Annotated in this window: 47 protein-coding genes, 9 tRNA genes and 1 riboswitch (1 of these 57 running past the window's edge); of the genes, 26 read left to right on the top strand and 30 right to left on the bottom strand. The window is 71.0% G+C overall.

Annotation, left to right across the window (positions count from 1 at the left end; genetic code table 11):
- Positions 1-461 precede the first annotated feature (461 nt).
- Positions 462-2,579: an asparagine synthase-related protein gene (locus tag ACZ7EG_RS10080; protein WP_471074972.1), complete on the bottom strand. Its 2,118-nt coding sequence runs from the start codon at positions 2,577-2,579 to the stop codon at positions 462-464.
- A 935-nt stretch (positions 2,580-3,514) separates the two neighbouring features.
- Between ACZ7EG_RS10080 and ACZ7EG_RS10085 the strand changes: the two genes are divergently transcribed.
- The 4 genes from ACZ7EG_RS10085 (at position 3,515) to ACZ7EG_RS10100 (ending at position 8,903) form a co-directional block, all read left to right on the top strand.
- Complete coding sequence (locus tag ACZ7EG_RS10085; RefSeq protein ID WP_351641439.1) at positions 3,515-4,939, top strand: MFS transporter; 1,425 nt, start codon at positions 3,515-3,517, stop codon at positions 4,937-4,939.
- A gap of 197 nt (positions 4,940-5,136) precedes the next feature.
- Positions 5,137-6,327: an L-2-hydroxyglutarate oxidase gene (gene lhgO, locus ACZ7EG_RS10090; protein WP_471077011.1), complete on the top strand. Its 1,191-nt coding sequence runs from the start codon at positions 5,137-5,139 to the stop codon at positions 6,325-6,327.
- A 307-nt stretch (positions 6,328-6,634) separates the two neighbouring features.
- Positions 6,635-7,498, top strand: a complete 864-nt coding sequence (gene trmB / locus ACZ7EG_RS10095) for a tRNA (guanosine(46)-N7)-methyltransferase TrmB (RefSeq protein ID WP_471074975.1) — start codon at positions 6,635-6,637, stop codon at positions 7,496-7,498.
- A gap of 58 nt (positions 7,499-7,556) precedes the next feature.
- Positions 7,557-8,903, top strand: coding sequence for a PrsW family intramembrane metalloprotease (locus tag ACZ7EG_RS10100; RefSeq protein ID WP_471074978.1), 1,347 nt, complete (start codon positions 7,557-7,559; stop codon positions 8,901-8,903).
- 98 nt (positions 8,904-9,001) lie between these two features.
- Here the strand turns inward: ACZ7EG_RS10100 and ACZ7EG_RS10105 are convergent, their stop codons facing one another.
- The 4 genes from ACZ7EG_RS10105 to ACZ7EG_RS10120 all read right to left on the bottom strand — a co-directional run bounded on the left by ACZ7EG_RS10105 (position 9,002) and on the right by ACZ7EG_RS10120 (position 12,868).
- Positions 9,002-9,946 (bottom strand): aldo/keto reductase, encoded by a 945-nt coding sequence (locus ACZ7EG_RS10105; protein ID WP_471074981.1) that lies wholly within the window; start codon positions 9,944-9,946, stop codon positions 9,002-9,004.
- Positions 9,947-10,106: 160 nt separating this feature from the next.
- Positions 10,107-11,141, bottom strand: coding sequence for a M23 family metallopeptidase (locus ACZ7EG_RS10110; protein WP_471074984.1), 1,035 nt, complete (start codon positions 11,139-11,141; stop codon positions 10,107-10,109).
- Positions 11,142-11,152: 11 nt separating this feature from the next.
- A riboswitch (cyclic di-AMP (ydaO/yuaA leader) is annotated at positions 11,153-11,309 on the bottom strand.
- Positions 11,310-11,598: 289 nt separating this feature from the next.
- Positions 11,599-11,672, bottom strand: a tRNA-Met gene (locus ACZ7EG_RS10115).
- Positions 11,673-11,737: 65 nt separating this feature from the next.
- On the bottom strand, positions 11,738-12,868 hold the full coding sequence (locus ACZ7EG_RS10120) for a dihydrofolate reductase family protein (RefSeq protein ID WP_471074987.1): 1,131 nt from the start codon (positions 12,866-12,868) through the stop codon (positions 11,738-11,740).
- A gap of 77 nt (positions 12,869-12,945) precedes the next feature.
- On the opposite strand from ACZ7EG_RS10120, the gene ACZ7EG_RS10125 reads away from it, so the two are divergent.
- The 3 genes from ACZ7EG_RS10125 to ACZ7EG_RS10135 all read left to right on the top strand — a co-directional run bounded on the left by ACZ7EG_RS10125 (position 12,946) and on the right by ACZ7EG_RS10135 (position 14,853).
- Positions 12,946-13,461: a MarR family winged helix-turn-helix transcriptional regulator gene (locus ACZ7EG_RS10125; protein WP_471074990.1), complete on the top strand. Its 516-nt coding sequence runs from the start codon at positions 12,946-12,948 to the stop codon at positions 13,459-13,461.
- A 132-nt stretch (positions 13,462-13,593) separates the two neighbouring features.
- Positions 13,594-14,235: a GTP cyclohydrolase II gene (locus tag ACZ7EG_RS10130; protein WP_471074993.1), complete on the top strand. Its 642-nt coding sequence runs from the start codon at positions 13,594-13,596 to the stop codon at positions 14,233-14,235.
- A gap of 117 nt (positions 14,236-14,352) precedes the next feature.
- Positions 14,353-14,853, top strand: coding sequence for a MarR family winged helix-turn-helix transcriptional regulator (locus tag ACZ7EG_RS10135; RefSeq protein WP_471074996.1), 501 nt, complete (start codon positions 14,353-14,355; stop codon positions 14,851-14,853).
- A gap of 247 nt (positions 14,854-15,100) precedes the next feature.
- Here the strand turns inward: ACZ7EG_RS10135 and ACZ7EG_RS10140 are convergent, their stop codons facing one another.
- The 5 genes from ACZ7EG_RS10140 to ACZ7EG_RS10160 form a co-directional block, all read right to left on the bottom strand.
- Positions 15,101-16,171, bottom strand: a complete 1,071-nt coding sequence (locus ACZ7EG_RS10140; protein WP_471074999.1) for a SpoIIE family protein phosphatase — start codon at positions 16,169-16,171, stop codon at positions 15,101-15,103.
- Complete coding sequence (locus ACZ7EG_RS10145) at positions 16,171-16,614, bottom strand: anti-sigma regulatory factor (protein WP_471077014.1); 444 nt, start codon at positions 16,612-16,614, stop codon at positions 16,171-16,173. The genes ACZ7EG_RS10140 and ACZ7EG_RS10145 overlap by 1 nt, the downstream gene beginning before the upstream one ends.
- The gene (locus ACZ7EG_RS10150) at positions 16,614-17,000 is read right to left on the bottom strand and encodes an STAS domain-containing protein (protein ID WP_471075002.1); all 387 of its coding nucleotides are present in this window, start codon (positions 16,998-17,000) and stop codon (positions 16,614-16,616) included. The genes ACZ7EG_RS10145 and ACZ7EG_RS10150 overlap by 1 nt, the downstream gene beginning before the upstream one ends.
- Positions 17,001-17,023: 23 nt before the next feature.
- Positions 17,024-17,935 (bottom strand): STAS domain-containing protein, encoded by a 912-nt coding sequence (locus ACZ7EG_RS10155; RefSeq protein WP_471075005.1) that lies wholly within the window; start codon positions 17,933-17,935, stop codon positions 17,024-17,026.
- A 145-nt stretch (positions 17,936-18,080) separates the two neighbouring features.
- On the bottom strand, positions 18,081-19,253 hold the full coding sequence (locus ACZ7EG_RS10160) for a PP2C family protein-serine/threonine phosphatase (RefSeq protein WP_471075008.1): 1,173 nt from the start codon (positions 19,251-19,253) through the stop codon (positions 18,081-18,083).
- A 194-nt stretch (positions 19,254-19,447) separates the two neighbouring features.
- Here ACZ7EG_RS10160 and ACZ7EG_RS10165 point away from each other — a divergent pair, with 194 nt between their 5' ends.
- Positions 19,448-19,942, top strand: coding sequence for a MarR family transcriptional regulator (locus tag ACZ7EG_RS10165; RefSeq protein WP_471075011.1), 495 nt, complete (start codon positions 19,448-19,450; stop codon positions 19,940-19,942).
- 343 nt (positions 19,943-20,285) lie between these two features.
- On the top strand, positions 20,286-21,134 hold the full coding sequence (locus ACZ7EG_RS10170; protein WP_471077017.1) for an RNA polymerase sigma factor SigF: 849 nt from the start codon (positions 20,286-20,288) through the stop codon (positions 21,132-21,134).
- Positions 21,135-21,193: 59 nt separating this feature from the next.
- Here ACZ7EG_RS10170 and ACZ7EG_RS10175 read toward each other — a convergent pair.
- The 4 genes from ACZ7EG_RS10175 to ACZ7EG_RS10190 form a co-directional block, all read right to left on the bottom strand.
- Positions 21,194-21,266: transfer RNA gene (locus ACZ7EG_RS10175), tRNA-Lys, on the bottom strand.
- Positions 21,267-21,484: 218 nt separating this feature from the next.
- Complete coding sequence (locus ACZ7EG_RS10180) at positions 21,485-23,584, bottom strand: DEAD/DEAH box helicase (RefSeq protein WP_471075014.1); 2,100 nt, start codon at positions 23,582-23,584, stop codon at positions 21,485-21,487.
- Positions 23,585-23,917: 333 nt separating this feature from the next.
- A complete protein-coding gene (locus ACZ7EG_RS10185) occupies positions 23,918-24,451 on the bottom strand; it encodes a hypothetical protein (RefSeq protein ID WP_471075017.1) in 534 nt (177 codons plus the stop codon).
- An 86-nt stretch (positions 24,452-24,537) separates the two neighbouring features.
- Positions 24,538-24,888, bottom strand: a complete 351-nt coding sequence (locus tag ACZ7EG_RS10190; RefSeq protein ID WP_471075020.1) for a metallopeptidase family protein — start codon at positions 24,886-24,888, stop codon at positions 24,538-24,540.
- Positions 24,889-24,971: 83 nt separating this feature from the next.
- Here ACZ7EG_RS10190 and ACZ7EG_RS10195 point away from each other — a divergent pair, with 83 nt between their 5' ends.
- The 4 genes from ACZ7EG_RS10195 (at position 24,972) to ACZ7EG_RS10210 (ending at position 26,907) form a co-directional block, all read left to right on the top strand.
- A complete protein-coding gene (locus ACZ7EG_RS10195; protein WP_471075023.1) occupies positions 24,972-26,546 on the top strand; it encodes a metallophosphoesterase family protein in 1,575 nt (524 codons plus the stop codon).
- Positions 26,547-26,626: 80 nt separating this feature from the next.
- Positions 26,627-26,699, top strand: a tRNA-Glu gene (locus ACZ7EG_RS10200).
- A gap of 35 nt (positions 26,700-26,734) precedes the next feature.
- Positions 26,735-26,809: transfer RNA gene (locus ACZ7EG_RS10205), tRNA-Asp, on the top strand.
- Positions 26,810-26,833: 24 nt separating this feature from the next.
- Positions 26,834-26,907, top strand: a tRNA-Phe gene (locus ACZ7EG_RS10210).
- A 235-nt stretch (positions 26,908-27,142) separates the two neighbouring features.
- On the opposite strand, the gene ACZ7EG_RS10215 is transcribed toward ACZ7EG_RS10210, so the two are convergent.
- The gene (locus tag ACZ7EG_RS10215; RefSeq protein ID WP_471075026.1) at positions 27,143-28,315 is read right to left on the bottom strand and encodes an RNA-guided endonuclease InsQ/TnpB family protein; all 1,173 of its coding nucleotides are present in this window, start codon (positions 28,313-28,315) and stop codon (positions 27,143-27,145) included.
- Positions 28,316-28,473: 158 nt separating this feature from the next.
- On the opposite strand from ACZ7EG_RS10215, the gene hrpA reads away from it, so the two are divergent.
- The 3 genes from hrpA to ACZ7EG_RS10230 all read left to right on the top strand — a co-directional run bounded on the left by hrpA (position 28,474) and on the right by ACZ7EG_RS10230 (position 33,223).
- A complete protein-coding gene (gene hrpA / locus ACZ7EG_RS10220) occupies positions 28,474-32,418 on the top strand; it encodes an ATP-dependent RNA helicase HrpA (RefSeq protein WP_471075029.1) in 3,945 nt (1,314 codons plus the stop codon).
- Positions 32,419-32,511: 93 nt separating this feature from the next.
- A tRNA-Asp gene (locus ACZ7EG_RS10225) sits at positions 32,512-32,586 on the top strand.
- A 463-nt stretch (positions 32,587-33,049) separates the two neighbouring features.
- Positions 33,050-33,223 (top strand): DUF6274 family protein, encoded by a 174-nt coding sequence (locus tag ACZ7EG_RS10230; RefSeq protein WP_471075032.1) that lies wholly within the window; start codon positions 33,050-33,052, stop codon positions 33,221-33,223.
- A gap of 461 nt (positions 33,224-33,684) precedes the next feature.
- Here the strand turns inward: ACZ7EG_RS10230 and bldC are convergent, their stop codons facing one another.
- Complete coding sequence (gene bldC, locus ACZ7EG_RS10235; protein ID WP_003949541.1) at positions 33,685-33,891, bottom strand: developmental transcriptional regulator BldC; 207 nt, start codon at positions 33,889-33,891, stop codon at positions 33,685-33,687.
- 599 nt (positions 33,892-34,490) lie between these two features.
- A complete protein-coding gene (locus ACZ7EG_RS10240; protein WP_471075035.1) occupies positions 34,491-35,336 on the bottom strand; it encodes a DUF8083 family protein in 846 nt (281 codons plus the stop codon).
- A 222-nt stretch (positions 35,337-35,558) separates the two neighbouring features.
- On the opposite strand from ACZ7EG_RS10240, the gene ACZ7EG_RS10245 reads away from it, so the two are divergent.
- Entirely contained in the window at positions 35,559-36,665 is a 1,107-nt protein-coding gene (locus ACZ7EG_RS10245) for a Leu/Phe/Val dehydrogenase (protein ID WP_471075038.1), read from the top strand.
- A 308-nt stretch (positions 36,666-36,973) separates the two neighbouring features.
- Positions 36,974-37,222 (top strand): DUF3073 domain-containing protein, encoded by a 249-nt coding sequence (locus tag ACZ7EG_RS10250; RefSeq protein WP_283974199.1) that lies wholly within the window; start codon positions 36,974-36,976, stop codon positions 37,220-37,222.
- 83 nt (positions 37,223-37,305) lie between these two features.
- On the opposite strand, the gene purM is transcribed toward ACZ7EG_RS10250, so the two are convergent.
- The 8 genes from purM to purS form a co-directional block, all read right to left on the bottom strand.
- Positions 37,306-38,373, bottom strand: a complete 1,068-nt coding sequence (gene purM, locus ACZ7EG_RS10255; protein ID WP_471075043.1) for a phosphoribosylformylglycinamidine cyclo-ligase — start codon at positions 38,371-38,373, stop codon at positions 37,306-37,308.
- A 44-nt stretch (positions 38,374-38,417) separates the two neighbouring features.
- On the bottom strand, positions 38,418-39,947 hold the full coding sequence (gene purF / locus ACZ7EG_RS10260) for an amidophosphoribosyltransferase (RefSeq protein WP_471075046.1): 1,530 nt from the start codon (positions 39,945-39,947) through the stop codon (positions 38,418-38,420).
- Positions 39,948-40,010: 63 nt separating this feature from the next.
- Positions 40,011-40,784, bottom strand: a complete 774-nt coding sequence (locus ACZ7EG_RS10265) for an META domain-containing protein (RefSeq protein ID WP_471075049.1) — start codon at positions 40,782-40,784, stop codon at positions 40,011-40,013.
- 37 nt (positions 40,785-40,821) lie between these two features.
- Positions 40,822-41,619, bottom strand: a complete 798-nt coding sequence (locus ACZ7EG_RS10270) for a maleylpyruvate isomerase family mycothiol-dependent enzyme (protein WP_471075052.1) — start codon at positions 41,617-41,619, stop codon at positions 40,822-40,824.
- Between the two features lie 80 nt (positions 41,620-41,699).
- Entirely contained in the window at positions 41,700-42,242 is a 543-nt protein-coding gene (locus ACZ7EG_RS10275; RefSeq protein WP_471075055.1) for an ArsR/SmtB family transcription factor, read from the bottom strand.
- 113 nt (positions 42,243-42,355) lie between these two features.
- A complete protein-coding gene (purL, locus tag ACZ7EG_RS10280) occupies positions 42,356-44,614 on the bottom strand; it encodes a phosphoribosylformylglycinamidine synthase subunit PurL (protein ID WP_471075058.1) in 2,259 nt (752 codons plus the stop codon).
- On the bottom strand, positions 44,611-45,291 hold the full coding sequence (purQ, locus tag ACZ7EG_RS10285; protein WP_471075061.1) for a phosphoribosylformylglycinamidine synthase subunit PurQ: 681 nt from the start codon (positions 45,289-45,291) through the stop codon (positions 44,611-44,613). The genes purL and purQ overlap by 4 nt, the downstream gene beginning before the upstream one ends.
- Positions 45,288-45,551, bottom strand: a complete 264-nt coding sequence (purS, locus tag ACZ7EG_RS10290) for a phosphoribosylformylglycinamidine synthase subunit PurS (protein WP_053669986.1) — start codon at positions 45,549-45,551, stop codon at positions 45,288-45,290. The genes purQ and purS overlap by 4 nt, the downstream gene beginning before the upstream one ends.
- Before the next feature lie 267 nt (positions 45,552-45,818).
- On the opposite strand from purS, the gene ACZ7EG_RS10295 reads away from it, so the two are divergent.
- The 8 genes from ACZ7EG_RS10295 to ACZ7EG_RS10330 all read left to right on the top strand — a co-directional run bounded on the left by ACZ7EG_RS10295 (position 45,819) and on the right by ACZ7EG_RS10330 (position 50,465).
- Positions 45,819-46,136: a histone-like nucleoid-structuring protein Lsr2 gene (locus ACZ7EG_RS10295; RefSeq protein WP_104779267.1), complete on the top strand. Its 318-nt coding sequence runs from the start codon at positions 45,819-45,821 to the stop codon at positions 46,134-46,136.
- A 134-nt stretch (positions 46,137-46,270) separates the two neighbouring features.
- Positions 46,271-46,342, top strand: a tRNA-Gly gene (locus ACZ7EG_RS10300).
- Between the two features lie 118 nt (positions 46,343-46,460).
- Positions 46,461-46,533 (top strand) — tRNA-Gly (locus ACZ7EG_RS10305).
- Positions 46,534-46,672: 139 nt separating this feature from the next.
- Positions 46,673-47,644, top strand: a complete 972-nt coding sequence (locus tag ACZ7EG_RS10310) for an ABC transporter ATP-binding protein (RefSeq protein ID WP_471075064.1) — start codon at positions 46,673-46,675, stop codon at positions 47,642-47,644.
- On the top strand, positions 47,641-48,444 hold the full coding sequence (locus tag ACZ7EG_RS10315; RefSeq protein ID WP_471075067.1) for an ABC transporter permease: 804 nt from the start codon (positions 47,641-47,643) through the stop codon (positions 48,442-48,444). Before ACZ7EG_RS10310 ends, ACZ7EG_RS10315 begins: the two co-directional genes overlap by 4 nt.
- 22 nt (positions 48,445-48,466) lie before the next feature.
- Positions 48,467-49,750, top strand: a complete 1,284-nt coding sequence (locus tag ACZ7EG_RS10320; RefSeq protein WP_471075070.1) for a sensor histidine kinase — start codon at positions 48,467-48,469, stop codon at positions 49,748-49,750.
- Positions 49,747-50,367: a response regulator gene (locus ACZ7EG_RS10325; protein WP_471075073.1), complete on the top strand. Its 621-nt coding sequence runs from the start codon at positions 49,747-49,749 to the stop codon at positions 50,365-50,367. The genes ACZ7EG_RS10320 and ACZ7EG_RS10325 overlap by 4 nt, the downstream gene beginning before the upstream one ends.
- Before the next feature lie 22 nt (positions 50,368-50,389).
- A tRNA-Gly gene (locus ACZ7EG_RS10330) sits at positions 50,390-50,465 on the top strand.
- An 82-nt stretch (positions 50,466-50,547) separates the two neighbouring features.
- Here ACZ7EG_RS10330 and ACZ7EG_RS10335 read toward each other — a convergent pair.
- The 5 genes from ACZ7EG_RS10335 to ACZ7EG_RS10355 all read right to left on the bottom strand — a co-directional run.
- A complete protein-coding gene (locus tag ACZ7EG_RS10335; RefSeq protein ID WP_471075076.1) occupies positions 50,548-51,447 on the bottom strand; it encodes a phosphoribosylaminoimidazolesuccinocarboxamide synthase in 900 nt (299 codons plus the stop codon).
- 69 nt (positions 51,448-51,516) lie between these two features.
- Positions 51,517-52,992, bottom strand: a complete 1,476-nt coding sequence (locus tag ACZ7EG_RS10340; protein ID WP_471075079.1) for a N,N-dimethylformamidase beta subunit family domain-containing protein — start codon at positions 52,990-52,992, stop codon at positions 51,517-51,519.
- Between the two features lie 286 nt (positions 52,993-53,278).
- Positions 53,279-55,210: a hypothetical protein gene (locus ACZ7EG_RS10345; RefSeq protein ID WP_471077021.1), complete on the bottom strand. Its 1,932-nt coding sequence runs from the start codon at positions 55,208-55,210 to the stop codon at positions 53,279-53,281.
- Positions 55,211-55,629: 419 nt separating this feature from the next.
- On the bottom strand, positions 55,630-56,880 hold the full coding sequence (gene purD, locus ACZ7EG_RS10350) for a phosphoribosylamine--glycine ligase (RefSeq protein ID WP_471075082.1): 1,251 nt from the start codon (positions 56,878-56,880) through the stop codon (positions 55,630-55,632).
- A 149-nt stretch (positions 56,881-57,029) separates the two neighbouring features.
- A protein-coding gene (locus ACZ7EG_RS10355; RefSeq protein WP_471075085.1) for a DNA polymerase III subunit gamma and tau crosses the window boundary here: on the bottom strand, positions 57,030-57,042 show its end. It continues 2,549 nt past the right edge of the window; 13 of the gene's 2,562 nt are visible here — the last part of the coding sequence; its start codon lies beyond the right edge, outside the window; its stop codon occupies positions 57,030-57,032.

A 57,042-nucleotide genomic window follows, 5' to 3' on the forward strand; every position in this document is an offset into this window, starting at 1 on the left:
GACCCGCAGCCCGACGGCACGGGGTGGACCCGCAGCCCGACGGCACGGGGTGGACCCGCAGCCCGACGGCACGGGGTGGACCCGCAGCCCGACGGCACGGGGTGGACCCGCAGCCCGACGGCGCGGGGTGCCTCCCCCAGGCTCTCGGCTTCGCTCGAGCAGGGGGAGCTCCACGCCCACCCGTGCCGCCCTCGACGGCACGACTGCCCGCAGCGGGGCGGCCGGCGCGGCCCACAAGCGCGCGGGACGGGCCCCCGAACGGTGCGCCTGCGGCACAAGCCACGCCGCACCACCACCCGCGTACGGCGACAAGGGGACGGGTCCGGGGGGCCGCCCGCAGCGGTCGGCGCGTCAGCGAACAGTCGATCGGCACGCAACCCCATCGCGCCGTTACGAGGACGGACGCCCCCGGCGCGGCCCCGACCCCCGCCCGGGGGCAGGTGCAGGCACCCGCACCGGCACTACACCCGCCGCCCCCCGCCGGCCCCCGCCCCCAACGCCCCCCGCTGCGGTGCGATCCCCGCCGGGACGGCCCGCTGCCGTGCCGGTGTGCCCGTCCAGCAGGTGCCGCGGCGGGCGAGGAGGCGGCGGAGCCAGAGTTCCAGGGAGACCAGTTCCGCGAGGCCGTCCAAGGGGAGGGGCTCGCCCGCCGCCGCGCCGCGCAGCGCCTTGCGGACCACGCGGGCCTCGACCAGGCCCGCCTCCGCCAGCAGCGGGGTGTCGAACAGGGCGACCAGGGAGTCCGCCGCCACGCGCAGCCCCGTGCGCTCCGCGGCGGCCGCCGTCGCCTGGGTCGGGGCGCCCCAGCCGGGCGGCAGTTCGCGGACCCCGGCCCCTTCCAGCACCGTACGGAGGATCGCCGCCCGCGCCCCCGGCCGCACCCGCAGCGCCTCGGGCAGGGCCCGGGCCGCGCGGACGACCTGGTTGTCGAGGAACGGCGCGTGCAGCCGCTGGAAGCGGACCTCCGCCGCCTGTTCCAGCACCCGCAGGTCCGCCGCATGCCGCCCCAGCGCCGCACGCGCCCGAAAGTCTCCTGGCCGCTGTCCCGGCCCGACCAGCTCCGACCGGTGGGTGGACGCCTGAAGACGAACCGATACTTCAGCGAGCGCCTCACCGGTCAGCCAGCGCGCCGCCGGCCCGGGTCTGCCCCAGGTCAGCGCGGCGAGCGACGCGTCCAGCGCACCGCCGGGCGCGTCGAGGCCGTCGTCGGAGCGGGGGTCGAGCAGGCGCTCGGCGAGGGCCTCGATCCCCGATCGGTACGGCATACGGGACAACCGCCGCGCCGCCGCGTACACGCGCGCGGGCACCAGCACCGACCCGTCGGCCTTGGCGAGGGCGGCGACGGGCCGTACGAGATGCCGACGCCGACGGTCCATCAGCAGGTCGGCGAGGCGGGCGGGATGTGCGTCCAGGACCTGGCGCGCACCGTAGCCCGTGAAGTGGTCCGCGCTGCCGGCCGCCAGCCGGGCCCGGTGGCGTGCCGCCGACACCAGGCACGGCCCGGGTTCGTCCGTCAGGGGCCCGTCCAGGTCGGCGTAGGGGAGGGTCTCCTCACCGCCCGCCACGACGACGTGGTGCAGCCGCGGGTTCGCGGCCAGCGCGCCCGCCCGCTCCAGTTCGGCCTCCCGGCCTCCGACCGCGAGGTCGTTGAACGTGACGGCCAGCAGCCGCTCCCCCGCACCCGTGCCGTGCCCCAGCACCGTGCCCGGCATCCCCGGCAGACCCGCGGCCAGCAGCGCCAGTGCCCCGGAGGCCGGCCCGCCGGACAGGTCCGCGCCGATTCCCGGCACCGGCATCCCGCGCGCGGCACGCCGCTCGGCGGGCCCCATGCCGGGCACGGGGCCGGGGTCGATGTCGGCGCCGGGGACGTGCCGCGGAGCCGACAGCCGCGTCCGCACCGCCTCCACGAGCGCGTCGCGCACCGCGTCGACCGCGCTGTCGGGATCGGCCGGGGGCGCCGCCACGGCCAGCGAGGCGACGGGCTCGTACCCGGCGATCTCGCGGGCCCCGGCGCGCAGGATGAGGGCGTGCCCGGGCGGAACGCGCTTCACGCCGTCGTACGGCGTGGAGTCGTGCAGCGCGGCCGGCACGTCAGGAGCCGCCAGCAGCGCGGCGAGATGCCCGAAGTCGAGGTTGGCCTCGATGAGGTCGGCCAGCGGCAGCGCGGCGGTCGCGTACGCCGTACCGCCGGCCCAGGGCGTGTGGAACACCGGCCGCGCGCCTGCCAGATCACCGCAGACGGTGATCCGCCTGCCGACCTGGACGATCGCGGTGTAGCTGCCCGGCCAGGCGGTCAGGTGCCGAAGTGCGCCGCCGCGCGCGGCGAACAGCGCGACGCGCAGCTGCTCGTCGGTGGCGCCGCAGATGCCGAGGACGGCGATCCTGGTCCGGTCGTCGGCCTTCACGACCCGCACCTCGTCAGGGCGCCAGTCGCCGACGGCCCACAGCGGATCGGGGTCACCCCACAGGAGTTGGGACCCCACCGGGTGCAGCGTCTCCCCCTCGGTGCCGGTGGCCCCCGCCGAACCGGCAGCGACGGCTCCCGCGGCGGTGCTGCTCCATCCCACCAACCACCGCATCGCCGCCTCCACAGGCTGTGGACAACCAGTGCACCGTACGAACCGGTTCACCATGCTGCCATGAAGGAAGCGTTCCAGAGGGTGCCGACGCCGCTTGCGCTCCGCCGAATGCGCCCCGGCGGAGCCACCCGCATGGTCACAAACGCCCCGAACAACCGCACGCCACAAGAAGATCCGGGCGGAAAGCCCGACGAACCGGCGGCCGCCCGGACGGAGAACGGGAGGAAAGACCGGACGGCGAGGAAGACGCACGAGACACCGGAGAGGGCGCCGGAAGCGGGCGCCGGAAAAAGGCGCCGGAAGCGGGCGCCGGAAGAAGAGCTGCCGGAAGAAGACGCACGAGACACCGGAAGCAGCGGAGCGAAACGAAGAAGCGGCGAAGAATCAAGGCACGCCAGCGACATGTCTGCAGTACTACTGCGACGCGAATGCGCCCCCGGAGCGCGCCCCATTCACGCCCGACGCGCCCTCAAGTGCCATGGTCGGAGCCCTGATAGCCCGCGACCGGCGGGGGCGCTTTTCGGCCAAATCGGTGTCCCGCGAGCAGCCTCGAACACTCTCCGTACAGGTGCGGCACCCTGTCACCCGGTCGCGCAGTCCGGGAGACGGAGCACGCCTCCCGGACCGTTCCGCCGCCCGCGGGGATGTAGGCGGCGGTGTCCCCCAGCCCACTGGATCCAGTACAGCGGGCCGACCCACGCAACGACCATGGAACCGCTCCCGCGATGGCCGGAGAAGAGCGCACAGGCAGGCGCACGGCCACACAGTGGGAGCACGTCGCAACAGCCCGTATCTGAACCGCACTTCAGTACGGACCACAATCCCGCCAACCGGAACAATGCCCCTTAACGCTTGGGATGCGGCGAACTACGCTGGGTTTACGAATGCCGCGTGGTTATGCCAGTGCGGCAGCCGTCTGTGTCGAGGGGTGGCTCATGTCCAGGGAGCAACGCGGGCCGAACGAAAAACTCGGCGCCGTTCTCGCCCTCGCGGGAATTTCCAACGCGGGTCTCGCGCGGCGCGTCAACGACCTCGGCGCCCAGCGCGGCCTGACGCTTCGCTACGACAAGACGTCGGTGGCGCGCTGGGTGTCGAAGGGCATGGTGCCGCAGGGTGCCGCCCCGCACCTCATCGCCGCCGCCATCGGCCAGAAACTCGGCCGCCCGGTGCCGCTGCACGAGATCGGCCTGGCGGACGCGGACCCCGCGCCCGAGGTCGGCCTCGCCTTCCCGCGGGACGTCGGACAGGCGGTGCGATCGGCGACCGACCTGTACCGCCTCGACCTCGCCGGCCGCCGGGCCGGCTCCGGCGGCATCTGGCAGTCGCTGGCGGGATCGTTCGCGGTGAGCGCATACGCAACGCCCGCCTCACGATGGCTGATAACCCCGGCCGACAGTTCGGTCGCGCGTGACGTGGGCCCCGGTGAGGGCTCCGGCGCACCGCTCAAAGTCGGCCACAGCGATGTGCAGAAGCTGCGGGAGGCCGCCGAGGACGCGCGGCGCTGGGACTCCAAGTACGGCGGCGGCGACTGGCGTTCGTCGATGGTCCCCGAGTGCTTAAGGGTGGAGGCGGCCCCTCTGCTGCTCGGCTCGTACTCCGACGAGGTCGGCCGGGCCCTGTTCGGCGCCTCCGCCGAACTCACCCGCCTGGCCGGCTGGATGGCCTTCGACACGGGCCAGCAGGAAGCGGCCCAGCGCTACTACATCCAGGCCCTGCGCCTGGCCCGGGCGGCGGCGGACGTCCCCCTCGGGGGCTATGTGCTGGCCACCATGTCCCTCCAGGCCACCTACCGCGGCTTCGGCGACGAGGGCGTGGACCTCGCCCAGGCCGCCCTGGAACGCAACCGCGGTCTGGCGACGGCCCGCACCATGAGTTTCTTCCGCCTCGTCGAGGCACGCGCGCACGCACGCGCGAACGACGCCCAGGCGGCCGGCGGCGCCCTGAAGGCGGCCGAGAGCTGGCTGGAGCGCGCCCGCCCCGGCGACAACGACCCGAGCTGGCTCGGCTTCTACTCCTACGACCGTTTCGCCGCCGACGCCGCCGAGTGCTACCGCGACCTCAAGGCGCCCCGCCAGGTCCGCCGCTTCACCGAGCAGGCCCTGTCGCAGCCCACGGAGGAGTTCGTCCGCTCGCACGGCCTGCGCCTGGTCGTCTCCGCGGTCGCCGAACTGGAGTCCGGGAACCTCGACGCGGCGTGCGAGCAGGGAGTACGGGCGGTGGAGGTCGCCGGGCGGATCTCCTCGGCCCGTACCACCGAGTACGTGAAGGACCTCCTGCACCGGCTGGAGCCGTACGGCGACGAACCGAGGGTGGTGGAGCTCCGTGAGCGTGCACGACCGCTGCTGATGGCCCCCGCCTGAGCGGATGCCGGGTTGCTGTGATCTTGTACCCGCAGGTCGGTCGTGGCTGATCGCGCAGTCTCCCCGCGCCCTTGGAAGGCGATGGCACTCCGGTGTTCCCGGCGTTTGAAGGCGATGGCACTCCGGTGTTCCCGGCGTTTGAAGGTGCTGTCAGTGGCGCAGTGCACTATCGGTAGCGGGAGGTGGTGCAGGTGCGGATGGCGTACGACTGCGACGTGCTGGTGATCGGCGGTGGCATCGTCGGTCTGTCGACGGCGTATGCGATCACTCGCGCCGCACCGGGCACACGTGTCACCGTCCTGGAGAAGGAGCCGGGCCCGGCCCGCCACCAGACCGGCCGCAACAGCGGCGTCATCCACAGCGGCATCTACTACCGCCCCGGTTCCCTCAAGGCCCGCTACGCGGTGCGGGGCGCGGCGGAGATGGTCAAGTTCTGCGCCGAGTACGGCATCCCGCACGCGGTCACCGGCAAGCTGATCGTCGCCACCGACCGCACGGAGCTGCCCCGCCTGCACGCGCTCGTGCAGCGCGGCCGGAACAACGGCATCCCGGTGCGGGAGCTGGGCGCGTCCCAGATCGAGGAGTACGAGCCCGAGGTGCGCGGGCTCGCCGCGATACACGTCGGCACGACCGGCATCTGCGACTTCGTCGCGGTCGCCCGCCAGCTGGCCCACGGCTCGGGCGCGGAGATCCGCTACGGCACCCGGGTCGTGCGCGTCGACCGGCGCCCCGAGCGGGGGGTCGCCGTGCTCACGGCCGCGGGGGACGTCGTACGCGGGCGGGTCCTGGTGAACTGCGCGGGGCTGCGGTGTGACGAGATCGCCCGGCTCACCGGGGACGACCCGGACGTCCGGATCGTGCCGTTCCGGGGCGAGTACTACGAGCTGGCCCGGCCCGAGCTGGTGCGCGGCCTGGTCTACCCCGTGCCCGACCCGGCGTTCCCCTTCCTCGGGGTGCATCTCACGCGGGGCATCGACGGGGGTGTCCATGTCGGGCCGAACGCGGTTCCGGCCCTGGCCCGCGAGGGATACGGATGGGGCACGGTGAGCCTGCGCGAGCTGGGCTCGACCCTGGCCTGGCCCGGCTCCTGGCAGATAGCCCGCCGGCACTGGCGGTACGGGGCGGGTGAGCTGCGGCGGTCCCTGTCCAAGAAGGCGTTCACCCAGGCGGTGGGCAGGCTGCTGCCCGGGGTGTCCGAGGACGACCTGGTCCCGACGGCCGCGGGCGTGCGCGCACAGGCGGTCCTCCGCGACGGAACCCTGGTCGACGACTTCCTGATCCGCGAGGGCCCTCGCACGGTGCACGTCCTGAACGCACCGTCCCCTGCAGCCACCGCGTCCTTGCCGATCGGCCGGGAGGTAGCCCGGAGGGCGTTGAGCGCACTGTGAGTCCTGCGGATGCGTGGCGATCTCGGTGAGGCCGGGTGGGTCCGCGGCCCGGCGGAGCGTGGCCCGCAGCCGCGCGAGAAGGGCCCCGAACGGCGCGCCCGCGGCACAAGCCACGACGCTGCCGCACCCGCGTACGGCGAGAAGGGGCCGTGCCGGGGGGTGTCCGCCCGCAGCGGTCGGCGCGTCGACGCCGGTCAGTCGGCAAGAAGGTCCGTCGCGCCGTTCCGGGGACGGACACCCCCCGCGCGGCCCCGGCCCACCACCCAGGGCCAGGCGAAGCCCCCGCAGCCGTAAAATCAGAGGCACTGTGTCTGACTCCGCGAACACCTCCGAAGACCCGAACCCGCACACGGACCCGCACACGGACCCGGACCCGCAGACCCCCGGCGTCTCCGTCCGCCGCACCCGGGCCAAGGGCGAGCCGCGCTTCCCCGACGGGCCGAAGGCCGACCCCGCCGGTTCGCACTTCGAGCGGCGGATCCGGAGTTTCCAGCCCCGGCGCAGCCGTGTCACCGCCGGTCAGGCGGACGCGCTGCAGCGCCTGTGGCCCAAGTGGGGCCTCGACATCGACGGCAGCCGGACCCTCGACCTGCCCGAGCTGTTCGGCAACGACAACCCCGTCGTCCTGGAGATCGGCTTCGGCATGGGCGAGGCCACCGCCCAGATGGCCGCCGCCGACCCCGCCACGAACATCCTCGCGGTCGACGTCCACACCCCCGGCCAGGGCAACCTGCTCAACCTCGCCGACCGCAACGGCCTGTCCAACATCCGCGTCGGCAACGGCGACGCGATCATCCTCCTGCGGGAGATGCTCGCCCCCGACTCCCTCGGCGGCCTCCGCGTCTACTTCCCCGACCCCTGGCCCAAGAAGCGGCACCACAAGCGCAGAATCATCCAGCCCGACTTCCTCACCCTGGCCGCCACCCGGCTCCGGCCCGGCGCGCTCGTCCACTGCGCCACCGACTGGGAGCCGTACGCCGAGCAGATGCTCGACGTCCTCACGGCACACCCCGACTTCGAGAACACACAGGCGGACGGCGGTTTCGCGCCGCGTCCCGACTTCCGTCCGCTGACCCGTTTCGAGGGCCAGGGACTGGACAAGGGACATGTCGTGAACGACCTCGTCTTCCGCCGCGTACAGCACGTGGACCAGCCCCCCGCCGGCGCCTGACCACCCTGGCACCTCTGCCGCCTGCGGACAGCGCCCATCCGTCGTTAGGGTCAATTCCGTGGCCACCAGCCCCCCGCATCCGTCGTACCCGAGCGGTCCCACCGACGGTGTCCCCTTCGCCGGCCCAGGCACGGCCGGCTCCTCGCGGCACGCCCACTGGTGGCACCGCGCCTGGGTGCGCTACGGCGCGCTGAGCACACTCCTCGCGATATCCGGCCTGGTCATCCTCGCCCTGGTCCGCGAGGAGACCGGCACGGAGGGGTTCCTGGTCGGGCTGGGGCTGGCCGTCCTGCCGGTGCCCCTGCTGATCGCCGCGTTCCGCTGGCTGGACCGGGTCGAACCGGGCCCCTGGCGGAACCTGGTGTTCTGCTTCGCCTGGGGCGCTTGCGCGGCGGCGCTGATAGCGATCGTCGCCAACAGCTTCGCGACGAGATGGATAGCGACGGCGACGGCGGACCCGTCCAGCGCCGACACCCTCGGCGCGACCGTGATAGCGCCGGTGGTCGAGGAGTCGGCCAAGGCGGCGGCCGTCCTCCTGGTCTTCCTCTTCCGGCGCCGCGACTTCACCGGCATCGTCGACGGAGTCGTCATAGCCGGTGTGACCGCCACCGGCTTCGCCTTCACGGAGAACATCCTCTACCTGGGCACCGCCTTCGGCACCGACCAGCTCACCGGCGGCACCGGCATCGCCTCCGTCACGGCGGCGACCTTCTTCGTGCGCATCATCATGTCGCCGTTCGCGCACCCGCTGTTCACGGTCCTCACCGGCATCGGCTTCGGCATCGCCGCGCTCTCGGCGGACCGCCGGCACCTGCGCCGCGTCGCCTTCCCGCTCGGCGGGCTACTGCTCGCGATGGGCATGCACGCCATGTGGAACGGCTCCTCGGCGTTCGGCGAGTACGGGTTCTTCGCCGTGTACGCGGCCTTCATGGTGCCGATCTTCGGGCTGCTGACGTGGCTGGTGATCTGGACGCGGCAGCGGGAACTGAAGACCGTACGGGCGGAGCTGCCCGCCTACGCCACGGCCGGCTGGCTGACCCCGGCCGAGCCGTACGCGCTCGGCTCGATGCGGGCCCGGCGGATCGCCCGCCAGTACGCCCGTCGCCACGCGGGCAGGGCGGCGGCCCGGGAGGTGGCCCGGTACGAGGCGTACGCGACGTCCCTGGCGTTCCTGCGGCACCGGGCCCGGCGGGGCAGCGCCCGGGCGGACTTCGCCGTACGGGAGCGGGAACTGCTCGGCGAACTGTGGCGGCGCCGGGGGGTGTCCCGCCCCGCGCTGGACCACGCGGCGCGGATCATCGCCCCACCGGTCCCGGTGGTGGCCCCGCCCTGGCCGGTCCACGGGGTGTACGGGTACGGCCATCAGCCGACGGCGTACCCCGCGTACAACCCGTACCGCACCTAGGCCCCACACCGGACCCCGGGTAAGCCCGCCCGCTCAGACCGACCCCCGTCGCCAGACACCGGCACCCTCAGACCGCCCCCCGCGAAGCCCGCCCCGCCTCAGGCCGAAGCCCGCGTCAGATGTTCCGTCTCGGCCTCCGAGAGGGTCAGCTCGCCGACGCCGACCAGTGCGGGCAGCTGCTCCACCGTCCGTGCGGAAGCGATCGGCGCCACGACGGTCGGCTGGGCGGCGAGCCAGGCGAGAGCCACCGTGGCCATGGGCACGTCGTGCGTCCCGGCGATCTCGTCGAGGGCGGCGAGCACCCGCTGGCCCCGCTCGGTCTCCAGGTGCGCGGCGGCACTGCCCGCCCGCGCGCTGTCGACCGTCGTGCCGGGCCGGTACTTGCCCGTGAGGAAGCCGGACGCGAGCGAGAAGTACGGCAAGGCGGCCAGGCCGGTCCGCTCGGCGAGATCCTGCAGCTCACCCTCGTAGGTGTCGCGGGAGACCAGGTTGTAGTGCGGCTGGAGGGCCACGTACCGGGCGAGCCCCTCACGCTCGGAGAACTCCAGGGACGCCCGCAGCCGCTCGGCGGAGATGTTGGAGGCGGCGATGTGCCGCACCTTCCCGGCCTTCACAAGACTGTCGAGCGCGCCGATGATCTCCTCGACGGGCACGTCGGGCTGGTCGAAGTGCGTGTAGTAGAGGTCGATGTAATCGGTGCCGAGGCGTTGCAGGGAGGCATCGGCGGCGGCCTTGACGGTGCCGGCGGACAGTCCGCGGAACTCGGGGTGCCGGCTGACCTTCGTGGCGACGACGACGTCCGCGCGGTTGCCGCGGGACTTCAGCCACTTGCCGAGCACCGTCTCGGACTCACCACCCTTGTTGCCCTCCACCCAGGCCGAGTAGGAGTCGGCGGTGTCGACGAAGTTGCCGCCGGCGGCGGTGTAGGCGTCGAGTACGGCGAACGACTGGTCCTCGTCGGCGGTCCAGCCGAAGACGTTGCCGCCGAGGGCGAGCGGGAAGACCTCGAGGTCGGAAGAGCCGAGCTTGCGCAGTGAAGTCATGCTGCACGTCAACCCCCCGAGGGGAACGCCTCATTCCGCGGCGTACGCAAAGGCCCTGTAAACACTCCCGCCCGGCGTGCGCCGCCGCACGCCACAACGTCCGGCAGCCCTGACGTCGGGGGGTCGTCAGGGCCGTCGGTGCTTCAACGGTACGTACCGCTTACGGGTTCAGTCCCTTGCCGCGCAGCCACGCCATCGGGTCGATGCCGCTCGCGGATCCGCCGGAGTGGACTTCGAGGTGCAGGTGCGCGCCGGTGACGTTGCCGGTGGCGCCCACGCGGCCGATCACGTCGCCGGTGCTGACCTTCTGGCCGACGCTGACGCCGATGGAGGACTGGTGCGCGTACCAGATCTCGGTGCCGTCATCGAGGGTGAGGACGGTCTTGTAGCCGTACGAGCCGTTCCAGCCCGCCTCGGTGATGGTGCCGCTGTGCACGGCCTTGATCGGCGTGCCCGTGGGGGCGGCGAAGTCCAGGCCCGTGTGGTAGCCGGAGGACCAGTAGGCGCCGGCCTGGCCGAAGCTGGAGGTGATGGTGTACGAGGAGGTCGGCAGCGTGAACTGCTTGGCCAGGGCGGCGAGACGCTCGGCCTCGGCCTTCTTCCTGGCCTCCTCCTCCGCCTTCCGCTTGGCCTCGGCGGCCTTGGCCTCGGCTTCCTTCTCCGCCTTGGCGACCGCTTCCGCGGCTGCCTTCTCGGCGGCGGCCGCGGCGTCCTGGGCGGCCTTGGTCTCGATCTGGTCCTGCTGGTGCTCGACCTGGGCCATGATCCGGGCGCGCAGCGCCTCGCCGGCGCCGGCTTCGGAGGTGCTCTCCTCGGTGGCCGCCGTGGCGGTGCCGAGGCTGCTGAGCGGGGTGGCGGAACCTTCGGGGGTGTCGTCGTCCGAGATGAGGGAACCCACCGAGGGCAGGTCCGGCACGGAGATGGACACCGGGGGCTTGCCGGTCTGGGCACTGGCCATGCCGCCGGCACCCACGGCGGCTATGACGCCGACGCCCAGGACGGTGGAGCTGCGGGCGAGGCCTCCGCCACGCTGCTTGGTGACGCGATGCCGGCCACGGACGGGACGGATGGACTCCTCGGTGGGGTTCCACTCCTGGAACGGGCCCTCGTCGGTGCGCTGACCGCCGTAGCCGAAGGTGTCGGTCTCGCGCTTCGGCGCGTACGGGGCCGTGGGGGCAGGCCGGTTGGACGCCACGTGGGCGTACTCCTTTCCTTCCTTCTCGCCTACCGGGTTAGCTGACGGGTTCGGAGCAGGAAGGTCTCCTACGCGCGTATACCCGCCGTGCTTCCACGGTGGTATCCGCCCGATTCACCCCAAGTGGTGGTTCCCCGGTTCCCTTTCAGGATTCGGCGCATGCGCACGGAGCCGCCTTCTGTGACGGCTGGGACGACCGCGCTGCGTTATCGAACGTTAATGGAGGCGCGAGGGGTATTCCAGCGATTCCACTTGATCATTAACCTTTTTCGCGCGGACTTTGCCGCCATGACCGGCTCAAATCGGGCGAGTTGACCGCTTCACAAGTGACCGACGAGTTTTGACGGTACGTCAGTTGTTATGCGGAACGGGGTGGTTCCCTCACCGACCGTAATGGCGTCACCGGGGAATGCACCAAGGGCCGGAATCCTTTTGGATTCCGGCCCTTGGCCTTCAGTAGCGGGGACAGGATTTGAACCTGCGACCTCTGGGTTATGAGCCCAGCGAGCTACCGAGCTGCTCCACCCCGCGTCGTTGTGACACCAGTGTACGCCATCCGCGGGACCACTCGCGCACACCCACTGATCGGGCCGCGCTCAGCCCGGCAGGTGACGGTTCGGGGCCTTGGCCCGCTCCTCGTGTTCCGGGAGGACGACGACCTCCACCCCCCGGGCCGCCAGGAGGCCGCTGCCGTCGGCGTCCTTCACGAAGGTGTCCGGCTCGCGCCAGGCCGTGACGACCCGTCGGACACCCGCGTCGAGGATCAGCCGGGCGCAGGGCGCGGGGCGGGAGGCGCGGCGAGCGCAGGGCTCCAGGCTGCTGTACACCGTCGCGCCGGGCAGGCGCGGGTCGGCCGGGTCGAGCTTCGCGAGGGCCGCCTCCTCGGCGTGCACCACCGGGTCGCCGCCCTCTCGGGAATGGCCACGGGCCAGTTCCGTACCGTCGGCGGCGACCACGACCGCGCCCACGCTGAACGCGGTGTCCGACGGCGGACAGCGCTCGGCCAGCTCACAGGCGCGGGCCAGCCAGTGATGGTCGGCGGCGGCGGGCAGGGAGCCGGCGCCCGGGGCGGTCGGTTCGTAGCGCATCAGGACGACGTCCTCGATCCGCCGCGACTCCAGCAGCCGGAGCCGGCCGCCCTGGTAGCCACCGGGGCCGAAGAGCCGGGGCGCCCGGGGGTCGCCCACGAAGAGCGGGGCGAGGACCAGCTGGAGTTCGTCGGCGAGGCCCTGGGTGAGGAGCTGGGTGTGGATCAGGCCCCCGCCCTCGACCATGAGCCGCCGTACGCCCCGGACGTCGTGCAGGTGCGTGAGCAGCCGCCGCCAGTCGAGGTCGGCGCCGAGCGGGACGACGTCGGTGGCGAGGCCGAGGGCACGGGCGCGTTCGGCACCCCGGTCGGTCGTGTAGAGAACCTTCTCGCCGCCGGTGTGCCAGAAGCGGGCGTCCGGATCGAGGTCGCCGGAACCGCTCACGGTGACCTTCAGGGGGTACTCCGGCTTCCCGGCGGCCCGGCGGGCGGCCCGGCGTTCGTCGGAGTTCACCAGGAGCCGCGGGTTGTCGGCGCGGACGGTGCCGGCGCCGATCAGGATCGCGTCGACGGAGGCCCGTACCTCGTCGACCCGGTCGAAGTCGGCCGGGCCGGACAGGAGCAGGCGGTCGGGTCCGGTGTCGTCCAGGTAGCCGTCGAGGGAGACGGCGGCGGACAGCAGGACGTACGGGTGAGGCATCGACGCTCCGCGGCTGGTCGGGACGGCGGGATTGGACAGGGCTTGGTTCAAGTTTGAAACAAACCTACACTGGCGGCATGACGACTCGCTGGCTCACCCCCGAGGAGCAGCGCGCCTGGCGCGCCTACGTGGCCGCCTCGCTGCTCCTGGAGGACGCGATCGACCGGCAGCTCCAGCAGGACGCCGGCATGCCGCACCTGTACTACTCCATCCTGTCCGTCCTGTCGGAGTCCCCGCAGCGGCGGCTGCGTATGACCGATCTCGCGGAGCGGCTGAAGATCACGCGCAGCCGCCTGACGTACGCGGTCACGCGGCTGGAGAAGGACGGCATGCTGCGGCGCGAGGCCTGCCGGTACGACAAGCGGGGCAGCGTCGCGGCGCTGACCGACGAGGGTTTCGCCGTGCTGGAGCGCGCGGCGCCCGGGCATGTCGCGACCGTGCGGAGCTCTCTGTTCGACCGTCTCAGCGAGGAACAGGTGGGTCAGCTGGAGGAGATCTCCGCGGCGATCGCGCAGGGGCTCGAGGAGGACCGGGCGCGGGCGGCGGCGGACGAGGTGCCGTGGCGGCGGAGGTCGTCGACGGCCTGTTCGTGACGCGCGCCACACAGACCCGGATTCTCATTGCTTCAAATTTAAAGCACGAATAGGGTTCCGATCGTGGATCTGCTTCAAATCTGAAGCAGTACGGCTGTGCAGCCGAACAGGAAACGGACCCGGAGGCCCCGCATGCCCGACACCCCCGCCGTCATCGCCACCCCGCGCTCCCGCGTCCGGGTCCCGCTGCGTTTCCACGACGGCTACGAGGCGGACGCCGAGCTCGTCACCTTCCACGGGCTGGCCGACGGCCAGGAGCACGTGGCCGTGATCCTCGGCGAGCCCGGCCCGGTCCCGCTGGTGCGCCTGCACTCCGAGTGCCTGACCGGGGACGTGTTCGGCTCCGCCCGCTGCGACTGCGGCCCGCAGCTGCGCGAGGCGGTCGAGAGCATCACCGAGCGCGGCGGGGCGCTGCTCTACCTGCGCCAGGAGGGCCGCGGCATCGGCCTCTACAACAAGCTCGACGCGTACGCCCTGCAGGACGAGGGGCTCGACACGTACGAGGCGAACACGGCGCTGGGACTGCCGGAGGACGCCCGCGACTACACCGCGGCGGCCCAGATGCTCCGGGCCCTGGGCATCGGCGAACTGGACCTGCTCTCCAACAACCCCGACAAGGCCGCCCAGTTGCGGTCCCTGGGCGTCGACGTCCGCGAGCGGATTCCCACGGGCGTCTTCACCACCGCCCACAACGTCCGCTACCTGCGCGCGAAGGTCCTCCAGACCCAGCACACGCTGCCGCTCGCCGCGCTGGCGGAGCTCAACGCCGGCTGAGCGGCCGCCGGTCCGGCCCGGCGCCGAACCGGGCTGCTTGCTCGTCGCTTCCTCGGGTACAGCCTTTTGCAAGAGGGTGACCTCATCAGCACTCGGAGCTTTTGGAAGTGACCGTTCGTGACCGATCTCGACGGCCCCGGCAACCACCGGGCGAAGGGACCGGGCGAGGGCCCGGAGGCCGTCGCAGCGCAGATCGCCGATGCCGTGGAGGGTCTGGCGGAGCTGTGGTCGATCGCCGCCCAGGAGGCGTCCCTGCGCCTGTCACCGCACCAGCTGCGGGCACTGCGCACCGTGCAGGCGACGCCCGGCCTGAACCTGACGGCCCTTGCGGACGGCCTGGCCATCGGCCTCCCCACGGCCAGCCGCCTCTGCGACCGCCTGGCGGCGGCGGGCCTCCTGGAACGGACCCCGCACCCCGACACCCGTCGTGAGGTGCAACTGTGGCTCACCTCACACGGGCGGCACGTCCTGTGCGATGTCGCCGACCGCCGCGCCCAGGCCCTGGCCACAGCGCTGGCGGCGATGGAACCGGCCGAACGGGCGGCGCTGAGCAGGGGGCTGCGAGGATTTCTGGCAGCCCGGGACTCGGTGGTACCGGGCGTCGACGGGACCGAGTGAGCGCCGGGAGACGTACGGGCGGCGACTTTCGACGGTCACCGGTGCGTTCGCAGGGCAACGCCACCGATCGCCGGCACGCCGCAACGCCGTCAGACCCCCGAACCACGACGACACACGCCGCGGCAGTCCGCCCGAACGCCCCCAGACACCCCAACCACGACAACACACACCACCGGCAAACCGCCTGAACGCCCCCAAACACCCCAACCACGGCAACACACACCGCCGGCAGTTCGCCCGAACGCCCTCAGGCCCCCGAACCATGGCGGCTCACGCCGCCGGCGGTGAGGACCGCCACGCAGGTGTCGTCCCGCGCCGGGCGGGCGGCGCTCCCCGCGTCCCGGAGCACCACCGCGGCAGCCACCGCCGGGTCGCAGCCGGGCAGTACGCCGTCGTCGGGCGGCGTCCAGCGGCTGGGCAGGCCGTCGCTGTGCAGCACCAGCAAACTGTCCGCGTGCCAGGGCATCCGCTGCACGGGCACGGACGCCGGCGCCTGCGCGCCCACGATGCCGGGGTGGGACAGCAGCGCCTTCCACGTGCCGTCGGTCCGCAGCCGGGCGCCGACGTTGCCGATCCCGGCCAAGCTCAACTGCGCTTGCCGCAGATCCAGTTGGGCCACGGCGACGGCCGCACCCCGAGTGGGGCGCAGGGCCCGGCCCAGACGCCGCAGGATCTCGTCGGGCGGCAGCTCCGCCAGGCCGCGCAGCTCCTTCACCGCCGCGGTGGAGGCCTCGGCGGCCTTCGCCCCGTGACCGAGCCCGTCGGCGAGCAGCAGGGTCAGACGGTCACCGGCGCGCACCCGGCCCCAGGCGTCCCCCGACTGCTCGGCCCGGCCCAGGGGGACGTTGACACCCCCGGCGCGCGGACCCGGCGGGGGCGGCCCCTGGTTGCGGACGGCCGGCTCGTGGCCGATCCGGGCCATCACGACGGTGCCCCGGCCCGGCGCGCTGTGCAGGTCGAAGTCATTCGCTATGCGCCGGCACGTCCCGAGCCCGGCTCCCAGCGAGGCGGCGACGGTCGTGGTGTAGCCGTCGCGCATCGCCGCCGCGACGTCCGGGATGCCGGGTCCGTGGTCGATCGAGACGAGCTGCACGGCCGCCCGGCGGTCGTCGTGCGCGGGCTCGACGATGTTGATCAGCACCCGTCCGCCCTCGGCGTGCCGCAGCAGGTTGGTCGCCAGCTCCGTCGCCACGAGCGCGGCGGTCGCGGTCCGGTTCGCGGGCAGGCCGGCGCAGGCACTGGCCTCCTCGGCCGCCACTCGCACGTCCCGCACCCGCGTCGAGTCGTCCTCCACCGGCACGTCCCAGACCCTGCTCATCACGGCACCGTCCGGGAGGGCGGCACGACGGTGGCCCAGGCGGTGACGGTGACGGTGGTCCCCTCACCGGGCCGGCTGTCCACCTCGAACTCCTGCACCAGCCGCTTGGCCCCGCTCAGGCCGAGCCCGAGCCCGCCACCGCTGGTGTAGCCGTCGGTCAGCGCCTGGTCCAGGTCGCGGATGCCGGGCCCGGTGTCGACGAAGGACAGCCGCAGCCCGTGCGACTGCCCCATGGTGAGCGGAGTGATCTGCACATGGCCGCCCCCGCCGTGGACGAGGGTGTTGCGGGCCAGTTCGCTCGCCGCCGTGACGAGCTTCGTCTGCTGCACGAGCCCGAAGCCGAGCTCGGCGGCGGCCTGCCGGACCTGCTGGCGAACCCACGCCAGATCGGCGTCCGAGCCGATCGGCAGGCTGGCCGGCCCGGCCTGGCGGGAAGCCTGCATCATGGACTCCCCTCGCCCCGGCGCGTGGTCACGCCGAGGAGCTCCATCGCGCGTTCGACGTCCAGGACCGTCCGCAGACCGGGCAGGGTGAGTCCCAGCTCGACCAGGGTGATGGCCACCGCAGGGCGCATCCCGGCCAGCACCGTACGGGCCGCCAGCAGCTTGGCTCCGGCGGCGATCTCGGCCAGGACCCGGCCCAGGAAGGAGTCGACGATCTCCACACCGGAGATGTCGATGACCACCCCGGTCACCCGGCTGTGCGAGATCCGGGCCGTGATGTCCTCCTGGAGCTGCTCGGCCATGCCGTCGTGCAACTCCCCCTGGAGCGTGACCAGCAGGACATCGCCCAGCTGGAGAACCGGCACGGTGAAGCCGTGTCCGCCCACGGGCCCGTGTCCCGCGAGCCCGGTCACCGCGTGCCCGCGTCCGCCGCCGCGCCGGCCGCCCTCAGCGGTGCGATCTCGACCCCCTGCTGACTGAGCGCGTAGGCGAGCGCGTCCGCCAGGCTGGAGCGGGTGAGCACCGTGCCGAGGTCGATGCCCAGGTGGACGATGGTCTGCGCGATCGCGGGCCGGATGCCGGAGACGATGCACTCGGCGCCCATCAGCCGCGCCGCCGCCACGGTCTTCATCAGGTGCTGGGCGACCAGCGAGTCGACCGTGGGCACGCCGGTGATGTCGAGGATGGCGTACCGGGCGCGCTCGGCGACGATCGCGTCCAGCAGGCTCTCCATGACGACCTGGCTGCGCGCACTGTCCAGGGTGCCGATCAGCGGTACGGCGACGGTGCTCTCCCACAGCTTGATCACCGGGGTGGCCACCTCGTGCAACTGCTCGCGCTGGCGGGCGATCAGCTCCTCGCCCGCGCTGACCGTCGTCTCCAGCACGACCAGACGCAACGTGCCCATGAGCACGGTCAGCGCCAGCACCGCCTCGTGTGCCTCGGGGGCGTCCGGCTCCGGGAACTCGGCGCGCAGCACCTCGGTCGCCGGCTCGCGCAGCGCGGCGACCTCGTTGGCGACCCCGTCCGGGTCGATGCCCGTACGGGCGCGGGACGCGGCCATCCGCCCCAGCTGGTCGCGCACGGACTCGAATCCGGACGCGCGGATGTCGTCCAGGCGCCCGGACGCCGCCACGGCCGCCAGCGCCGCGACCACGGCCCGGCCCGCCTCCACCGCCTCGTCCCGGGACACGGTGAAGACCGTGCGGAACAGCGCGGCGTCCGCCCAGCGTTGGGCGATCTGCTCCCGGCGCCGCTCCAGGAAGGCGCTCACCTGGTACGCGACCGGCTCCTGTTCCGCGTTCTCTTCCGACACCGACACTTGCATCGCTCCCTTGCACGGGCCGGACCGAGGTCGCGCGACGGCGCCTCAGCCGTTACTTGCCGTATGACAAACATTAGTGCCGACGTTCGGCACCACCAAACAACTGCCCACTACCGCCCCTGACCTGCGCTTGCCCCGTCCCCTACCGCCCACGCCAGTCCAGGCACACCACGAGGGCGTCGTCGTCCGCGGTGGACGCGCCGCGGTGACCCGTCAGTTCGCGCAGGATGGCCCGGGGCACCTCGGCGGCCGGCAGCAGCCGGGTCGACTGGATCGCCCGGGCCAGGGCGGCCTCCCCGTAGGTCTCGCCGCCCGGGGAGGCGACGTCGTAGACGCCGTCGCTGACGAAGACCAGCCGGTCGCCCGGCTCGACCCGGAACTCCTGGATCACGTAGTCGGTCTCCTCGAACATGCCGAGCGGCAGCTGGGCGTCGAAGGGCACCCGCTCCACCGCGCCCCGGCGCAGCCGCAGCATCTGCGGCGAGCCCGCGTCGACCGCCCGGACCCGCCCGGAGGCCAGGTCGAAGTCGAGCATGAGCACGGACAGGTAGCAGCGGCCCCGGTAATGGGCATACACCGCCTGGTCGGCCAGGGCCGCCTGGTCGTCGAGGGGCAGCCCGGCCCGGCGCGCGTTGCGCAGGGCGTTGATCGCCAGGTTCGTCAGCAGGGAGGCCTCTATGCCCTCGCCCATGCCGTTGGTGACATAGAGACTGAGCCGGTCGGCCGAGGCGGACCAGTCGAAGTTGTCGCCGAAGATCGCGTACGCCGGCTCCAGCTGTGCGCCCAGCTCGTACTCGGGGCGGGCGCAGGAGCGGCCCGGCAGCAGCTGCCACTGCATCTCGGCGGCCAGCGTGAGCCGGTCCCGGCGGCGCGCCTGGAGATACAGGTCGGTGTCCCGCTCGGCCACGACGATTTCGTGCCCGAGCACTTCGGCGATCTCGGCCAGCTCGCCCAGGCAGCGCTCGGCGTGCTCCGCGCCCGGCAGGGTCACGGTCAGCACCCCGAGGCGGTCGCCGCGCACGGTGACGGGCAGGTGCGCGCGTACGAAATCACCGGAAAGGGTCTCCACGTAGGGCTGCTGCGCACCGAAGGCCCGGCCCGCCGGGCTGTTGTGCACGGACACCGGCTGGAGGGTGTCCGGCAGCACGGACACCGGCTGAAGCACCGTCAGTCCGTAGTCGGCCAGGAAAAGCTCGACGGAGTCCGCCGCGTACTGATCGGTCAGTACACGACGGACCGCGTCCAGCAGTTGATGGGGCGCCGCCGTGCGCAGTGCGCGCTCGGCGGTCACGAATCTGCTCGTGATCGTGTTCACGGGGGTTTGTTCACCATCCTCGGTGGGACGCCGACGCGTCCTCGGAAATCGGTCCTTGTCCACGGGCCGGTGATGCGGGTCCCGGGCGGTTCACCTCACGCCCGATGCCGCGGCGGGCACCGTTCGTCCCGTGGGGCCGAAGCCGTCTGCCGCGGCGCTAGTACGCTGACGGCCATCCCGGTGCCTGCGAGAGTGTGACTGTGACTTCCCTCCGACCCCGCCCTGAGCCGACAGAGGTCGCCCGTGTGACCTCCACGGCCGCGGAGTTGCTCGAAGTCCTCTGGGGCCGAGCCTCGACCGCGCCGGCCTCCGCGTCCCAGCTGCGGGTGCTGCTCATCCTCGAACACCATGAGGGCATCAACCTGCGCACGCTCGCCGACTCCCTCGCCTCCACACCGCCCTCGACCAGCCGGCTGTGCGACCGGCTGCAGGCGGCCGGGTTCGTCGAGCGCGAGGTCAGTCCGGCCGACCGGCGCGAGGTCCGCCTGCACCTCAGCGGCCGGGGCCGCGCTTTCCTGGCCGACCTGCGGGTGCGCCGGGAGCAGGCGCTGCGCGCGGTGCTCGACCAGATGCCCGCGGCGAAGCGGGTCGCACTGCTGCAGGGGCTGGAGGCGTTCTGCGACGCGGCGGCGGCCCAGATACACGACGACTCCGAAGACTCCCGCTCGTCCGATACCCGGACTGCCTGAATAACGCGCCGTCGCACGGAGTCGTCCCTTCCGGTCTCTTCCCCGCGCACGTCCGGCATGCCTAGGCTGTTGCTCTCCACCTATAGTTGTCAAACGGCAACTGTCTGCTCTGCGAACCCCTCGGTCTTCTCTCGCGCACCCCACCGCCCACCCTCCCTGCCCGTACCGTCGCAGCACAGGTCCGGGTACCCCGCCACCGCCTCGACCTGCGCCGACTGTGGTCAACGTCTCGCCGGGGCATATGCGGGGCATGACCGCGGCGAGGGCGGGTAGCGGCGCTGGAGGTGGCCTGTCGGGGGATCGGAGCGGGCCGGACTGACAGGGAGGGCCCGTGACGGCGACCATGCGCATCGGCACGACGACGGATTCCGCCACCTACACCGGTGAGGAACTGCCGCAGATCGCCGAGCCCCAGAAGCTCGCCCCGCAGGACGCGCGCGAGCTGACCGGACAGTTCCTCGACCGGCTCGCCGTGCTCGAGGAAGGCACACCCGAACACCAGTACGCCCGCAACACGCTCATTGAGATGAACATGTCGCTGGTGCGCTTCGCGGCCCGCCGGTTCCGCTCCAGCGGCCAGTCGATGGAAGACGTCGTCCAGGTCGGCGTCATCGGTCTGATCAAGGCCATCGACCGCTTCGAAGTCTCCCGCGAGGTGCAGTTCACCAGCTTCGCGGTGCCCTACATCATCGGCGAGATCAAGCGGTTCTTCCGCGACACGTCCTGGGCCGTACACGTGCCGCGCCGCCTGCAGGAGGCCCGTACGGAACTCGCCAAGGCCACGGAGGAACTCGCCTCCCGCCTCGGCCGCGCCCCGAAGGTGGCCGAACTGGCCGCCCTGATGAACCTGTCGGAGGAGGAAGTCGTCGAGGCCCAGATCGCGGCCAACGGCTACCTGTCCTCCTCCCTCGACGCGACGGTCACCGGCGACCCGGACGAGAGCGAGACGAAGCTGTCGGAGTTCATCGGCGAGGAGGACCCGGCCCTCGAACTCGTCGAGGACTTCCACGCCCTGGCCCCCCTGGTCGCCGAACTCGACGACCGCCAGCGCCTCATCCTCCACCTGCGCTTCGTGGAGGAGCTGACCCAGGCGGAGATCGGCGCCCGGCTCGGCATCTCGCAGATGCACGTCTCCCGGCTGATCTCCCGCACGGTGGCACGGCTGCGGTCGGGGATGCTGACCACCGGCTGACCCACCCCCACAACGACAAGAGCCCCGGTCCGGATCATCTCCGGACCGGGGCTTCCTCGTAGGCCCTGTGGGACTCGAACCCACAACCAATGGATTAAAAGTCCACTGCTCTGCCAATTGAGCTAAGGGCCCAGGCGATGTTGCCCCCACGAGCATAGCCGGACGACGCCGAGTCTCCGATCGGGTATCCGGGTCCCGGCCGCGGCAAAGGGACGAACAGGGGCGATCAGGGCCGCGGAACGACCGGCTCGGGCGTGTCCACACGGCCCCCGGAAAGCCCCCGCCGGGGACGACGAAGCGCCGTGGCCCGCCCGTTGGGAGGGGGCCACGGCGCTCCTCATGCGCTGATGTCAGCCGTTGCGCTTCCAGCGCGGCTTGTCCTCGCGGCGCTGGAACGAGCTGCCACCGCGGTGGTCGTCACGGCGGCCGTAGGGGCGGTCGTGCCCGCCGGAGCGGAAGCCCGGACGGTCGTCACGGCGGTCCCGGTTGAAGGGACGGTCGCTGCCCCGGTGTCCACCGCGCTCGTCCCGGCGGAAGCCGCCACGGTCACGGTCGCGGCTGAACCCGCCACGGTCGTCACGACGCTCGAACGAACGGCCACCACGGTCACCACCGCGGTCACCACGGTCGTCCCGGCGGAAACCACCGCGCTCGCCCCGGTCACCACGGTCGGCCCGGTCGTCACGACGGAAACCACCGCGGTCACGGTCACGGTCGAAGGAACGGCCACCACGGTCGCGGTCACGGTCGCGGTTGAACCCGCCACGGTCGTCACGACGCTCGAACGAACGGCCACCACGGTCGTCACGACGCTCGAACGAACGACCGCCACGGTCGTCACGACGCTCGAACGAACGGCCACCCCGGTCACCACCGCGGTCACCACGGTCGTCCCGGCGGAAACCAGCGCGATCGTCACGCCGCTCCCGGCGCTCGTACGGAGCGGAGGACTCGGGACGCTCCTCGCGCTCCACGTCCTTCGCGGTCGGCTGCTCGGGCACCGACACCTCCACGGCGGCGGCCACGACCTCTCCGGCCTCCCCGGCCACCACCGCAGCGGGCTCCTCGCCACGCTCACGCGCGACCCGCGCCAGCAGCCGGTCGGACTCCTCGCGCAGCTCGTTCGCACGCCGCTGCGCCCGCTCCAGCTCCTTGGTGAGCTGGGCGACCTCACGCTCGGCCTGCTGCGCCGCGTTGCCCACGGACTCGGCCTGCACCTCGGTCATCGACCGGGCACCGGTGATCTCGGCGACCTCCGGGTCGAAGGCGCCGGCCCCCTGGATGATGTGGCGCGAGGCGTCGACGCCCGCGTCCTCCATCAGCCGGAAGATCTGACGCCGCTGGTGCGGCAGCGACAGGGACACGACCGTGCCGGAACGGCCCGCGCGAGCGGTACGGCCGGAGCGGTGCAGATAGTCCTTGTGGTCACCGGCCGGATCCACGTTCAGCACCAGGTCGATGCCGTCGACGTGGATACCGCGCGCGGCGACGTCGGTGGCGACGAGCACGTTGACGTACCCGTCCTTGAAGTCGGCCAGCGTCCGCGTCCGCGCGCCCTGGGTCATGCCACCGTGCAGCGCGTCGGCCTTCACGCCCGAGTCGCGCAGCTGCTCGGCGACACGGTCGGCGCCCAGCTGAGTGCGGACGAAGATGATCGTGCGGCCCTTGCGGGAAGCGATCGCGGCGGTGACCGGCGCCTTGTCCTTGGGCTTCACGATCAGGATGTGGTGCGACATGGTCGTCACGGCACCCTGAGCGGCGTCGACCTCGTGGCTGACCGGGTTGTTCAGGTACCGGTCGACCAGGGTCTTGATCTCGTTCTCCATGGTCGCGGAGAACAGCATCCGCTGACCGCCCGCGGGGATCTGGTCGAGCAGCTCGGTGACCTCGGGCATGAAGCCCAGGTCCGACATCTGGTCGGCCTCGTCGAGAACGGCGATCTGCACGTTCTCCAGCGAGCACGCACCGCGGTTGATGATGTCGCGCAGTCGGCCCGGAGTGGCGACCAGGACGTCGACGCCACGCTCCAGGGCGTAGATCTGGTTGCCCATCGACGTACCGCCGCAGACGACCTTCATCTTCAGGCCGAGGACGTCGCCGTAGGGCTGGAGCGCGTCGGCGACCTGCATGGCCAGCTCACGCGTCGGCGTCAGGATGACGGCACGGGGCTTGTGCTTCTCGGTACGGCCGCCCGCCAGCGTGGCCAGGGTCGGCAGACCGAAGGACAGGGTCTTGCCGGAGCCGGTGCGGCCACGGCCGAGGATGTCCTTGCCGACCAGGGCGTCCGGGATGGTCGCGGCCTGGATCGGGAAGGGGGTGGTCACACCGTTCTGCGCGAGCTTGCGCACGACGCCCTCGGGCAGACCGAGGTCCGCGAAGGTGACCTCAGGGGCGTCCTCGACGGCCTCGTTCTCGGGCACGACGACGTGATCAGTACTGGCAATGGACATGCGAATGCGAAACCTTCCGGAGTCTCAGTCGGCACGCGCCCGTCAACTCCGTGATTCGCGAATCGCAATACGACCGCCTCAATGCGGTCCACCACGGCAAGGGAGAGTACGCGCCACACGGCGCGCTCTGCAGTGGCGCCGGGCAAGATGGGATCAAACGATCTGCCACCATACGCACTCCGGGCCCCACAAGGCAAACCGGACTGTGCAGGAAGCAGCGGACCACTGCCCGAGGCCGGACAGCATCCAGATGTCTCCAACCACCCTCCAGCCGGGATTGTTCCCGCCCCAGAGGGAAAACTTCCCACCCCACCACCCACGCGCCCTCGCCCCCTACACCGGCCACCCCGCCTCCGGCGCCGGCTCCCGCTGCTCGAGCTGCGGCCCCGGCGGCTCATGCGCCGACGACGACGGCTCCGGCGTCGGCTCGGCGGACGCCGTCGGCTCCTGCGTCGTCGGCGTCGGCTCCGGTTCGACCGTCCGGGTGGGCGTCGGCGGCGCCGGCGGCTTCGGCGTCGGCCGAGCCGGCTTCCCCGGCCCGTCACCCCCCGGCCCGGGCGCGCTCACCTCAGCGCTCGGCGACACCTCGGGCGCAGCCGACCTCCCCTCGCCGCCACCCTTGCCCTTCTTGCCCTTCCTGCCCTTGCCACGCCCCCGCTCGCCGTCGGCCCCCACCGCACCCGGACCCGCGCCACCCCCCGACACCGCCGGACCGCCCTCGGGCTCCTCACCACCCCGCTGCCCGGCTGAGTGCGACGGCTTGACGCTCCCGCCCGCGTCGTCGTCACCGACACTCACGCAGCCGGCGGCAGCGGCAACCGCCACGACCGTGACGGCCAGTCGGACGGGTACGTACAAGGGGCGCACGGGCCACCTCCGGAGCGGGTGATGGAGTCAACACCTCCAACTCCCCCCGCCCACAAGAGGACACGCGCCCCGCATTCACAACCCGCTCAGCCATACCCCAGGGCGTGAAGACGCTCGTCGTCGATACCGAAGTGGTGCGCGATCTCGTGCACCACGGTGATCTCCGTCTCCGCGACCACGTCCTCCCGCGACTCACACATCCGCAACGTCGGATTCCGGTACACCGTGATCCGATCCGGCAGCACACCGGCGTACCACTCACCCCGGTCGGTCAGCGGCGTCCCCTCGTACAGCCCGAGCAGCTCGGGATCCTCCGCCGGCGGCTCGTCCTCGACGAACACCGCGACGTTGTCCATCAGTCGCGTCAACTCCGGCGGGATCCGGTCGAGCGCCTCGGCGACCAGCTCCTCGAACTCCTCGCGCGTCATCTCCAGCACAGGCCCATTGTCAGCCACGACCCCGCCCTACGAGAGCCTCCCGGCGCCGCATATCCGGCCGCGCACTTGGGCATACGGGACCAATGGCCCGCGTCCCCGCCGCAGTCCTGAGTGTCCTGAACCCCATCCGCAACATCCCGCACGCCCTCGCCCGCCGCTACCGCTCCCGCCAGGCCCCCACCACCACCGAACTCGTGACACAGCCGCACCCATGGACCCGCGCCGCGGGACTCGTGGCCGTCGTCCTCTGCGGCGCATGGCTGGGACTACTGGTCGTGGGCAACGTCCGGGTCCCGGTCGGCCCCATGGACACCACCATGACGCTGCGGCCGTCATTCACCGGCGGCACCAAGATCAACATCTCGCCCCTCGGCGCCCTGCAACTGGACAGCCACATCGCCCCCGTCCGCCTGGACGTCAACGTCGACCAGCTCGACCCCGACCGCTCCCAAGCCCTCGTCGACCGCCCCGAACGCCTCTCCGGCCTCCAGGACGAAGTCACCGCGGACGTCGGCCGCGGCACCCTCGACCTGGCCGTACGCTCCGGCGTCGCCGTCGTCGCCGGAGCCACCGCCCTCGGCCTCGCCGTCTACCGCCGACCCCGCCGCGCCCTCGCCGCCGGAGGCCTCGCCCTCACCCTCCTCGCCGCCTCGGGCGGCACGGCCTACGCCACCTGGCGCCCCGACTCCGTCCTGGAACCCAAGTTCTCCGGCCTGCTCACCTCAGCCCCCTCCCTGGTCGGCAACGCACGCAGCATCGTCACCGAATTCGACGTCTACCAGAAAGAATTGGCCCGCCTCGTCACCAACGTCACCAAGCTCTACGACGCCACCTCGACCCTGCCGGCCTACGCACCCGACCCCTCCACCATCCGGGTCCTGCACGTCTCCGACATCCACCTCAACCCGGCGAGCTGGAAGATCATCGCCTCACTCGTGGACCAGTACAAGGTCGACGTGATCGTCGACTCCGGCGACACGATGGACCACGGCACCGCCGCCGAGAACGGCTTCCTGGACCCCATCGAAGACCTCGGAGCCCCCTACGTCTGGGTCCGCGGCAACCACGACTCGATGATCACCCAGCGCTACATGCAGGACCTGAAGAACGTCCACGTCCTCGACGACGGCAAAGCACAGACGATCAAGGGCCTGCGCTTCGCCGGCATCGGCGACCCACAGTTCACCCCCGACCGCTCCCAGCAGACCGGCGCCCGGCAGTCCCAGGAACTGGCCGGCGCCCGCCTCGCCACGGCCCTGCGCGACCAGAGCACCGCCGGCACCCCGGTCGACGTCGCCATCGCCCACGAACCCTCCGCCGCCCGCGAGGTCGACGGCGAAGTCCCCCTGGTCCTGGCCGGCCACCTCCACCACGACGAGATGGAAATGCTGCCGTACGGCACCCGACTGCGCATCGAAGGCTCCACCGGCGGCAGCGGGCTGCGCGCCATCGAAGGCAAGCACCCCGACCCCATCGAGGCGTCGATCCTCTACTTCGACCGGGACACCCGCCATCTCCAGGCCTGGGACGAGATCGAACTGGGCGGCCTCGGCCTCACGACCGCTGAGGTCAGCCGCCACCTCCCGGAGGAGAACCAGCCCGGCGCGACACCCTCCCCCAGCACCCCCACGGGGGCCGCCCCGTCACCCTCCCCCTAAACCGTTTTGGCGATACCTCCCGCCATCCCATATGCTTCTCACGTCCCCGACGCGCTGAGAAGCGCCCAGGCGGGCCGATAGCCCTCATCGTCTAGCGGCCTAGGACGCCGCCCTTTCAAGGCGGTAGCACGGGTTCGAATCCCGTTGGGGGCACGCACCACCCTGTGCGACACTGTCGTACGAAGCTTGGTCCTGTGGAGCAGTTTGGAGTGCTCGCCACCCTGTCAAGGTGGAGGCCGCGGGTTCAAATCCCGTCAGGACCGCTGAGGTTTCACGTGAAACCTCGTGGCTGGGTAGCTCAGTTGGTACGAGCGTCCGCCTGAAAAGCGGAAGGTCGCCGGTTCGACCCCGGCCCCAGCCACAGCTAAGGCCCCGATCCCCGGATCGGGGCCTTGTTGTATGCCTTGTGGCTCACACCCGCAGTACGAGTGTCCGAGTCCACTACCAGGATTGAGACGGCGGCGTACGAGCGCTCGCGTCCGCTGCCAGGGATCAGAGACGGCGGCGTACGAGCGATCGCGTCCGCTACCGAGGAAGTACCCCCAGCTCGCAGCTCGCCCCGCCGATGGCTTCGGCGGAGGCGGCGCATCCAGCCCTTACGCGATCAGCGTGAGGGCAGGGACCTGTGACTCGGCCCCGCAGACCCAGGTCCACCAGCCGCGGGCGGCGATGACGTGGGACGCGTTCAGGTCCGCGTGCTCAACGAAGCCGCAGTTCCTGCATGAGAAGACGGCCTGTGTCGGCCGGTTCCTCTTGTCGATGTGGTGGCAGCGGGAGCACTCCCGGCTGGTGTGGGCCGGGTGGACGTGCACCACCGGTACTCCGGCCCTGCGCGCCTTGTATGCGATGAAGGCGCCGAGCTGTGCGAAGGCCCAGGAGTGGATCGTGACGCGTTGGGGCTTCTTCAGCCGTGCCCGCTCGCGGATGCCGCCCAGGTCTTCCAGGGCGATGCCGCGACCGGTGCGTTGGGCCTCCGTCACGATGTGTTTGCTGATCTTGTGGTTGATGTCGCGGGTGCGCCGGGCTTCCCTTCCGGTGCGGCGTTTGGCTCGCCGTTTGGCGGACCGGGTCTGCTTTCTTGCGAGGTTGTCTCGGTTGCGGCGGTCGTTCTGTCTGCTGCGGTTGAGGCGTCGGCCGCTGTGCCGGTGGCCGGTCGAGGTGGTGGCGATGTTGGTGATGCCGAGGTCGACGCCGATGAATCCCCGGGGGTCCGGGGTGGTGGGGCTTTCCGGGATGTCGACCGTGGCCAGGAGGTACCAGTGTCCGTTCTGGCTGGTCAGGTCGGACTCGCCCTGTCGGTGGCGGGCGAGGAGGAGGAGTTGTGTTTCCTCGCCGGTGAAGGCGAGGCGCTTCATGCGTCCGGCCACGGTCCAGATGGAGACGGTTCGTTGTTCCGTCTGCCAGGACAGCATGCGGTCGTCGTAGGGCTGGGCGCCTTGGGGTCGGAAGGCGATGGGTTTTTCGGTGGCTCTGCGGAAGCGTGGGGATCCGGGTTTGCCGAGGTTTCCGGCTTTGAGGTTGCCGGCGAGGGCGGTGTAGGCGTCGCTGGTCTTCTTGATGACGTGCTGGGCGGCTTGGGCGCCGAGGGACCAGCGGGTTTTGAGCTGGGTGTAGGTCAGGGCGCGTAGTTCGCGGTTGCGTTTGATTCCGGTGGTGAAGGCGGTGTGGGAGACGTGGTTGGCCGCCGCGTTGCAGGCGTGGAGGGTTGCCTGTAGTGCCGACGCCTGTTCGGGGGTCGGGAGGAGTTTGACGCGGATGACCAGCTTCACGTGCAGAAATCTAGGGCGGGGTCGGGGGTGTGGTCAGGCGGTCGATCTTCGACCACTCGATCGAATGACCGCTCGGACAATCGCTCGAAGATCGTCTGCGTGGGCTGGTCGAAATCCGTTCGCCTCCGTTTTGCAGGGGATGAGATCCTGGATCCCGTATGTCTACGCACCCTGCCCCCGCCCTCGGCGCCCTCGCCCCCCGCCTGACCGAGCTGTCCCTGCGCGATGCGCACCGGCTCGGGCGCAGGCTCGAAGGTGCGCGCAAGATCCGTAAGCCGGAGGCGCGGGCCGCTGTGCTCGCCGAGATCGAGGCGGAGGTCGGCAGGGCCGAGGAGCGGATGGCCGGTCGGCGTGCCCTCGTGCCCGAGGTCACGTACCCCGAGCAGCTGCCGGTCAGCCAGAAGAAGGACGCGATCGCCGAGGCCATTCGCGATCACCAGGTCGTGATCGTCGCCGGTGAGACCGGTTCGGGCAAGACGACGCAGATTCCCAAGATCTGTCTCGAGCTGGGACGCGGTGTGCGGGGCATGATCGGGCACACGCAGCCCCGCAGGATCGCGGCCCGGACGGTCGCCGAGCGGGTCGCCGAGGAGCTGGACACTCCGCTCGGCGGAGCGGTGGGCTGGAAGGTCCGTTTCACCGACCAGGTCGATCCGGACGCCACCTTCGTCAAGCTCATGACGGACGGCATCCTGCTGGCCGAGATCCAGACCGACCGTGAGCTGCGTGCCTACGACACGATCATCATCGACGAGGCGCACGAGCGGTCCCTCAACATCGACTTCCTGCTGGGCTATCTCGCCCAGCTGCTGCCGAAGCGCCCCGATCTCAAGGTCGTCATCACCTCGGCCACGATCGACCCCGAGCGCTTCTCGCGGCATTTCGGTGATGCCCCGATCATCGAGGTCAGCGGCCGTACGTATCCGGTGGAGGTCCGCTACAGGCCGCTGCTGGAGGAGGACGGCGACGACGCCGACCGTGATCAGATCACCGCGATCACCGATGCCGTGGAGGAGCTCCAGAGGGAGGGGAAGGGCGACATCCTGGTCTTCCTCTCCGGTGAGCGGGAGATCCGGGACACGGCCGACGCCCTCACCAAGAAGAACTACCGGTTCACGGAGATCCTGCCGTTGTACGCCCGGCTCTCCCATGCGGAGCAGCACCGCGTCTTCCAGCAGCACACCGGCCGCAGGATCGTTCTGGCCACGAATGTCGCCGAGACTTCGCTGACCGTTCCGGGCATCAAGTACGTGATCGACCCCGGCTTCGCGCGGATCTCGCGTTACAGCCATCGCACCAAGGTCCAGCGACTGCCCATCGAGCCGGTTTCGCAGGCGAGTGCCAACCAGCGCAAGGGGCGCTGTGGGCGTACGTCCGACGGTATCTGCATCCGGCTTTACAGCGAGGACGACTTCAACGCCCGGCCGGAGTTCACGGACGCGGAGATCCTGCGGACGAATCTCGCCTCCGTCATCCTGCAGATGACCGCGGCCGGCCTCGGGGACATCGAGAAGTTCCCCTTCATCGACCCGCCGGACCACCGCAACATCCGCGACGGTGTGCAGTTGCTCCAGGAGCTGAACGCCCTGGACCCGGTGCAGAAGGACCCGCGCAAGCGGCTCACGGAGACCGGCCGGAAACTGGCCCAGTTGCCCGTCGATCCCCGGTTGGCCCGGATGGTCCTGGAGGCGGACAGGAACGGCTGTGTGCGCGAGGTGATGGTGATAGCCGCCGCGCTGTCCATCCAGGATCCGCGTGAGCGTCCCGCCGACAAGCAGGCGCAGGCCGATCAGCAGCACGCTCGCTTCAAGGACGAGACCAGCGACTTCCTGGCCTATCTCAACCTCTGGCGCTATCTCCGCGAGCAGCAGAAGGAGCGCGGGTCGTCCTCCTTCCGCCGGATGTGCAAGCAGGAGTACCTCAACTTCCTTCGCATTCGCGAATGGCAGGACATCTACTCGCAGTTGCGCACGGTCGCGAAGCAGATGGGCATCCATCTCAACGAGGACGACGCCCCGGCCGACCGCATCCATCTCTCCCTGCTGGCCGGTCTTCTGTCGCACATCGGCATGAAGGACGTGAAGGAGGGCGCGAAGAACGAGTATCTGGGCGCCAGGAACGCCAAGTTCGCGGTCTTCCCCGGATCGGCCCTCTTCAAGAAGCCCCCGCGTTTCGTGATGTCCGCCGAGCTCGTCGAGACGTCCCGTCTCTGGGCGCGCGTCAATGCCAGGATCGAGCCCGAGTGGGTCGAGCCCCTCGCCGCGCACCTCGTCAAGCGCACCTACAGCGAGCCGCACTGGGAGAAGGACCAGGCCGCGGTGATGGCGTACGAGAAGGTCACGCTGTACGGCGTGCCGATCGTGGCGCAGCGGAAGGTCAACTACGGGCGGATCGACGCGGAGATCAGCCGTGAGCTGTTCATCCGGAACGCGCTGGTGGAGGGGGACTGGCGCACGCACCACAAGTTCTTCTCGGACAACCGCCGTCTCCTCACCGAGGTCGAGGAGCTGGAGCACCGGGCGCGGCGCCGCGACATCCTGGTCGACGACGAGACCCTGTTCGACTTCTACGACCGGCGGATCCCCGAACACGTCGTCTCGGGTGCCCACTTCGACTCGTGGTGGAAGCGCAAGCGGCACGAGCAGCCCGACTTCCTCGACTTCGAGCGCGAGATGCTCATCAACGAGAAGGCGGGCGAGGTCACCAAGGCCGACTACCCCGACTCGTGGCGCCAGGGCGATCTGAAGTTCCGGGTGTCGTACCAGTTCGAGCCGGGGGCGGACGCCGACGGTGTGACCGTGCACATCCCGCTCCAGGTCCTCAACCAGGTCACGGACGAGGGTTTCGACTGGCAGATCCCGGGGCTGCGCGAGGAGCTGGTGACGGAGCTGATCCGGTCCCTGCCCAAGCCGATCCGGCGGAACTACGTCCCGGCGCCGAACTTCGCGAAGGCGTTCCTGGACCGTGCCGTGCCCCTTCAGGAGCCTCTGACCACGACCATGACCCGTGAGCTTCGGCTCATGGTCGGTGTGCCGTTCGAGGCGGACGACTTCGATCTGTCCAGGGTCCCCGACCATCTGAAGATCACGTTCCGGATCGTTGACGAGCGGCGCCGCAAGCTGGCCGAGGACAAGGACCTGGAGGCGCTGAAGCTCAGGTTGCGCCCGAAGGCCCGCAAGGCCCTCTCCCAGGCGGCCGCGGCGACCGCGGAACGCTCGGGCGGTGAGTCCCTGGAGCGCTCGGGCCTGACCGACTGGACGATCGGCACGCTCACCCGTGTCTTCGAGACCCGCCGGGCCGGTCAGCCGGTGAAGGCGTATCCGGCGCTGGTGGACGACGGCGACACGGTCTCCGTGCGCCTGTTCGACACGGAGGCGGAGCAGGCGCAGGCCATGTGGAAGGGCACGCGCCGGCTGATCCTGCGCAACATCCCGGTGAACCCGGCGAAATTCGCGAGCGATCGCCTGACGAACGCGCAGAAGCTGGCGCTGTCCGCGAATCCGCACGGCTCGATCCAGGGCCTGTTCGACGACTGCGCGATGGCCGCCGCCGACAGGCTGATCGGGGACTTCGGCGGGCCGGCGTGGGACGAGGAGTCGTACCGGAAGCTGTACGACAAGGTGCGTGCCGAGATCGTCGACACGACCGTCCGTACGGTGGACCAGGTGCAGCAGGTCCTGGCGGCCTGGCAGGCCTGTGAGCGGCGCCTGAAGACCGTGCGCAGCCCGGCGCTGCTGGCGAACCTCCAGGACGTGCGGGGGCAGCTGGACGCCCTCGTGAGGCCGGGCTTCGTGACGGAGGCGGGGTTGCGGCGCATGCCGGACCTGATGCGTTATCTGGTGGCGGCCGACCGGCGACTGCAGCAGATGCCGACGAACGTCCAGCGGGACACCACGCGGATGCAGAAGGTCCACGAGATGCGGGACGAGTACGCCTGGCTGCTGGAGCAGCTGCCGCAGGGCCGGCCGGTCCCGTCGTCGGTTCTGGAGATCCGCTGGATGATCGAGGAGCTCCGGGTCAGCTATTTCGCCCACGCGCTGGGCACGGCGTACCCCGTCTCCGACAAGCGGATCGTGAAGGCGATCGACGCGGCGGCGCCGTAACGGGACCGCCACGCTGGGTGAGTTCGACCCGAGGCTCACCCTCCTGTACAGTCTCTTCTCGCAGCGCAACGCACGAATAGCGCCGCGAAACCTGGTCCTGTGGAGCAGTTTGGAGTGCTCGCCACCCTGTCAAGGTGGAGGCCGCGGGTTCAAATCCCGTCAGGACCGCAGTGGAGGAGCCCGGATCTTCGGATCCGGGCTCTTCGTCGTCCACGCACCACTCCAAGCAGACGCAGGCCGCGCCCGCGGCGCAGCCGCAATCAGACACAGCAAATCCCGTCAGGACCGCAGCGAAAGAGCCCCGACCTTCGGATCCGGGCTCTTCGTCGTCCACGCACCACTCCAAGCAGACGCAGGCCGCGCCCGCGGCGCAGCCGCAATCAGACACAGCAAATCCCGTCAGGACCGCAGCGAAAGAGCCCCGACCTTCGGATCCGGGCTCTTCGTGTTGCTCCCCGGCCCTCAGGGGCCGCTCTCCCTCGTGTCCCCGGCCTTCGGATCCTGGTCTCTTTCGTGCGCTCTGACCTTCACGGAGGCTTCCGGGCCTCCACACGCCGTCTTGACGCCCCCTCAATCCGTCGGTACCCCAGAGTCAGGGCCGTTCTCCGTACGGCCCCCGGGGAGGTGGCGTATGACGGCAGCGGCGAGGCACGAGACGCGGGCTCTGCTCCGCGCGCACCTGTCGGCCGCGTCGTCGTACCGGCACCTCACACGTCACTGCCCGATCTGCCACCGGCTGCTGCGGCTGGCGATGGAGTCCGCGCCGCGTACCGCCCGGGAGGACGGGAGCCCGGCGCCGGCTTGATCCACGAGCGGACCCAACACCCGTACACACGGGGGCTGCTGGAGAGGAAGGCTCCTCTACCGCACCCGGAGCGGAGCTAACAAGCCGCTTGGTATGTGACGGGTGTCACCGCATGAGTTTTGCAAAGTGGGTTACTTACGCCCCACCTACAAAGGGTCAATTTAATATGTGCAATTGCACCCTGTCGGGGGTGCCGCGTACAGAGGATCCGACACCCCTCCCCAGGCTCCTACAAGGCCGCTCACAGCCGGATCGGCAGACCCGTCGAGGGCGCACAAAAAAGATCGCGCTGGACCCGGCGGAGTCCAGCGCGATCGACGACGCACCCTGTTGCATGCCTGAGAAGCTCTGACTGGCGTGGGCGTGGGGCCTGTTGGGGCAGGACCCGCGTCGCTTGGAGCGGTGTTCCGGGCGCCGCGACCAGTGGGGGACCAGCCGGTTTTGCCCGGTTATTCAGTTGTTCAGGCCTCGCTGCGCTGCTGCGGGATACCCGCGAGCAGGGCGCGGACCTCGGCCTCGCGGTAGCGCCGATGCCCGCCGAGCGTGCGGATCGACGTGAGCTTGCCGGCCTTCGCCCACCGCGTGACCGTCTTCGGGTCCACACGGAACATGGTGGCGACCTCAGCCGGGGTCAGCAGCGGCTCGGCATCAGGGGTGCGAGCGGTCATGAGCGGCCTCCTCGGGAGAACCGAACCTTCTCGGTTCTTTCCTCTAAATTCTGCACCTTGACCCGCGTTGCCCGAAATGGCGGACGCGAGTCGAGTCGGTTATAGGACGAACGGCTTGTCCTCGGCACTACAACTACACCATCTGTCCAGCCGCGTCGGCCAAACCGATGGAATTGCCCCTCCAGGTGTTCATCAGCGACGGAAGCCGATGGACCATGCCATAGCGGACAGTCACACCGCTGTGACGATCAGTCACAGGGTGATCAGGAAGTCACCAGACCCCCCAAAGCGTGCAATGCTGAGATTCCGCCCATAGTGCAGCACCACGGGACGGAAGGAGCCCTCCCCGGACTCCTTGTCCTATTTTGGCATGAGGAGGGGCAAGGGACGCAAGAGCCTCGTACGTGTAGTCCGTCACGCTTGGCCTACTTGAGAGGTCTGCCCGGATCGGGTCCTACATCCCTTGTTGACGAAGCCTCAGGAGCAGCACGGCCCGCTTCAGGAACTCGGTGCGAGGACGAAACCCCAAATCGGGCGGTTCGTCAAACGTCAGTTCGTGACCGAATGCGAGCGGCGTGTACGGATATCAAGGTCAGGGGTCAGTTGGCCGACCGGAGATCCCGCACGGAACGCCAGCGCTCCACGAGCCGGGCGTACGCCGCCCCCGCGGCCTCCCCGTCGCCCCTGCGCAGGGCGGCGATGCCCTCGGCGACGTCCGCGGCCGAATGATCGTCCTCCAGCGTCCCCGCGGGCACCGCGTGCACCAGACCGCCGTAGTCCAGCTCCACGAGGGACCGCGGGTGGAACTCCTCGAGCCAGCGGCCGACGTCCATCAGGCCGTCGATCAGCGGCCCCTCGTCCATGGCCTCCTTCAGGGCGCGCAGGCCCCGGGCCACACGCCGGCGGGCCTGGACCATGGGCGTGCGGTAGCGCAGCACCGGCGGGCCGCCGGCCGAGGCACCGCTGTCGTACTCGCGCTCCTCGTCGGAGACCAGGACGAACCAGTTGATCGGCACCTGCCAGGTGGCCGTACGGATCCACGGCCGGGCGTCCGGGTTGATGGCCAGCCAGCGCTCGTAGTCCTGGGCCGCCTGGCGTCGCAGGACGGGGGGCAGGACCGCGTCCATCACCGGCGGGGGCAGCTCCTCGGCGAGCACGTCCAAGGCCAGCCAGCCGCGCAGCCGGGTGCGCCAGGGGCAGACGCAGACGACGCCGTCGACGTCGAGCACGAAGGCGTCCTCGCTCTCGTGCACCGGCACCGGGACCGGCGGGACCGGCGCCAAGTCGGCCAGGGCACGGCGGAGTTCGTCCTGGTACGTGGGACGGTCGGCACGGCGGGCGTAGCGGGCCCACTGGCTGCGCTCCGGCTCGGGGAAGGCGGCCAGCGGTTCGTACACGCGCAGGTAGGTCGCGTAGGGGACGATCACCGAGGTCACCTTGGGCACGCCTGCTCCCTCCCCCGCGCACCGCCGCGAAAACCTGCGGAACCCACTCACGATCGCGCGGGAAATCTATGCAAATCGTCGCACGGGTGTACTCCGGTCGGAGGTGATCCTGTGCTCTGTGCGGTCGGCGGGCCCGCCAGGCTCTAATCTCATGCCCAACAGTCCCCGCCACCCGCACGAGGGCTGGTCTCCACCCGCCGCACCTACTCAGGAGTCACCACAGTGACCGACGTAACCGGCGCACCTGCTGATGTACTGCACACTCTGTTCCACTCGGACCAGGGCGGACATGAGCAAGTCGTGCTCTGCCAGGACCGCGCGAGCGGCCTCAAGGCCGTCATCGCCCTCCACTCCACCGCGCTGGGCCCCGCGCTCGGCGGTACGCGCTTCTACCCGTACGCGAACGAGGCGGAGGCCGTCGCCGACGCGCTGAACCTCGCCCGCGGGATGTCGTACAAGAACGCCATGGCCGGTCTCGACCACGGCGGCGGCAAGGCCGTGATCATCGGCGACCCGGAGCAGATCAAGAGCGAGGAGCTGCTCCTCGCCTACGGCCGGTTCGTGGCCTCGCTCGGCGGCCGGTACGTCACCGCCTGCGACGTCGGTACGTACGTCGCGGACATGGACGTCGTGGCCCGCGAGTGCCGCTGGACGACCGGCCGCTCCCCCGAGAACGGCGGCGCCGGGGACTCCTCCGTCCTCACCGCCTACGGCGTCTACCAGGGCATGCGGGCCTCCGCACAGCACCTGTGGGGTGACCCCTCCCTGCGGGGCAAGCGGGTCGGCATCGCCGGCGTCGGCAAGGTCGGCCACCACCTGGTGGAGCACCTGCGGGCGGAGGGCGCGGAGGTCGTCATCACCGACGTGCGCGAGGACGCCGTGGGGCGGATCCTCGCGGCCCACCCGACGGGCGTGACGGCCGTCGCCGACACCGCCACGCTGATCCGCGCCGAGGGCCTCGACATCTACGCCCCGTGCGCGCTCGGCGGGGCCTTGAACGACGACACCGTGCCCGCGCTCACCGCCAAGGTGGTCTGCGGCGCGGCCAACAACCAGCTCGCCCACCCGGGCGTGGAGAAGGACCTCGCCGACCGGGGGATCCTCTACGCGCCGGACTACGTGGTCAACGCCGGCGGTGTCATCCAGGTCGCCGATGAGCTCCACGGCTTCGACTTCGACCGGTGCAAGGCCAAGGCGTCGAAGATCTTCGACACCACGCTGGCCATATTCGCACGTGCGAAGGAGGACGGCATTCCGCCGGCCGCGGCGGCCGACCGGATCGCCGAGCAGCGGATGCACGACGCGGCCCTGGCCCGCCGGGCGCGGTGATCCCGGGCTGATCCCGGGCGCCTCGCACGTTTGGCCGGTACCCGTCGGTGGGCAGTTAGAGAGAACTCTCACTTCTACCGGCGGGTCGACCGCCGATAAGTGGTTAAAATCGCGGTTGACCAGCGAGGACGGGGCGCCTCGAAGGTTCTGGGCGCGGGCACGTCATGCGGGCGACGTATCGTATGGGCGCGGGCTCAGGTACCGTGGAAGCCCTACGGACCGGTCTCTCCGCGGAGAGTCCGTGCCGGACCATGAACGCGTGTCAAGACTCTGGGGCCGTCGAGCCCCGTCGTTGAGGGGGTCGAGCCATGGGGCGCGGCCGGGCCAAGGCCAAGCAGACGAAGGTCGCCCGCCAGCTGAAGTACAACAGCGGTGGGACTGACCTCTCACGCCTGGCCGAGGAGCTGGGTGCATCGCCTTCGAATCCGCAGCCGCCTAACGGCGAGCCGTTCGAAGACGATGATCAGGACGACGACCTGTACGCACGGTACGCCGACCTCTACGAGGACGACGACGACGAGGACGGCCAGTCCTCGCAGCATCGTCGCGGCGCTTGACCCTGCACTAGTGCACCAACCCGGTCGGTGACTCCGGTCACCGACCGGGTTCTGTGCTGCCCGCAGGGCCAGGACCCCGTGTCTCAGCTCGCGTAGTCACCGATCAGGGCGGCACCAGTGGTGTGCTCGCCCCGGTCCGTGATCTCTCCGGCCACCCAGGCGTCCACGCCGCGGTCGGCGAGGGTCGCCAGGGCCACGTCCACGGACTCCTGCGGCACGATCGCGATCATGCCGACGCCCATGTTCAGGGTCTTCTCGAGCTCCAGGCGCTCGACGCTGCCCGTACGGCCGACCAGGTCGAAGATCGGGGCCGGGGCCCAGGTGGCGCGGTCGACGATGGCGTGCAGCTCGTCGGGGATGACCCGGGCGAGGTTGGCCGCGAGCCCGCCGCCGGTGATGTGGCTGAAAGCGTGCACCTCGGTGGTGCGCATCAGGGCCAGGCAGTCCAGCGAGTAGATCTTGGTGGGTTCCAGCAGCTCCTCGCCGAGGGTGCGGCCGAGCTCCTCGATGTGCGCGTCCAGCGCCAGGCCCGCCTGGTTCAGCAGGACGTGACGGACGAGGGAGTACCCGTTCGAGTGAAGCCCGGAGGACGCCATGGCGATCACCGCGTCACCCGTCCGGATGCGATCGGCGCCGAGCAGCCGGTCGGCCTCCACGACGCCCGTACCGGCGCCGGCGACGTCGAAGTCGTCCTCGCCCAGCAGGCCCGGGTGCTCGGCCGTCTCGCCGCCGACCAGGGCGCATCCGGCCAGTACACAGCCCTCGGCGATGCCCTTGACGATGGCGGCGACCCGCTCGGGGTGGACCTTGCCGACGCAGATGTAGTCGGTCATGAACAGCGGCTCGGCACCGCAGACCACGATGTCGTCCATGACCATGGCGACCAGGTCGTGACCGATGGAGTCGTAGACGCCCATCTGCCGGGCGATGTCGACCTTGGTCCCGACGCCGTCCGTGGCGGAGGCGAGCAGCGGCCGCTCGTAGTTCTTCAGGGCGGAGGCGTCGAAGAGGCCCGCGAAGCCGCCGAGACCGCCGAGGACCTCGGGGCGCTGGGCCTTCTTCACCCACTCCTTCATCAGTTCGACGGCGCGGTCGCCCGCTTCGATGTCGACGCCCGCGGCTGCGTAGCTGGCACCAGTTGTGTCAGGCATGACGATGAGAACCTTCGTGTTGTACGGCAGGTGTTACGGGCCGTCTACGGGCGGCGGATCGCGTCGGCGGCGGCCGTGGCGGCCGGGCCGGCGGCCAGCTCCGTCTCCAGCAGCTGCTTGCCGAGCAGCTCGGGGTCCGGGAGCTCCATCGGGTACTCGCCGTCGAAGCAGGCGCGGCACAGGTTCGGCTTGGCGATGGTGGTCGCCTCGATCATGCCGTCGATGGAGATGTAGGCCAGGGAGTCGGCGCCCAGGGAGGTGCCGATCTCGTCGATCGTCATGCCGTTGGCGATGAGCTCGGCGCGGGTGGCGAAGTCGATGCCGAAGAAGCAGGGCCACTTCACCGGCGGCGAGGAGATCCGGATGTGGACCTCGGCGGCGCCCGCCTCGCGGAGCATGCGGACCAGGGCCCGCTGGGTGTTGCCGCGCACGATCGAGTCGTCGACGACGACCAGGCGCTTGCCCTTGATGACTTCCTTCAGCGGGTTCAGCTTCAGGCGGATGCCCAGCTGCCGGATGGTCTGCGAGGGCTGGATGAACGTCCGGCCGACGTAGGCGTTCTTCACCAGGCCGCTCCCGAAGGGGATGCCGGAGGCCTCCGCGTAGCCGATGGCGGCGGGGGTGCCGGACTCCGGCGTCGCTATCACCAGGTCGGCCTCGACCGGGGCCTCCTTCGCCAGCTTGCGGCCCATCTCCACGCGGGAGAGGTACACGTTCCGGCCGGCGATGTCGGTGTCGGGGCGGGCCAGGTACACGTACTCGAAGACACAGCCCTTGGGCTTCGCGTCCGCGAATCGGGAGGTCCGCAGGCCGTTCTCGTCGATGGCGACGAACTCGCCCGGCTCGATCTCGCGGACGTAACTGGCGCCGCAGATGTCGAGGGCTGCGGACTCGGAGGCGACGACCCAGCCGCGCTCCAGCCGGCCGAGGACCAGCGGGCGGATGCCCTGCGGGTCGCGGGCCGCGTACAGGGTGTGCTCGTCCATGAAGACGAGCGAGAACGCGCCCTTGACCTTCGGGAGGACCGTGTGAGCGGCCTCCTCGATGGTCAGCGGCTTGCCGTCCTCGTCGACCTGGGCCGCGAGGAGCGCGGTGAGCAGGTCGGTGTCGTTGGTCGCCGCGACGCGCGGGGTGCGTCCGCCTTCCTGCTTGGGCAGGTCGGCGACCATCTCGGCGAGCTGGGCGGTGTTGACGAGATTGCCGTTGTGGCCGAGCGCGATGGATCCGTGTCCGGTCGCGCGGAAGGTCGGCTGGGCGTTCTCCCAGACGGAGGCACCGGTGGTCGAGTAGCGGGCGTGACCGACCGCGATGTGACCCTGGAGCGAACCGAGGGAGGTCTCGTCGAAGACCTGGGAAACCAGGCCCATGTCCTTGAAGACGAGGATCTGAGAGCCGTTGCTGACCGCGATTCCCGCGGATTCCTGGCCTCGATGCTGGAGGGCGTAGAGCCCGAAGTACGTGAGCTTGGCGACCTCTTCGCCCGGAGCCCAGACACCGAAGACGCCGCAAGCGTCCTGGGGGCCCTTCTCGCCGGGGAGCAGGTCGTGGTTGAGTCGTCCGTCACCACGTGGCACGCCACCGAGTGTAGGCGAGGTCGACCACTGGTCCGAATTGGGGATACCGGACTTTCCGGTGGATCACCGCTCGGCGACCGCTCGCACACTCGTACCGTTTTCGCTGGTCAGCGTAAGGGTTTGGTGATCGACTCCGTACTTCAGCTTTCCGTCGAAAAGACGCAGCAGCTTCTTCTCGCCGTCCATGAGTGAGTCTTCGCACATCATTCGGGTCGTGGCGGGAGGGCCGAGGGTGATATGGCCGTCGCGGACCGTGGCCTTGGCGTTCACCTTGTTGCAGCCGAGGCTGCCGGAGACGGTGCCCTTCTTCTCGTCGAAGGTGAGGTGGGCACGGCCGTCGGCGCTCGGGTTCGTGACGGTCCACTTGGTGCCGGCCAGCGGGGCGTCCTTCGCCTTGGTCAGGCGGACCGTGTCGCCCCGGCCGGTGGTGAGGGTGAGACGGTCGTCGTCCGTCGTCGCCTTCAGCTCCTGGTCCGAGAACGTCTTCGCGAGGGTCGTCTCGAACGCGACGGGTGTGTCCTCGCAGGCCATTTCGGTGGCCCTGGTCTTGCCGAGCCGGACGCGGTCGCCGTCGACGGTGGCCTCGGCGCTGAAGTTGTTGCAGCCGAGGCTGCCCTGGGCCCGGCCCTTGTCGATGGTCACATGGGCGCCGGCCGGGGCCTTCTGCGTCCTGCCGTCCGCGGTGACGCTGTCCACGTTCCACCGCACACCGGTGATCGGCTTGTCGGCACCGACCGAGCCGCTGCCGCTGCCCGCCTTCTCGCTGCCACAGGCCGCCAGGAGCGGGACGAGCATGGCGGCGGCCGTCAGGGTCATGCGCTGCTTCTGCCTGTCCATGCCACTTCGACGGACGACCCGGGTGGATCGGTTCCCCCTATTTCATCAGGGGCAGATGGGCCGACAGGTCCGCCCGCTCTCCGCTCGCGCTGACCTCGGCGTCCTGAAGGGCCTGCGCCCACCCCACCCGCCCGGTCGCCAGCCGGACCCAGGTCAGCGGATCCGTCTCGACGACGCTGGGCGGGGTGCCCCGGGTGTGCCTCGGCCCCGCCACGCACTGCACCACCGCGTACGGCGGCACCCGCACCTCCGTCGAACCGCCGGGCGCCTTCGCGGCGAGCGCGTCGGCCAGGAGCCGGGTGCAGGCGGCCAGGGCCTGACGGTCGTAGGGGATGTCCAGGCCGGGGACGGCGGCGTTGAGGTCGTCGGTGTGGACGACGAGTTCGACGGTGCGGGTGACGAGGTAGTCGGCCAGCGGCAGGGCTCCGGCGCTGGTGGGGAGCAGCCGGGTGCCGGGGTGGGCGGCGAGGTCGGCGGTGAAACGTTCCTCGGTGGCCGCGAGGTGGGCGACGGGATCCGGGTGGGTCTCGGCCAGCTCGCGGGCGTGGGCGGCGATGCCCGGCGCGTCGGCCGCGATCGCGGAGGGCCAGTCGAGCAGCGTGCCGTCCTGCTTGGCCGGCTCCGGCAGGCCGGTCAGCCGGGAGACGGCCCCGAGGCTCATCCCGATGTGTGCCGTCAGGTCCCGTACGGTCCAGTCGCCCAGCCGGGTGGGCAGGGCGAACTGCTCGGGAGTGAGGCCGGCGACAGCGGCCCGTACGTGCCCGAACTGGGCCAGTACCGCCGCGCGGATCTTTGCGGGGTCGTAGCTGCGGGGGCGTTTCCTGGCCGGTGGCATGGGGGTCAGCCTAAGTGGGGCCCATGACAGTGAGCGGGACGCCCCGGGCCTCCTCCGGGTCCGGGCCGTCCATCAGTCCATCAGTCCGAAGTGCCGGTGGAGTCCGCAGAAGGTGCCGGAGGTGCCTCCTGGGTCGTCGCCAGTGCCACCAGCAGCGGTACGACCCGCCCCGGCGGCACCTCATGGCGGCCGCGGCCGGTCGTGTGGAGCCAGCCCGTGGCGGTGAGTTGGCGCAGGTGATGGTAGATCTGGCCGGTCGTGCCGACCTCGTCCGGTTCGGCGAGTTCGGCGGCGGTGCGCCGGCCGCCGAGGATCTCGCGCAGCAGCCGGAGGCGGACCGGGTGGCCGAGGGCAGCGAACGACTCGGCGGCCGTCGTCCGGTCGCCCTCCAGCAGGTCCTCCGTGAGGGCGGCCATCTGCCAGTCGTACTGCTCGCCCGTCGGCAGGCGTACGGAGCCGGTGTAGAGGACACCGCCGTCGGCAGCCTCCGCCTCGGACAGTTGCTCCTTCAGACCGTTCAGAGCCCAGAAGTCACTGCCGTCGATGCGGGGCCCGGTCCGCTGGGCGCCTTCCAGGGCCGCCAGACGCCGTTCGAGGTCGGCGACGCGTTGTTCCAGTTCCATTCCTCCAGCATTACGGAAGTACGTAATTGCGTGCAAGAGGGGGAGCGCGTACCGGCCCGGGGATGGCGAACCCCCCGCCCGGGTGGACCGGACGGGGGCTTCGGAGCGGTTGCCTACTTCAGCAGCGCCGGGATCGTGCTCTCGTGCGCCTCGCGCAGCTCGGCCAGGGGGAGCGCGAACTCGCCCTGGACGTCCACGGTGTCACCGTCCACGACACCGATGCGGGTGACCGGCAGGCCCCGCGCACCGCACATGTCGTTGAAGCGGACCTCCTCCGAACGCGGTACGGCCACGATCGCGCGGCCCGCCGACTCGGAGAAGAGGAAGGTGAAGGCGTCCAGACCGTCCGGGACGATCAGGCGGGCGCCCTTGCCGCCGAGCAGCGCCGATTCGACGACCGCCTGGATCAGACCGCCGTCGGACAGGTCGTGCGCGGAGTCGATCATCCCGTCGCGGGACGCGGAGATCAGGATCTCGGCCAGCAGCCGCTCGCGCTCCAGGTCGACCTTGGGCGGCAGCCCGCCGAGGTGGTCGTGCACGACCTGGGACCAGGCCGAGCCGCCGAACTCCTCACGCGTGTCGCCGAGGAGGTAGAGCAGCTGGCCCTCCTCCTGGAAGGCGACCGGGGTGCGGCGGGCCACGTCGTCGATCACGCCGAGGACCGCGACCACCGGGGTCGGGTGGATGGCCGCCTCGCCCGTCTGGTTGTAGAGGGAGACGTTGCCGCCGGTCACCGGGGTGCCGAGCTGCTGGCAGGCGTCGGCCAGACCGCGCACGGCCTCGGCGAACTGCCACATCACCGCCGGGTCCTCGGGCGAGCCGAAGTTCAGGCAGTCGGAGACGGCGAGCGGCTTGGCGCCGGTGGTGGCGACGTTGCGGTACGCCTCCGCCAGGGCCAGCTGGGCGCCGTGGTACGGGTCGAGCTTGGCGTACCGGCCGTTGCCGTCCGTGGCGATGGCCACGCCGAGGCCGGTCTCCTCGTCGATCCGGATCATGCCGGAGTCCTCGGGCTGGGCCAGGACGGTGTTGCCCTGCACGAAGTGGTCGTACTGGCTGGTGATCCAGGACTTGGAGGCCTGGTTCGGGGAGCCGACCAGCTTCAGGACCTGGTCCTTGAGCTCCTCGGCGGTCGCCGGGCGGGGCAGCTTGTTCGCGTCGTCGGCCTGCAGCTCGTCCTGCCAGGACGGGCGGGCGTAGGGGCGCTCGTAGACCGGGCCCTCGTGCGCGACCGTGCGCGGGTCGACGTCGACGATCTTGCCGCCGTGCCAGTAGATCTCCAGGCGGTCGCCGTCGGTCACCTCACCGATGACGGTGGCGATGACGTCCCACTTCTCACAGATCTCCAGGAAGCGGTCGACCTTCTCCGGCTCGACGACCGCGCACATGCGTTCCTGCGACTCGCTCATGAGGATCTCCTCGGGCGAGAGCGTGGAGTCGCGCAGGGGTACGTCGTCGAGGGTGACGCGCATGCCGCCGGAGCCGTTGGAGGCGAGCTCGGAGGTGGCGCAGGACAGGCCCGCCGCGCCGAGGTCCTGGATGCCGACGACCAGCTTCTCGGCGAAGGCCTCCAGGGTGCACTCGATGAGGAGCTTCTCCTGGAAGGGGTCGCCGACCTGCACGGCCGGACGCTTGGAGGGCTTGGCGTCGTCGAAGGTCTCGGAGGCGAGGATCGAGGCGCCGCCGATGCCGTCGCCGCCGGTCCGGGCCCCGTAGAGGATGACCTTGTTGCCCGCGCCGGAGGCCTTGGCGAGGTGGATGTCCTCGTGCCGCATGACGCCGATGGCACCGGCGTTGACCAGCGGGTTGCCCTGGTAGCAGGCGTCGAAGACGACCTCGCCGCCGATGTTGGGCAGACCCAGGCAGTTGCCGTAGCCGCCGATGCCGGCGACGACACCCGGCAGGACGCGCTTGGTGTCGGGGTGGTCGGCGGCGCCGAACCGCAGCGGGTCGACGACGGCGACCGGGCGCGCGCCCATCGCGATGATGTCGCGCACGATGCCGCCGACACCGGTGGCCGCGCCCTGGTAGGGCTCGACGTACGACGGGTGGTTGTGCGACTCGACCTTGAAGGTGACCGCGTAGCCCTGGCCGACGTCGACGACACCGGCGTTCTCGCCGATGCCGACGAGCATCGCGTCGGACTGGGGGGCCTTCTCGCCGAACTGGCGCAGGTGGACCTTGCTGCTCTTGTACGAGCAGTGCTCCGACCACATCACCGAGTACATGGCGAGCTCGGCCCCGGTGGGCCGGCGGCCGAGAATCTCCACGACCCGCTCGTACTCGTCCTTCTTCAGGCCCAGTTCGGCCCAGGGCAGCTCGACGTCGGGGGTCGCGGCCGCGTGCTCGACCGTGTCCAGAGGCGTCCGGCTCATGCGTTGACCAGCTTCTTGAGGATCGAGGTGAAGAACGGCAGACCGTCGGTACGACCCGTACCGATCAGCGGCTCGACGGCGTGCTCGGGGTGCGGCATGAGGCCGACCACGTTCCCGGCCTCGTTGCTGACGCCGGCGATGTCCCGCTGGGAGCCGTTCGGATTGAAGTCGAGGTACCGGAAGGCGACACGGCCCTCGGCCTCCAGCTTGTCGAGCGTGTACGCGTCGGCGACGTACTGCCCGTCGTTGTTCTTCAGCGGGATGTGGATCTCCTGGCCGGCCGTGTAGTCGGCGGTCCAGGCGGTCTCGGCGTTCTCCACGCGCAGCTTCTGGTCACGGCAGATGAAGTGCAGGTGGTCGTTGCGCAGCATCGTGCCCGGCAGCAGGTGGGCCTCGGTGAGGATCTGGAAGCCGTTGCAGATGCCGAGCACCGGCAGACCGGCCTTCGCCTGCTCCAGCAGGGGCTCCATCACCGGCGAGAAACGGGCGATGGCCCCGGCGCGCAGATAGTCGCCGTAGGAGAAACCACCGCACAGCACCACGGCGTCGACCTGCTTGAGGTCCTTGTCCTTGTGCCAGAGGGCGACCGGCTCGGCGCCGGCGAGGCGGACCGCGCGCTGGGTGTCACGGTCGTCCAGGCTGCCGGGAAAAGTGACGACGCCAATACGAGCGGTCACTTCGCGGCCTCCGCGACTTCCTCGACCCGGATCGTGAAGTCCTCGATCACGGTGTTCGCGAGGAAGGACTCCGCAAGATCATGAATGCGGGCGAGGGCGGCCTCGTCGACCGGCCCGTCAACTTCCAGTTCGAAACGCTTTCCCTGGCGGACGTCCGAGATCCCCTCGAAACCCAGCCGCGGCAGTGCGCGCTGCACCGCCTGGCCCTGGGGGTCGAGGATCTCCGGCTTGAGCATGACGTCGACTACGACGCGTGCCACTGGCACTCCCGGTGTGTGGTGCTGAGCAGGTTCCTTCAGACTACCCGCACAAAATTTCTACGCGCGTCGACTTGTAGGAAACTACGTGACCGTCATCACGATCCGGCATCGACGGACCCGCACGCGAAATTTTCGGGAAAGATTCCGGATCGACACCCGAAACCTATTGCCTTCGGACACGCGGAAGGATTTAGTCGGGCTTCACAATGTATTGCCGGGCACTGTACAAATGAATTGGCATAGTGCCGCATGAAGGGACCGATATTCGTGGCGCAGAAGGTCGTGGTCACTCTCTCTGACGACATCGACGGTTCGGAAGCGGCGGAAACGATCGCCTTCGGACTGGACGGCAAGTCGTACGAGATCGACCTGAGCGAAGGCAACGCCGGAGAGCTGCGGAAGGCGCTCGCGCCCTACGTGGAGGCCGGCCGCAAGCGGTCCCGCTCGGGCAAGGCGTACCGGCAGACGGAGGTCGCCCCCGACCCGTCGGCCGTGCGCGCCTGGGCGCAGGCCAACAAGATGGACGTCCCCGCGCGCGGGCGCATCCCCAAGAGGGTCTACGAGGCGTTCACCGCCGCGCAGTGACGGTCCGTCGAGCCCGGACCGATGCCCGGTCACCCGCCCCTCGCGGCAGCCGACTTGCGCAGCACCCCGGCTGATCAGCTAGAGTCTGGAGCACGCCGAGGGGCGAGGCCGAAAGGCCCAGCTCACGGAAACATGCGGGTGTAGTTCAGTAGTAGAACATCCCCCTTCCAGGGGGAAGGCGCAGTGTGCGATTCCTGTCACCCGCTCTGCATCGCCGTACCGTCCACTCATGGGGGTAACCCCTGCTCGAGCTTGTCGAGAGCTCGGGGAGGATCAGGTAGGCTGGTGCCCGCACCGATCAGTGCAAGCTGGTCGGGAGCAAATGCGGACGTAGCTCAGTTGGTAGAGCGCAACCTTGCCAAGGTTGAGGTCGCGAGTTCGAGCCTCGTCGTCCGCTCGGGAATGAAGGCCCCGGTCCATGAGGACCGGGGCCTTCATCGTGTTCCGGCCGCTCCTTCCGGCCTTCTGACATTTGTCATGCCGAGTGATGACAGCGCGCACTGCCTCCGGGCCCGCCCGCTCGGGACGCTTGAATCATGGAAACCAACGGACACGAACACGTGATTGAGGTCACTGACCTGCGGCGTGTGTACGGGGGCGGGTTCGAGGCGGTACGCGGAATCAGCTTTTCCGTCCGACGCGGCGAGATCTTCGCGCTGCTCGGCACCAACGGCGCGGGCAAGACGTCGACCGTCGAACTGCTGGAGGGACTCGCGCGGCCGGCCGGCGGGCGGGTGCGGGTCCTCGGGCACGACCCGTACACCGACCGGGCCGCCGTACGGCCCCGCACCGGCGTGATGCTGCAGGAAGGCGGCTTTCCCTCCGAGCTCACCGTCGCGGAGACCGCTCGGATGTGGGCGGGATGCGTGAGCGGGGCACGGCCGCCGGCGGAGGTACTGGCGCTGGTCGGCCTGGAGTCCAGGACCGGCACCCGGGTCAAGCAGCTGTCCGGCGGGCAGCGGCGCCGCCTCGACCTGGCGCTCGCCCTGCTCGGCGATCCCGAGGTGCTCTTCCTCGACGAGCCCTCCACCGGGCTGGACGCCGAAGGCCGCCGGGCCACCTGGGAGTTGGTGAGCGCGCTGCGCGACGGCGGGACGACGGTGCTGCTGACCACGCACTACCTGGAGGAGGCGGAGAACCTCGCCGACCGGCTCGCGATCATGCACGAGGGCCGTATCGCCACCACCGGCACCCCGGCCGAGGTGACCGCCGCGGAGCCGTCGCGGATCTCCTTCGAGCTGCCCGACGGCTACTTCGTCGGTGACCTGCCGCCGCTCGGCGAACTCGGCGTGACCGGGCACGAGACCGTCGGCCGGACCGTCCGGCTCCGCACCCGTGAACTGCAGCGCACGGCCACAGCACTGCTGGTGTGGGCCGAGCGGGCCCGGGTCGAGCTGCACCGCCTGGACGTGCGCTCGGCCTCCCTGGAGGAGGCGTTCCTCCACATCGCCGAGAACGTCGCCGCCGAGCAGGCCACCGGGACGACGACGAAGGAGTACGCGGCATGAGCGCCACGCACACGACACCCCGCCCGGCGGTGGCGGCGACGACCCCGCTGAGCCGGATGACCGCACTCGCCCGCGCCGAACTGACCCTGCTCGGGCGGACCCGGGGCGCGCTCGTGGCCGCTCTGTTCGTGCCGCTGGTGATGCCGGTCAGTGTGCGGGCGGCGGCCGAGGACATGGACCTCGCCGGAGCCGGGCTGGACACGGGCACCCTGGTGCTGCCCGCCGCGATCGGCTTCTCCCTGCTGTTCGCCGTCTACTCGGTGCTCGTCGGGTCCTTCGTCGTCCGGCGCGAGGAACTCGTCCTCAAGCGGCTGCGCACCGGTGAGCTGCGGGACGTCGAGATCCTGGCCGGCACCGCGCTGCCGGCCGTCCTCACCGGGCTCGTGCAGTGCCTGCTGCTGGCGGCGGGGTGCGTCGCGCTGCTGGACCTGTCGGCGCCGTCGGCACCCCATCTGGCCGTCCTCGGGCTGCTGTCGGGGCTCGTGATGTGCGCCGCACTCGCCGCGGCAACCGCGACGTTCACCCGGACCGGCGAGAGCGCCCAGGTCACGCCCATGCCGCTGCTGATGATCTCGATGATCGGCTCCGGCATGTTCTGGCCGCTGGAGCTGATGCCGGACCGGGTGGCCTCCGTCTGCGAGCTGCTGCCGCTGACGCCCGTCGTCACGCTGGTGCGCGGCGGCTGGACCGGCGACCTCTCCGCGTACGAGGCACTGGGCGCCCTCGCGACCGCCGTGGCCTGGATCCTCATCGCGGTGTTTGCTGTACGGCGGCGGTTCCGCTGGGAACCGCGGCGCTGACCGAGGGGGGAGTGACGGGCCGATGCGCATGCCGGGCAGATGGTGGCGGCACAAGAGCACGCCGGAGAAGGTCGAGACGTACACCCGGTGGTCGTTCCACTTCTTCGCGGTGGTGGAGTTCCTCTCCGTCGGGCTCACGTCCGTCGCCCCGCTCGGGGGGCGGCTCGGCGGTGCCGCCATGCTGGTGGTGGCCGTGCACGCCACCCTCTGCTTCGTGACCGCGTCCCGGGCGATCGACTGGACACGCGGCCGCAGGCCCCAGCCCACCGGACTGATGTGGACGCTGGGCGCCGCCACCGCCGTGATCGCCGCCCTCGCGCTCGGCCTCGCCGAGCACGGACCCGACCGCGAGGGCGTCGCCACCGCCGCCAGTGGCGTCTTCGGAGTGATCCTGATCTTCGGTCCCGGCATCATCGCGCTCGGCGTCCGCGACCGGCGGCGCGCGTTCGGCATCGCGGGCGGCTTCGCGGCAGGCGCCTGGGTCGTGACGTTCACGCTCGGCGCCTCCGCTCTCACGGCGCTCTTCACGGCACTGCTCGTGCTGGTCGGCGGCACGTTCCTCGCCTTCACGGCCGTCTTCTCGGTGTGGCTGCTGAACGCCGTCTACGAACTCGACGAGGCCCGCGAGACCCGGGCCCGGCTCGCCGTCGCCGAGGAGCGGCTGAGGTTCGGGCGGGATCTGCACGACGTCATGGGGCGCAACCTCGCCGTGATCGCCCTCAAGAGCGAACTGGCCGTGCAGCTCGCCCAGCGGGGGCGGCCCGAGGCAGTGCCGCAGATGGTCGAGGTGCAGCGGCTCGCGCAGGAATCGCAGCGGGAGGTGCGGGAGGTCGTGCGCGGCTACCGGGAGGCCGACCTCGGCGCTGAACTCGCCGGTGCACAAGGAGTGCTGGCGGCGGCCGGCATCGACTGCACGGTCGGCGGGGTGCCGGCCACCGGCCTGCCGCCCGCGGTGCAGTCCGCCCTGGGGTGGGTGGTCCGGGAGGCCGCGACCAACGTGCTGCGGCACGGGGACGCGCAACGGTGTGAAGTGCGGCTACGGGTGGTGGAGGGGCGGGTGGTGTTGTCCGTGGAGAACGACGGAGTGAGCGAAGCGGGGGCGGAGTCCGGGGCCGGTCCGTCCGGCTCGGGACTCGCCGGGCTGCGGGAGCGGCTGGCGGAGATCGACGGGACGCTGGAGGCCGGGCCCGTGGGGCGGGGGCTGTTCCGGCTGACGGCGGAGATCCCGCTGCCGTCGCCGTCCACCGCTTCCGGCGCTGTCCCGGCCGCCGTCACGGCGCACACCGTGAGCGAGATCACCTCATGACGGCTGCGCAGCCCGTCCGGCTGCTGCTCGCCGACGACGAGCACCTCATCCGGGGGGCGCTCGCCGCGCTGCTGTCCCTGGAGGACGACCTCGTCGTGGTCGCCGAGGCGGCCACCGGACCCGAGGCGATGGCGATGGCCCGGGCCCACAAGCCCGACGTCGCCGTGCTGGATCTCCAGATGCCCGGGGCCGACGGTGTGAAGGTCGCCACATCCCTGCGGACCGAACTGCCCGGCTGCAAGGTGCTCATCGTCACCAGCCATGGGCGGCCCGGGCATCTGAAGCGGGCGCTGCAGGCCGGGGTACGCGGCTTCGTGCCGAAGACCGTGAGCGCGCAGCGCCTCGCGGAGCTCATCCGGACCGTGCACGCCGGGAACCGTTACGTCGACCCGGAGTTGGCCGCCGACGCGATCGCCGCCGGCGACTCGCCGCTGACCGCGCGGGAGGCGGAGGTCCTGGAACTCGCCGCCGACGGGGCGCCCGTCGCGGAGATCGCCGAGCGGGCCGCGCTGTCCCAGGGCACCGTGCGGAACTATCTGTCGTCGGCCGCCTCGAAGCTCGGGGCGGAGAACCGGCATGCGGCAGTACGGCTCGCGCGGGAGCGAGGTTGGGTATAGTGGTTCTCGCGCCACGGCGCATGCGAACGTAGCTCAGTTGGTAGAGCGCAACCTTGCCAAGGTTGAGGTCGCGAGTTCGAACCTCGTCGTTCGCTCCATCGAGAAGCCCCCCGGTTCCGGCCGGGGGGCTTTTCCGTGTCCCCCGGGGCTTTTCCGTGTCCCCGGGGGCTTCTCCGCGTCCTACGACCAGCTCGTGCCGGTCAGCCGCTCGTACGCCTCCACGTACTTGGCGCGGGTGGCGTCGACGACCTGCTGGGGCAGGGCGGGCGGCGGCTGCTCGCTCTTGCGGTCCCAGCCGGACTCCGCCGAGGTCAGCCAGTCGCGGACGAACTGCTTGTCGTACGACGGCTGCGCGCGGCCCGGCTGCCACTGGTCGGCCGGCCAGAAGCGGGAGGAGTCCGCGGTGAGGACCTCGTCCGCGAGGACCAGGTCGTCGCCCTCGAAACCGAACTCGAACTTGGTGTCCGCGAGGATGATGCCCCGCTCCCGGGCGATGTCCCGGCCGCGGGAGTAGACCGCGAGGGTCGCCTGGCGCAGCCGGGCCGCGGTGTCCGCGCCGACCTGGCGGGCGACCTCCTCGTAGGAGACGTTCTCGTCGTGCTCGCCGACCTCGGCCTTGGTGGCCGGGGTGAAGATCGGGGCGGGCAGTTCACTGCCGTCGGTCAGGCCTTCCGGCAGGGCGAGGCCGCAGACCGTGCGGGTCTCGTTGTACTCGGCGAGGCCCGAGCCGGTGAGGTAGCCGCGGGCCACGCACTCCACGGGGACCATCCGCAGCGACTTGCAGATCAGCGTGCGGCCCGCCCAGTCGGCGGGGGCGCCGTCGGGCAGTTCCGTGCTCAGGACGTGGTTCGGGACCAGGTCGGAAAGCCGGTCGAACCACCACAGGGACAGCTGCGTGAGGATCCGTCCCTTGTCGGGGATCTCGGTCGGCAGCACCCAGTCGTAGGCGGAGATGCGGTCGCTGGCGACCATCACGAGGTCGCCCGCCTCGTTGCGGTACAGCTCGCGCACCTTGCCGGTGTGCAGATGCACCAGGCCCGGAACCTGGATCGGCTCGGGCTTTTCGACGAATCCGGACACGGTTCCTCCCCGTGGTTCTGTCCAAGTGGCTCGATTCTCCCGTATGCGAGCTTGATCACGGACAGTGGGTCAGTCGCGTTTGCAGATGCGGTCCAGGAGATTGGCGGTCGCCCGCTGTATGCGCGTGTCGACGTGGCCGGGTCGGTCCAGGGCCGGGGACCAGGCGAACGTTCCTGCTGCGAAGACCCAGGCGCCGGAGGGGGCGCGGTACAGGGACGTCTCCTGATGGCGCGCGGTGCCTTCCTTGTCGGTGTACGGGGAGTGGGCGAGCAGCGTGCGCTCCTCGTGCTCGGGCAGCGCGGTGCGCGGGAAGTAACGGTCCGCCTCACCCGCCACGAGGTTGTCGATCTCGTCGCCCTCGTGCGCCCCGGTGGCCTCCCACAGCCAGTGCCCGGCGTTGCGCACGATCAGCGGGTGCGGCTCGGGGACGGGCCCGGCGTACTGGATGCCCAGGAGCTGTTGTTCGGCCCGGTCGATCTCCCGCCACAGCACCGGCTTGCCCGGGCCCCGGCGCTTGCGGCAGGTCAGCAGCCGGTCGGGCACGCCGGACGGGGAGGGGCCCAGCTCCACCTGCCAGTACAGGGAGTTCGCGGAGAGGAAGACCAGCGAGGTGCCGGCGTCGCGGGCGAGCTCCACGGTGGTGCGCATGGCGGCCGACCAGTACTCGTCGTGGCCCGGGAAGACCAGACCGCGGTAGCGGGTGGGGTCGACGCGGCCCGCGTGCAGGTCGCTGGCGTCGGCGTAGGCGAGGTCGTAGCCGTAGCGCTCGGCCCAGCGGATGAAGTCGTAGGCGTGGCCGACGTGTAAGGGAAGGCCCGCGCCCGCGTACGGGCGGTCGAAGGAGACCGTCGTGGCGGCCTCGGACTCGCCGAGCAGCGTGCCTTTCTCGTCCCAGGCGTGGTAGAGGCTGGCGCCCGTGCGCCCGTCCTCCGGATAGAGGTTGTACGCCTGCCAGGTGACGTCGGGCAGTACGAGCAGCAGGTCGGCGGGCTGGTCGTGGCGGACGGTGAAGGGGACGTGGGAGCGGTAGCCGTCGGCGGTGGTGAGGACGGCGACGTACGCGCCGATGTTCCAGTACGAGGGGACCTGCAGCCGCCAGGACAGCCACCAGTGGTGGCAGGAGACCGTACGGTCCGCGGTGAGCGGCGCGGGCTGGACGATGCCGGACAGACGCGGGCTGGTGGTGATCTTCGCGGCGCCGTCACCGCCGTAGTGGCCGATGCGGTAGATGTCGACGGCGAACTGCTGCGGCGGGTCGACGGTGATGTGGAAGTCGATGGCTTCGCCGGGCGCCACCGCGCCGGTGGAGGTGAAGCCCTTGATCTGGCGGTTGACGTCGTCGGCCGCGCGGGGGCCGCCCGAGCGGCTGCCCTTCTTGGACGGGTGGGGGGCGTCCTGGTCCACGTACCAGGGGACGACCTGGCCCGAGTCGTCGAAGTACGTCACCGTGCCGCGCAGCCACGGAACGGGGCCCTGTCCGAAGGGATCCGTCACGGCATGCGCCAGCGCTCCCGACTCCCAGCGGCGGATCTGCTCCGAACCCATGACTGCTTCCCTCCCCTTGGCCCCCGTGGTGATGCGTGCCGGTGTGATGCGTGCCGGTGTGGTGCGTGCCGGTCTGGCGTGTGCCCGTGCGGTGTTCTGTGGTGTGGGCGGTGTGCCGTGGTGCGTGCGGTGCGTGCGGTGCGTGCGACGCCTTCGTGCTTATGTGCTTGTCGTATGTCGCAAGCTCTTGCCATGCACGCGAACGGTCCAAGCACATCACATGACGCGCGCGCTTCGTCACTGTTCGTTTCGAATTGGCCAGAACCGGAAGAAGATGCTCCGGTGGTCAGCCGAGACGGACCGGCTTCTCCGGGCGTATGCCGAGCTGGGACAGCCAGACCCGCAGGGGGGTGGCGTCGCCGTCCTCGATGAGGGTGAGGACCTTGGGCGCCAGATCGGCCGTGCGCTCGCCGTCGACGAGGAGGGTCGGGCCGTCCAGCCAGTCCAGGCCCGGGGTCGCGCCGGCGGTGTCCATCGCGGCGCAGCAGACCATCGCCGTGAGGTGGTCGGCGAGCAGCTCTCGGGCGGTGCGCGGGGGCTGGAGGGGGAAGAGGGGGAGGGCCCGGTCGTCCCAGAGGGCGGCGAGGTCGGTGGTGGGGGACGGCGCGGCCGGCGTCGGGGTCGCCGCCGGGGAGGGCGCGGCTTCTTCCCTGGCCAGTTCGGCGCTGAGCCGGGCGGCGAGGGTGGCGCTGGGGGCCGTGGTACCGGAGAGGTCCTCGTCGTCGAGAGCGTCGGTTGTGGCGGTGGTGCCCGGGGTGGTGCCCGGGGTGATGCTCGTGGTGCCTCCGGTGCCGGGCCTGGGTGTGGCGGGGGCGGGGGCTTCGGGTGGTGCGGTGTCCGGTCTGGAACCGGTCGGATGTGCTGCGGGGTCACCCGTCGGGTCCGCTGCCGGGTCCGCCGCGGGGCTGCCGGCTCCGGCGGTCTCGGTCGTACCCGCGGGGCCCGTGTCCGTGAGGTGGTCGAGGACGCGGGACAGGGTCGGGGCGTCGGCGGCGGAGGCGGTGGGGCCGGTGGCGGGCCGGACGCCCATCGCGTCCAGGACGCGGTGGAGCCGGGCCGCGTCGAGGCGCCACTTGCGGTCCACGACCTCGTCCGGATACTCGCTCCAGTCCACCGGCGACCAGTCGGGCCCGGGCCCTGCGGGGCCACCGTGGAAGAGGCGGGCGGCGAGGAGGGAGGCGGCTTCGTCGACCGTTCCCGGCTCCTCCAGCAGATCGCAGGCCGGCCGCTCACCCAGCCGGGACGCGAAGCCCTCGGCCAGACGGTCGCGCCGGGACAGCTCCGTGAGCGCCGCGACCACACCGGCGTCCAGCCGGGACGGCCAGCGCCCCATCCGCCAGGCGGGCAGCGCGACCCGGGTCAGCAGCCGGTCCCAGCCCGCGTAGGCCAAGCCCACCTGCTCCTGGGCGACGATCCGCAGCCCGTAGTCCACAGCCTGTGCACGCTCCGCGGCCGCGGCCGCCACGCCCCGCTCCATCTCGGCGGCATGGATCCGGCAGCTCCGCAGCAGAAGCCGGGCGACCCGGCCGACCCCGGCGAGCACCGCCCGCGACACCGGGTCGCGGCGGGGCGCCGACGCCACGGCCACCGCCGCGTCCAGGCCCCGGACGAAGCGCCGGGCGGCGGCTATGTCCGGCTGGGCCGAGGGGCCCGTACCGGCGATGACCGGGGCGAGGACCGCGCGCAGCTCTCCGACCCGCATCCACCACAGGAACGGGGAGCCGATGACGAGGACCGGCGCGACGGGTTGCCGGCGCTGCGCCTGCTTCCCCGCCCCCGCGATGTCCTGGTGCTCCTCGACCGGCGGCGGGGCGTGGGACGGGTGGGTGCGGTCCTCGAGCCAGCTGTCGCAGTCCGGGGTGAGCGCTATGGCGGAGGGCGCGGGGACGTCGAGGCGGTCGGCGAGGTCGCGCACCATCCGGTACAGGTCGGGGGCGGCCTCCTCGGTGACCGGGACGGTCGGGCTCATGGCCGGCCGGGCACGGGCGACGACCAGGGCGATCCCGGCCGCGGCGAGCAGCACGAGGGCCGCGACCGGCGTCAGTACGGCCCGGGCCGCGTCCCAGACGGGGCCCTCCAGGCGGTCACCGGCGGCGCCCGCGAGCATGATCACGGCGACGGCGGCCGGCAGCAGTGCGACGGCCAGGGCACGGCTGCGGATGCGCAGCACGGCCAGTGCGCGTGCCCGCGCGACCTGCGCGCCCGCTTCCACACCCATTCCGGTCACGACCGACCTCACCCCCTCCCCGTTGACCCGATGCTTGCCTTGCTCACTCCCCCACTGTGGCACCCGCCACTGACATCGCAATGCCGGTGGGCCAAGTGCCGGAACGCTTGCGCCGCACCCTAGTTGGGGCTCCGCCCCCCGTCAGCCGGATACGGGACCGGTCACTCGATGGAATGGCTTTGGGGAAAGGTGGATGACGGACAGCGAGCATCAGGCCCCCGTCTCCCGCACAGTTCAGGCCACCGCTCAGCCCACTCGTCCGGCCACCGCCTCCCCGATACGTCAGGCCACTGCCTTTCCGACGTCAGGCCACCGCCTCCCCCATACGTCAGGCCCCGGATCCTGAGACGGATCCGGGGCCTGTGGGGTTCATCGGCGGCGGTGGTTTGCCTGCCGGGCGCGGGCGTCGGTTACGCGCCCGCCGCCTTCGCGGCGATGTCGGTGCGGTGCTGGGAGCCGTCGAGACGGATGCGGCCGACGGCCGTGTAGGCACGGTCGCGGGCCTCGGTGAGGTCCTTGCCGGTGGCCGTCACGGACAGGACGCGGCCGCCCGCGCTGACGACGGCGTCGCCCTCCTGCCTGGTGCCGGCGTGCAGCACGTACGCGTGCGGGGCGTCCTGGGCGGCGACCTCCTCCAGACCGGTGATCGGGTCGCCGGTGCGCGGGGTGCCGGGGTAGTTGTGCGAGGCGACGACCACGGTGACGGCCGCGTCGTCGCTCCAGCGCAGCGGCTCCAGGTGGGCCAGGTTGCCGGTGGCGGCCGCCATCAGCAGACCGGCCAGCGGCGTCTTCAGCCGGGCCAGCACGACCTGGGTCTCGGGGTCGCCGAACCGGGCGTTGAACTCGATCACGCGGACCCCGCGGGAGGTGATCGCGAGACCGGCGTAGAGCAGGCCGGAGAACGGCGTGCCGCGCCGCTGCATCTCGTCCACGGTCGGCTGCAGCACGGTCTGCAAGACCTCGTCGACCAGCTTCGGGTCGGCCCACGGCAGCGGGGAGTACGCGCCCATGCCGCCGGTGTTGGGGCCCTCGTCGCCGTCCAGGGCGCGCTTGAAGTCCTGGGCGGGCTGGAGCGGTACGACCGTCTCGCCGTCGGTCACGGCGAACAGGGAGACCTCGGGGCCGTCGAGGTACTCCTCGATGACCACGCGCTCGCAGGCCGCCGCGTGGGCCCGGGCCGCTTCGAGGTCCTCCGTGACGACGACACCCTTGCCGGCGGCGAGCCCGTCGTCCTTCACGACGTATGGAGCGCCGAAGGCGTCGAGGGCCGTGTCGACCTCTTCCGCCGTCGTGCAGACGTACGACCGGGCCGTGGGCACCTCGGCCGCCGCCATGACGTCCTTCGCGAAGGCCTTGGAGCCTTCGAGCTGCGCGGCCCGGCCGGACGGGCCGAAGACCGGAATGCCCGCGTCGCGCACGGCGTCGGCGACACCGGCGACCAGCGGGGCCTCCGGGCCGACGACGACGAGCTCCGCGCCGAGGCGCGTGGCCAGCGCGGTGACGGCGGCGCCGTCCAGGGCGTCGACCTGGTGCAGCTCGGCGACCTCGGCGATGCCGGCGTTGCCGGGCGCGCAGTGCAGCGCGGTGACGTCGGGGTCGTGGGACAGGGAGTGGCACAGGGCGTGTTCGCGGGCGCCGCTGCCGATGACGAGGACCTTCACGGGGATCAGCCTAACGGCAGAAGCCGGCTTCTCCTTGTGCGGGCTTCCGAAGGGAGGAGGGATCTTGAGCTGGAGGTTCCTCCAAGACAGGCCCGGTCGCCGTGGCGTCCGCGTGGGGCGGCCGGGCTGTTTCGCTCGTGCACCCCGGGCTATTCGTTCGTG

This window comes from Streptomyces sp. NPDC037100 (genome assembly GCF_055606225.1).

What these genes read in the sequence shown, in the direction of transcription:
- bldC (WP_003949541.1), bottom strand. Translation starts at nt 33,891, where the DNA reads ATGACCGCTCGCACCCCTGATGCCGAGCCGCTGCTGACCCCGGCTGAG.
- ACZ7EG_RS10130 (WP_471074993.1), top strand. Translation starts at nt 13,594, where the DNA reads ATGCCCGACACCCCCGCCGTCATCGCCACCCCGCGCTCCCGCGTCCGG.
- ACZ7EG_RS10145 (WP_471077014.1), bottom strand. Translation starts at nt 16,614, where the DNA reads ATGCAGGCTTCCCGCCAGGCCGGGCCGGCCAGCCTGCCGATCGGCTCG.
- ACZ7EG_RS10080 (WP_471074972.1), bottom strand. Translation starts at nt 2,579, where the DNA reads ATGCGGTGGTTGGTGGGATGGAGCAGCACCGCCGCGGGAGCCGTCGCT.
- ACZ7EG_RS10325 (WP_471075073.1), top strand. Translation starts at nt 49,747, where the DNA reads ATGACGGCTGCGCAGCCCGTCCGGCTGCTGCTCGCCGACGACGAGCAC.
- ACZ7EG_RS10120 (WP_471074987.1), bottom strand. Translation starts at nt 12,868, where the DNA reads ATGCCTCACCCGTACGTCCTGCTGTCCGCCGCCGTCTCCCTCGACGGC.
- ACZ7EG_RS10170 (WP_471077017.1), top strand. Translation starts at nt 20,286, where the DNA reads ATGCGCATCGGCACGACGACGGATTCCGCCACCTACACCGGTGAGGAA.
- ACZ7EG_RS10250 (WP_283974199.1), top strand. Translation starts at nt 36,974, where the DNA reads ATGGGGCGCGGCCGGGCCAAGGCCAAGCAGACGAAGGTCGCCCGCCAG.
- purM (WP_471075043.1), bottom strand. Translation starts at nt 38,373, where the DNA reads ATGCCTGACACAACTGGTGCCAGCTACGCAGCCGCGGGCGTCGACATC.
- ACZ7EG_RS10320 (WP_471075070.1), top strand. Translation starts at nt 48,467, where the DNA reads ATGCGCATGCCGGGCAGATGGTGGCGGCACAAGAGCACGCCGGAGAAG.
- purL (WP_471075058.1), bottom strand. Translation starts at nt 44,614, where the DNA reads ATGAGCCGGACGCCTCTGGACACGGTCGAGCACGCGGCCGCGACCCCC.
- ACZ7EG_RS10345 (WP_471077021.1), bottom strand. Translation starts at nt 55,210, where the DNA reads ATGGGTGTGGAAGCGGGCGCGCAGGTCGCGCGGGCACGCGCACTGGCC.
- ACZ7EG_RS10105 (WP_471074981.1), bottom strand. Translation starts at nt 9,946, where the DNA reads ATGACTTCACTGCGCAAGCTCGGCTCTTCCGACCTCGAGGTCTTCCCG.
- ACZ7EG_RS10340 (WP_471075079.1), bottom strand. Translation starts at nt 52,992, where the DNA reads ATGGGTTCGGAGCAGATCCGCCGCTGGGAGTCGGGAGCGCTGGCGCAT.
- ACZ7EG_RS10195 (WP_471075023.1), top strand. Translation starts at nt 24,972, where the DNA reads ATGGCCCGCGTCCCCGCCGCAGTCCTGAGTGTCCTGAACCCCATCCGC.
- hrpA (WP_471075029.1), top strand. Translation starts at nt 28,474, where the DNA reads ATGTCTACGCACCCTGCCCCCGCCCTCGGCGCCCTCGCCCCCCGCCTG.
- ACZ7EG_RS10265 (WP_471075049.1), bottom strand. Translation starts at nt 40,784, where the DNA reads ATGGACAGGCAGAAGCAGCGCATGACCCTGACGGCCGCCGCCATGCTC.
- ACZ7EG_RS10230 (WP_471075032.1), top strand. Translation starts at nt 33,050, where the DNA reads ATGACGGCAGCGGCGAGGCACGAGACGCGGGCTCTGCTCCGCGCGCAC.
- ACZ7EG_RS10140 (WP_471074999.1), bottom strand. Translation starts at nt 16,171, where the DNA reads ATGAGCAGGGTCTGGGACGTGCCGGTGGAGGACGACTCGACGCGGGTG.
- ACZ7EG_RS10275 (WP_471075055.1), bottom strand. Translation starts at nt 42,242, where the DNA reads ATGGAACTGGAACAACGCGTCGCCGACCTCGAACGGCGTCTGGCGGCC.
- ACZ7EG_RS10270 (WP_471075052.1), bottom strand. Translation starts at nt 41,619, where the DNA reads ATGCCACCGGCCAGGAAACGCCCCCGCAGCTACGACCCCGCAAAGATC.
- ACZ7EG_RS10180 (WP_471075014.1), bottom strand. Translation starts at nt 23,584, where the DNA reads ATGTCCATTGCCAGTACTGATCACGTCGTCGTGCCCGAGAACGAGGCC.
- ACZ7EG_RS10315 (WP_471075067.1), top strand. Translation starts at nt 47,641, where the DNA reads ATGAGCGCCACGCACACGACACCCCGCCCGGCGGTGGCGGCGACGACC.
- ACZ7EG_RS10085 (WP_351641439.1), top strand. Translation starts at nt 3,515, where the DNA reads ATGTCCAGGGAGCAACGCGGGCCGAACGAAAAACTCGGCGCCGTTCTC.
- ACZ7EG_RS10310 (WP_471075064.1), top strand. Translation starts at nt 46,673, where the DNA reads ATGGAAACCAACGGACACGAACACGTGATTGAGGTCACTGACCTGCGG.
- ACZ7EG_RS10125 (WP_471074990.1), top strand. Translation starts at nt 12,946, where the DNA reads ATGACGACTCGCTGGCTCACCCCCGAGGAGCAGCGCGCCTGGCGCGCC.
- lhgO (WP_471077011.1), top strand. Translation starts at nt 5,137, where the DNA reads ATGGCGTACGACTGCGACGTGCTGGTGATCGGCGGTGGCATCGTCGGT.